This is a genomic window from Bacillus sp. Bwzl_19, assembly GCF_054900515.1.
The window spans coordinates 12,501-70,171 of the sequence record NZ_CM142729.1 but is presented as its reverse complement, the minus strand read 5'-3'; the positions used below and the strand labels follow the sequence as shown (position 1 = coordinate 70,171).

General features: G+C 45.9%; 55 protein-coding genes, 3 tRNA genes, 5 rRNA genes, 1 other RNA gene, 1 pseudogene and 1 other annotated feature (2 of these 66 cut by a window edge). Of the genes and pseudogenes, 7 read left to right on the top strand and 58 right to left on the bottom strand.

What is annotated here, in order from left to right; all coding sequences use genetic code 11:
• The 25 genes from divIC to metG all read right to left on the bottom strand — a co-directional run.
• Positions 1-375, bottom strand: the 5' portion of a protein-coding gene (gene divIC, locus ACW5MY_RS00375) for a cell division protein DivIC (RefSeq protein ID WP_289394076.1). 3 nt of this gene lie to the left of the window's left edge; only the first 375 of its 378 coding nucleotides appear in the window; its start codon is at positions 373-375; the stop codon falls past the left edge of the window.
• Positions 376-392: 17 nt separating this feature from the next.
• Positions 393-1,028, bottom strand: a complete 636-nt coding sequence (gene yabQ, locus ACW5MY_RS00370) for a spore cortex biosynthesis protein YabQ (protein ID WP_289394075.1) — start codon at positions 1,026-1,028, stop codon at positions 393-395.
• Entirely contained in the window at positions 1,025-1,327 is a 303-nt protein-coding gene (yabP, locus tag ACW5MY_RS00365; protein WP_004264638.1) for a sporulation protein YabP, read from the bottom strand. Before yabP ends, yabQ begins: the two co-directional genes overlap by 4 nt.
• 78 nt (positions 1,328-1,405) lie before the next feature.
• Complete coding sequence (locus ACW5MY_RS00360) at positions 1,406-1,666, bottom strand: RNA-binding S4 domain-containing protein (protein ID WP_289394074.1); 261 nt, start codon at positions 1,664-1,666, stop codon at positions 1,406-1,408.
• A gap of 1 nt (position 1,667) precedes the next feature.
• On the bottom strand, positions 1,668-3,143 hold the full coding sequence (gene yabN / locus ACW5MY_RS00355) for a bifunctional methyltransferase/pyrophosphohydrolase YabN (protein ID WP_289394073.1): 1,476 nt from the start codon (positions 3,141-3,143) through the stop codon (positions 1,668-1,670).
• Positions 3,133-4,713: a putative polysaccharide biosynthesis protein gene (locus ACW5MY_RS00350; protein ID WP_462061647.1), complete on the bottom strand. Its 1,581-nt coding sequence runs from the start codon at positions 4,711-4,713 to the stop codon at positions 3,133-3,135. Before ACW5MY_RS00350 ends, yabN begins: the two co-directional genes overlap by 11 nt.
• A 163-nt stretch (positions 4,714-4,876) precedes the next feature.
• Positions 4,877-5,413 carry a stage V sporulation protein T gene (gene spoVT / locus ACW5MY_RS00345; RefSeq protein ID WP_013350766.1) on the bottom strand — a complete coding sequence of 179 codons (537 nt, stop codon included), beginning with the start codon at positions 5,411-5,413 and terminating at the stop codon, positions 4,877-4,879.
• Between the two features lie 136 nt (positions 5,414-5,549).
• Positions 5,550-9,083 carry a transcription-repair coupling factor gene (gene mfd, locus ACW5MY_RS00340; protein ID WP_013350765.1) on the bottom strand — a complete coding sequence of 1,178 codons (3,534 nt, stop codon included), beginning with the start codon at positions 9,081-9,083 and terminating at the stop codon, positions 5,550-5,552.
• Positions 9,084-9,153: 70 nt separating this feature from the next.
• A complete protein-coding gene (locus tag ACW5MY_RS00335; protein ID WP_013350764.1) occupies positions 9,154-9,384 on the bottom strand; it encodes an anti-sigma-F factor Fin family protein in 231 nt (76 codons plus the stop codon).
• A gap of 61 nt (positions 9,385-9,445) precedes the next feature.
• On the bottom strand, positions 9,446-10,012 hold the full coding sequence (gene pth / locus ACW5MY_RS00330; RefSeq protein WP_013350763.1) for an aminoacyl-tRNA hydrolase: 567 nt from the start codon (positions 10,010-10,012) through the stop codon (positions 9,446-9,448).
• Between the two features lie 84 nt (positions 10,013-10,096).
• On the bottom strand, positions 10,097-10,705 hold the full coding sequence (locus tag ACW5MY_RS00325; RefSeq protein ID WP_013350762.1) for a 50S ribosomal protein L25/general stress protein Ctc: 609 nt from the start codon (positions 10,703-10,705) through the stop codon (positions 10,097-10,099).
• 84 nt (positions 10,706-10,789) lie between these two features.
• Entirely contained in the window at positions 10,790-11,743 is a 954-nt protein-coding gene (locus tag ACW5MY_RS00320) for a ribose-phosphate diphosphokinase (RefSeq protein ID WP_013350761.1), read from the bottom strand.
• 21 nt (positions 11,744-11,764) lie between these two features.
• Complete coding sequence (gene glmU / locus ACW5MY_RS00315; protein ID WP_013350760.1) at positions 11,765-13,135, bottom strand: bifunctional UDP-N-acetylglucosamine diphosphorylase/glucosamine-1-phosphate N-acetyltransferase GlmU; 1,371 nt, start codon at positions 13,133-13,135, stop codon at positions 11,765-11,767.
• Between the two features lie 190 nt (positions 13,136-13,325).
• Positions 13,326-13,619 (bottom strand): septation regulator SpoVG, encoded by a 294-nt coding sequence (gene spoVG / locus ACW5MY_RS00310; RefSeq protein WP_004264660.1) that lies wholly within the window; start codon positions 13,617-13,619, stop codon positions 13,326-13,328.
• Between the two features lie 195 nt (positions 13,620-13,814).
• The gene (gene ridA, locus ACW5MY_RS00305) at positions 13,815-14,195 is read right to left on the bottom strand and encodes a 2-iminobutanoate/2-iminopropanoate deaminase (RefSeq protein WP_004264663.1); all 381 of its coding nucleotides are present in this window, start codon (positions 14,193-14,195) and stop codon (positions 13,815-13,817) included.
• On the bottom strand, positions 14,192-15,049 hold the full coding sequence (gene purR, locus ACW5MY_RS00300) for a pur operon repressor (protein ID WP_013350759.1): 858 nt from the start codon (positions 15,047-15,049) through the stop codon (positions 14,192-14,194). The genes ridA and purR overlap by 4 nt, the downstream gene beginning before the upstream one ends.
• Before the next feature lie 55 nt (positions 15,050-15,104).
• Complete coding sequence (gene ispE / locus ACW5MY_RS00295) at positions 15,105-15,974, bottom strand: 4-(cytidine 5'-diphospho)-2-C-methyl-D-erythritol kinase (protein ID WP_013350758.1); 870 nt, start codon at positions 15,972-15,974, stop codon at positions 15,105-15,107.
• A gap of 144 nt (positions 15,975-16,118) precedes the next feature.
• Positions 16,119-16,307, bottom strand: a complete 189-nt coding sequence (locus ACW5MY_RS00290; RefSeq protein ID WP_011996172.1) for a small, acid-soluble spore protein, alpha/beta type — start codon at positions 16,305-16,307, stop codon at positions 16,119-16,121.
• Positions 16,308-16,469: 162 nt separating this feature from the next.
• Positions 16,470-16,730 (bottom strand): biofilm formation stimulator Veg, encoded by a 261-nt coding sequence (gene veg, locus ACW5MY_RS00285; protein WP_003218330.1) that lies wholly within the window; start codon positions 16,728-16,730, stop codon positions 16,470-16,472.
• Between the two features lie 210 nt (positions 16,731-16,940).
• Entirely contained in the window at positions 16,941-17,816 is an 876-nt protein-coding gene (gene yabG / locus ACW5MY_RS00280) for a sporulation peptidase YabG (RefSeq protein WP_013350757.1), read from the bottom strand.
• Between the two features lie 173 nt (positions 17,817-17,989).
• Positions 17,990-18,871, bottom strand: a complete 882-nt coding sequence (gene rsmA, locus ACW5MY_RS00275) for a 16S rRNA (adenine(1518)-N(6)/adenine(1519)-N(6))-dimethyltransferase RsmA (protein WP_013350756.1) — start codon at positions 18,869-18,871, stop codon at positions 17,990-17,992.
• A complete protein-coding gene (gene rnmV / locus ACW5MY_RS00270) occupies positions 18,861-19,424 on the bottom strand; it encodes a ribonuclease M5 (protein WP_013350755.1) in 564 nt (187 codons plus the stop codon). The genes rsmA and rnmV overlap by 11 nt, the downstream gene beginning before the upstream one ends.
• Positions 19,425-19,558: 134 nt before the next feature.
• Positions 19,559-20,878, bottom strand: coding sequence for a G5 and 3D domain-containing protein (locus tag ACW5MY_RS00265; protein ID WP_014471348.1), 1,320 nt, complete (start codon positions 20,876-20,878; stop codon positions 19,559-19,561).
• A 134-nt stretch (positions 20,879-21,012) separates the two neighbouring features.
• Complete coding sequence (locus ACW5MY_RS00260; protein WP_014469598.1) at positions 21,013-21,780, bottom strand: TatD family hydrolase; 768 nt, start codon at positions 21,778-21,780, stop codon at positions 21,013-21,015.
• A 76-nt stretch (positions 21,781-21,856) separates the two neighbouring features.
• The gene (gene metG, locus ACW5MY_RS00255; protein ID WP_014469597.1) at positions 21,857-23,848 is read right to left on the bottom strand and encodes a methionine--tRNA ligase; all 1,992 of its coding nucleotides are present in this window, start codon (positions 23,846-23,848) and stop codon (positions 21,857-21,859) included.
• Positions 23,849-24,330: 482 nt separating this feature from the next.
• Here metG and abrB point away from each other — a divergent pair, with 482 nt between their 5' ends.
• On the top strand, positions 24,331-24,621 hold the full coding sequence (abrB, locus tag ACW5MY_RS00250) for a transition state genes transcriptional regulator AbrB (protein WP_169510469.1): 291 nt from the start codon (positions 24,331-24,333) through the stop codon (positions 24,619-24,621).
• Positions 24,622-24,670: 49 nt separating this feature from the next.
• Here abrB and rsmI read toward each other — a convergent pair whose 3' ends face one another.
• From rsmI to tadA, 25 genes and pseudogenes are all read right to left on the bottom strand, one after another.
• Positions 24,671-25,552 carry a 16S rRNA (cytidine(1402)-2'-O)-methyltransferase gene (rsmI, locus tag ACW5MY_RS00245; RefSeq protein WP_013350751.1) on the bottom strand — a complete coding sequence of 294 codons (882 nt, stop codon included), beginning with the start codon at positions 25,550-25,552 and terminating at the stop codon, positions 24,671-24,673.
• Positions 25,527-25,826, bottom strand: a complete 300-nt coding sequence (locus ACW5MY_RS00240) for a GIY-YIG nuclease family protein (protein ID WP_193351185.1) — start codon at positions 25,824-25,826, stop codon at positions 25,527-25,529. Before ACW5MY_RS00240 ends, rsmI begins: the two co-directional genes overlap by 26 nt.
• A complete protein-coding gene (locus ACW5MY_RS00235; RefSeq protein WP_013350749.1) occupies positions 25,813-26,556 on the bottom strand; it encodes a tRNA1(Val) (adenine(37)-N6)-methyltransferase in 744 nt (247 codons plus the stop codon). The genes ACW5MY_RS00240 and ACW5MY_RS00235 overlap by 14 nt, the downstream gene beginning before the upstream one ends.
• A 60-nt stretch (positions 26,557-26,616) precedes the next feature.
• The gene (yabA, locus tag ACW5MY_RS00230; protein ID WP_013350748.1) at positions 26,617-26,976 is read right to left on the bottom strand and encodes a replication initiation-control protein YabA; all 360 of its coding nucleotides are present in this window, start codon (positions 26,974-26,976) and stop codon (positions 26,617-26,619) included.
• A gap of 14 nt (positions 26,977-26,990) precedes the next feature.
• The gene (ricT, locus tag ACW5MY_RS00225; protein ID WP_013350747.1) at positions 26,991-27,818 is read right to left on the bottom strand and encodes a competence/sporulation regulator complex protein RicT; all 828 of its coding nucleotides are present in this window, start codon (positions 27,816-27,818) and stop codon (positions 26,991-26,993) included.
• 2 nt (positions 27,819-27,820) lie between these two features.
• Entirely contained in the window at positions 27,821-28,810 is a 990-nt protein-coding gene (gene holB / locus ACW5MY_RS00220; protein WP_289394071.1) for a DNA polymerase III subunit delta', read from the bottom strand.
• An 11-nt stretch (positions 28,811-28,821) separates the two neighbouring features.
• A complete protein-coding gene (locus ACW5MY_RS00215) occupies positions 28,822-29,262 on the bottom strand; it encodes a YaaR family protein (protein WP_045513461.1) in 441 nt (146 codons plus the stop codon).
• A 12-nt stretch (positions 29,263-29,274) separates the two neighbouring features.
• Positions 29,275-29,604, bottom strand: coding sequence for a cyclic di-AMP receptor DarA (gene darA / locus ACW5MY_RS00210; RefSeq protein WP_004264734.1), 330 nt, complete (start codon positions 29,602-29,604; stop codon positions 29,275-29,277).
• Between the two features lie 70 nt (positions 29,605-29,674).
• Positions 29,675-30,313, bottom strand: a complete 639-nt coding sequence (tmk, locus tag ACW5MY_RS00205; protein WP_045513456.1) for a dTMP kinase — start codon at positions 30,311-30,313, stop codon at positions 29,675-29,677.
• Positions 30,310-31,743 carry an aminotransferase class I/II-fold pyridoxal phosphate-dependent enzyme gene (locus tag ACW5MY_RS00200; RefSeq protein ID WP_289394070.1) on the bottom strand — a complete coding sequence of 478 codons (1,434 nt, stop codon included), beginning with the start codon at positions 31,741-31,743 and terminating at the stop codon, positions 30,310-30,312. The genes tmk and ACW5MY_RS00200 overlap by 4 nt, the downstream gene beginning before the upstream one ends.
• A 77-nt stretch (positions 31,744-31,820) precedes the next feature.
• A complete protein-coding gene (locus tag ACW5MY_RS00195; RefSeq protein ID WP_289394069.1) occupies positions 31,821-32,936 on the bottom strand; it encodes a toxic anion resistance protein in 1,116 nt (371 codons plus the stop codon).
• A 15-nt stretch (positions 32,937-32,951) separates the two neighbouring features.
• Positions 32,952-33,566, bottom strand: coding sequence for a 5-bromo-4-chloroindolyl phosphate hydrolysis family protein (locus ACW5MY_RS00190; protein ID WP_013350741.1), 615 nt, complete (start codon positions 33,564-33,566; stop codon positions 32,952-32,954).
• 149 nt (positions 33,567-33,715) lie between these two features.
• A pseudogene (locus tag ACW5MY_RS00185) lies at positions 33,716-33,909 on the bottom strand (sigma factor G inhibitor Gin).
• A 175-nt stretch (positions 33,910-34,084) separates the two neighbouring features.
• Positions 34,085-34,200 (bottom strand): 5S ribosomal RNA (gene rrf / locus ACW5MY_RS00180).
• Positions 34,201-34,251: 51 nt separating this feature from the next.
• Positions 34,252-37,181: ribosomal RNA gene (locus tag ACW5MY_RS00175) — 23S ribosomal RNA — on the bottom strand.
• 81 nt (positions 37,182-37,262) lie between these two features.
• A tRNA-Ala gene (locus ACW5MY_RS00170) sits at positions 37,263-37,338 on the bottom strand.
• 14 nt (positions 37,339-37,352) lie between these two features.
• Positions 37,353-37,429 (bottom strand) — tRNA-Ile (locus ACW5MY_RS00165).
• Between the two features lie 100 nt (positions 37,430-37,529).
• Positions 37,530-39,079 (bottom strand): 16S ribosomal RNA (locus tag ACW5MY_RS00160).
• Together the 16S, 23S and 5S rRNA genes with 2 tRNA genes alongside form the textbook arrangement of a ribosomal RNA operon.
• A gap of 249 nt (positions 39,080-39,328) precedes the next feature.
• Positions 39,329-39,592, bottom strand: coding sequence for a pro-sigmaK processing inhibitor BofA family protein (locus ACW5MY_RS00155; RefSeq protein ID WP_013350740.1), 264 nt, complete (start codon positions 39,590-39,592; stop codon positions 39,329-39,331).
• A gap of 60 nt (positions 39,593-39,652) precedes the next feature.
• Entirely contained in the window at positions 39,653-39,877 is a 225-nt protein-coding gene (locus ACW5MY_RS00150) for a YaaL family protein (RefSeq protein WP_013350739.1), read from the bottom strand.
• 18 nt (positions 39,878-39,895) lie between these two features.
• Complete coding sequence (recR, locus tag ACW5MY_RS00145) at positions 39,896-40,492, bottom strand: recombination protein RecR (RefSeq protein WP_003150697.1); 597 nt, start codon at positions 40,490-40,492, stop codon at positions 39,896-39,898.
• Between the two features lie 14 nt (positions 40,493-40,506).
• Positions 40,507-40,830 carry a YbaB/EbfC family nucleoid-associated protein gene (locus ACW5MY_RS00140; protein ID WP_003150700.1) on the bottom strand — a complete coding sequence of 108 codons (324 nt, stop codon included), beginning with the start codon at positions 40,828-40,830 and terminating at the stop codon, positions 40,507-40,509.
• A gap of 24 nt (positions 40,831-40,854) precedes the next feature.
• The gene (dnaX, locus tag ACW5MY_RS00135) at positions 40,855-42,546 is read right to left on the bottom strand and encodes a DNA polymerase III subunit gamma/tau (RefSeq protein ID WP_013350738.1); all 1,692 of its coding nucleotides are present in this window, start codon (positions 42,544-42,546) and stop codon (positions 40,855-40,857) included.
• A gap of 133 nt (positions 42,547-42,679) precedes the next feature.
• An RNA gene (gene ffs, locus ACW5MY_RS00130) (signal recognition particle sRNA large type) lies at positions 42,680-42,944 on the bottom strand.
• 84 nt (positions 42,945-43,028) lie between these two features.
• Positions 43,029-43,511 carry a tRNA adenosine(34) deaminase TadA gene (gene tadA / locus ACW5MY_RS00125; protein WP_013350737.1) on the bottom strand — a complete coding sequence of 161 codons (483 nt, stop codon included), beginning with the start codon at positions 43,509-43,511 and terminating at the stop codon, positions 43,029-43,031.
• 82 nt (positions 43,512-43,593) lie between these two features.
• On the opposite strand from tadA, the gene ACW5MY_RS00120 reads away from it, so the two are divergent.
• The 4 genes from ACW5MY_RS00120 (at position 43,594) to dck (ending at position 46,870) form a co-directional block, all read left to right on the top strand.
• Positions 43,594-44,145 carry a cysteine hydrolase family protein gene (locus ACW5MY_RS00120; RefSeq protein WP_013350736.1) on the top strand — a complete coding sequence of 184 codons (552 nt, stop codon included), beginning with the start codon at positions 43,594-43,596 and terminating at the stop codon, positions 44,143-44,145.
• 65 nt (positions 44,146-44,210) lie between these two features.
• Positions 44,211-45,500: a glycoside hydrolase family 18 protein gene (locus ACW5MY_RS00115; RefSeq protein WP_172800824.1), complete on the top strand. Its 1,290-nt coding sequence runs from the start codon at positions 44,211-44,213 to the stop codon at positions 45,498-45,500.
• Between the two features lie 96 nt (positions 45,501-45,596).
• Positions 45,597-46,220 (top strand): deoxynucleoside kinase, encoded by a 624-nt coding sequence (locus ACW5MY_RS00110; protein WP_013350734.1) that lies wholly within the window; start codon positions 45,597-45,599, stop codon positions 46,218-46,220.
• The gene (gene dck / locus ACW5MY_RS00105) at positions 46,217-46,870 is read left to right on the top strand and encodes a deoxyadenosine/deoxycytidine kinase (RefSeq protein WP_013350733.1); all 654 of its coding nucleotides are present in this window, start codon (positions 46,217-46,219) and stop codon (positions 46,868-46,870) included. The genes ACW5MY_RS00110 and dck overlap by 4 nt, the downstream gene beginning before the upstream one ends.
• Before the next feature lie 128 nt (positions 46,871-46,998).
• Here the strand turns inward: dck and ACW5MY_RS00100 are convergent.
• Positions 46,999-47,091: transfer RNA gene (locus ACW5MY_RS00100), tRNA-Ser, on the bottom strand.
• 218 nt (positions 47,092-47,309) lie between these two features.
• Between ACW5MY_RS00100 and ACW5MY_RS00095 the strand changes: the two genes are divergently transcribed.
• On the top strand, positions 47,310-48,455 hold the full coding sequence (locus ACW5MY_RS00095) for a glycerate kinase (protein ID WP_289394068.1): 1,146 nt from the start codon (positions 47,310-47,312) through the stop codon (positions 48,453-48,455).
• A gap of 10 nt (positions 48,456-48,465) precedes the next feature.
• On the opposite strand, the gene serS is transcribed toward ACW5MY_RS00095, so the two are convergent.
• The 5 genes from serS to guaB all read right to left on the bottom strand — a co-directional run bounded on the left by serS (position 48,466) and on the right by guaB (position 54,707).
• Positions 48,466-49,743: a serine--tRNA ligase gene (serS, locus tag ACW5MY_RS00090; protein ID WP_061573663.1), complete on the bottom strand. Its 1,278-nt coding sequence runs from the start codon at positions 49,741-49,743 to the stop codon at positions 48,466-48,468.
• A gap of 54 nt (positions 49,744-49,797) precedes the next feature.
• Positions 49,798-50,010: a binding site (T-box leader), on the bottom strand.
• Between the two features lie 52 nt (positions 50,011-50,062).
• Complete coding sequence (gene pdxT / locus ACW5MY_RS00085; RefSeq protein ID WP_289394067.1) at positions 50,063-50,653, bottom strand: pyridoxal 5'-phosphate synthase glutaminase subunit PdxT; 591 nt, start codon at positions 50,651-50,653, stop codon at positions 50,063-50,065.
• A gap of 21 nt (positions 50,654-50,674) precedes the next feature.
• Positions 50,675-51,559 carry a pyridoxal 5'-phosphate synthase lyase subunit PdxS gene (gene pdxS / locus ACW5MY_RS00080; protein WP_289394066.1) on the bottom strand — a complete coding sequence of 295 codons (885 nt, stop codon included), beginning with the start codon at positions 51,557-51,559 and terminating at the stop codon, positions 50,675-50,677.
• A 197-nt stretch (positions 51,560-51,756) separates the two neighbouring features.
• Positions 51,757-53,088 carry a D-alanyl-D-alanine carboxypeptidase gene (gene dacA, locus ACW5MY_RS00075; protein ID WP_013350728.1) on the bottom strand — a complete coding sequence of 444 codons (1,332 nt, stop codon included), beginning with the start codon at positions 53,086-53,088 and terminating at the stop codon, positions 51,757-51,759.
• Between the two features lie 152 nt (positions 53,089-53,240).
• Positions 53,241-54,707: an IMP dehydrogenase gene (guaB, locus tag ACW5MY_RS00070; RefSeq protein ID WP_003150717.1), complete on the bottom strand. Its 1,467-nt coding sequence runs from the start codon at positions 54,705-54,707 to the stop codon at positions 53,241-53,243.
• Positions 54,708-54,827: 120 nt separating this feature from the next.
• Here guaB and ACW5MY_RS00065 point away from each other — a divergent pair, with 120 nt between their 5' ends.
• On the top strand, positions 54,828-55,778 hold the full coding sequence (locus ACW5MY_RS00065; protein WP_013350727.1) for a YaaC family protein: 951 nt from the start codon (positions 54,828-54,830) through the stop codon (positions 55,776-55,778).
• 46 nt (positions 55,779-55,824) lie between these two features.
• On the opposite strand, the gene rrf (ACW5MY_RS00060) is transcribed toward ACW5MY_RS00065, so the two are convergent.
• Positions 55,825-55,940 (bottom strand): 5S ribosomal RNA (rrf, locus tag ACW5MY_RS00060).
• 51 nt (positions 55,941-55,991) lie between these two features.
• Positions 55,992-57,671: ribosomal RNA gene (locus tag ACW5MY_RS00055) — 23S ribosomal RNA — on the bottom strand (it continues 1,250 nt past the right edge of the window).

Below are 57,671 nucleotides of genomic sequence, written 5' to 3'. Positions count from 1 at the left end.
CTTGCTCTTATTTTCTACATTAAAGAGAATCTCACCATTTCCTGACATAAACAAGTCTCTTCTGGCAAGCTCTGTGACGTAATCCTCATCCTTTAATTTGGAAATTTCATCTTTTAAATCAGCCTGTTTCCCGTTCAATTCTTTCACTTGTTTTTCCAGCTGAGCTTTCTTTTCTTCATTCGCGCTAAGGGAAGAGGTCTGTGACCACAGAGAACCCGCTAAGACAATAGCCGTCAGCAACACAAGGGCGCCGAATACAATCAACCGTCTGAAAAGCCCTTTCCGCCTTCTTTTCATAAGCTGGGATTGCCGCTCAACCTGCTCTTTATAGTCGTTTTGAATTTCAGTTATTGTACGTTCTCTAGATAGATTCAAATCAGACGGCCCTCCTTTCATCTTTTCAAAATACGTATCATGGTCGATCTGATTGTTATGATTAGTTTCTTGCTCTTTTGTAAAAATCCTGCACTTTTTTGAAAATATCGTTTGAAAGTAAGACGCCACTTTTCAGGAAGAAGTTTCAATATTTGTTTCAACAGGAAGAACAGCGGATACAGCAAAAACGTTACGATCTTAAAAAGACATTTCGCAAAAAAGGCAATCACCCGATAGGAGTATAAAGAAATAAACGTGATCAGCCCGATGAGCAGCTTAAAAAGCAGAACCACCGGACGGAACAGCACGTGCTGAATGAGCTTTTTTGCGATTTGATAAAGAGACACCGCAAGATGAATGGCCAATTTCAGCATTTTTATATACATTCGTTTAAACAGACTTTGGTACGTCGCAATACCCAGTAAGACAGCCAAGAAAATGTATATCCTGAGTTCTCCTTCATTCACGTTGAGCAGCACATAGAAAAACAGCAGGCCTTGTACAATCCAAAAGAGAATGTCATGAACGAATAACAGCCACCTGGCCGTTTTGGCGCGGCTGACAAACAGCCTGTATGTATCAAGCGACGCTCCGAGCCAGGCGCCCATACCGGTCATTGCCAGCATCGTATAAAATTGGGTCGTCAGCGTCATTTAAACAACTTGCTAAAAAACCCTTTAGCTTTATCCCCTTGCTGCTCGTCTAAATATACAAGGTCAAACACCCTGCCCTTTATAGATACAATCCCTTTTTCCACGTCAAGGTTTTTCATCTGCAGATTCTCACCTCTGACGGAAAGCATTCCCATAACCGTTTCCAGCAAAAACTCTTCGTTGTCAAAACTTTCCACATGCTTGACACCCGAAATGTCTAAATGCTTTCTCCCTTTCATCGTTACATCATGCTGTTCCGGAACAGAAGAAGAACCTTTTTGCTCATAATATGAATTCATCTATTCAGCCCCCATATCCTCGATACTTTTAGCATTATTACTGCATTGTATGAGGCGGGAGCTTTGTTTAGAACAAGCCTATTCGCCGAGTTTTTCTTCTTTGACGATTGTATACATACCTGCGGCTTCTTCTTTTTTTGTTGTCTCTTTCAATTCATTTACCTTTACGGTGACAAACTTTTGGCCGAAGCGGACCGTCAGTTCATCGCCGGCTTTTACGTCTGAACTGGCTTTCGCCTGATTCCCGTTAACAGTGATTCTCCCTTGATCGGCGACCTCTTTCGCCAATGTGCGGCGCTTAATTAATCTGGATACTTTTAAAAACTTATCAAGTCTCATATTAGAATCTCCTCTCCATTTCTTTTGCTTCATCCCACAATTTGTCCATTTCTTCAAGAGACATCCCGGTCAATTCAAGCCCCTTTGCTGCCGCTTCTTTTTCAATATAAGAAAAGCGTCTGCGGAATTTGTCATTTGTCATGGCGAGCGCTTCCTCAGGCTCAATTTTATAGTATCGGCCGATATTGACCAATGCAAATAAAACATCGCCGAATTCAGCTTTCAAGCTTACTTCATCTGCAGATTCAGCAGAAGCCTCCGCAGAAAATTCCTTCAGTTCTTCATTCACTTTGTCCCATATATCCTGAACATCATCCCAGTCAAAACCGGTTTTTGCGGCTTTTTTCTGAAGCTTGGCCGCTTTTGCAAGAGAAGGCAGTGTTTTCGGTACGGCATCCAGCAACGAAGAGGATGTTGTTTGTTTTTCCGCCTTTTTGATTTCTTCCCAGTTGGCGACGACATCATGTTCATCCTGAACCTTAACATTCTTAAACACGTGCGGGTGCCGTCTGACCATCTTCGCACTGATGTCTCTGATGACATCATCAATTGAGAAGTATCCCTCGTCTTCTCCGATCTGAGCGTGAAGCATAACCTGAAGCATGACGTCCCCGAGTTCTTCTATCATGTGATCCGTGTCCTCTTCGTCAATGGCCTCAAGCAGTTCGTAGCATTCCTCAATCATATATTTCTTTAATGACTGGTGTGTCTGCTTTTGATCCCACGGACAGCCGTTCGGCCCGCGAAGCTCACGAATAATTCTTCGGAATGCAGAAAATTCTTGGTAAAGGAGCTCTTCTTTTCTAATCGGCGGAACATACACACTTGTTAAGTTATTTATGCCGACATTGCGGTCAAGCTCAAACAAAGGCACCTTGGTGATCTTTTCTTCCTTGCTTCCGGCTGCCGTTACGATGACCACTTCATAGTCGTCAGGCAATTTCTCCATGAGTGTCAGCTTGACCTCAGAGGCTGTCATCTGGTCATAAACCTGGCAAATGATCAGGTGATGGCGGAGTTCAAGCTCATCCGGCGTCATTGTTTGTGCATCCGTAAATTGAAATCCTTCAATCGGGTCAATTCGCAATGCGTTGAAGGTGGCATCCAGAAAGCTTTGCCCCCCGGCGGTGTGAACGGCTGCATGTTGTTCTTCCCGGCGTTCAAATAACAGCTGAACGGTTTTCTCGGCGACAAACGGGTGGCCGGGCACAGCGTAGACGACATCCTCTTGCTTCGCTTTTTCAAACAGAATGTCAGTGATCTCTTCATAGACCGCTTCAAACTGGTCATGTTTTTCATAAATATCATCAAAATACCGGATGTCCGCTGCCGCCTCTTGTTCTAACTCCGGAATCAAAGGGTGGTCTTTCGTTCTTATATATAGATGCTTCGCCTGAGTCAGCAGCTTATGTACGCCCACTGTCAGCTGATCCATGTCCCCGGCGCCGAGGCCGACGACCATAATGTTACCTGCCATGTTTTTCTCTCCTCTTATTCAATTTGCTTAAAGTACTGCCGAAAGGAAGGCTGCTCAGCTCTTCGTCCGTAAATATCTTCATTCTTATCATACAATAAATAAACAAAAGCCCTCCGATGACTGACGCAGATAAACTTTCACCTGCAGCTCCCGCCCTGCTGACGGGTACACATAACTGCCAAACCTTCATATATGCGAGCAGAAAAAGTACCATCAGCAGACTGCATCCGCATAGACGGGCGATAACGCCGCCGAGATTCGTCAGCCAGCCCTTCGACCAAATTCTGTGCAGATTCAGGCATGCTGCTGCGGCAAATGCAAGGACGGTCGCCAGCGCCGCTCCTGTAATACCCCAGCCCGGGACCAGCCAAACATTCAGCACCCATTTCAGCGCCCCTCCCGCCAAGACGGACACGGCGGGAAAAACGGTATGTCCCGCTCCTTGAAGGATCGCGGCTGCCGTAAGCGCAATCGAAGCAAAAAAGATAGATAAGCTGAATATTTGTAAGGTCTGCGGCCCCTCGCTGTTTTGGAAAAGCATGATATTCACCGGCTCTAAAATGCAAAAAAGTCCGGCCGCTGCGCCGATCCCTACCGCAAGGCAGAGCTTAACGGCAGATGTTGCTTTCTCTTTTATGATAAACGGCTTGTTCTCATGCACCGCTTTTGAAATTGAGGGAACCAGGGACGCGGCGATACTGACGGCAAATACCGTTCCCAGCTGAAGGAGCGGCTGTCCGCGGTCGTATATGCCTTTCAGCTGTTTCGCAGCATGGCTCCCCGTCCCTTCTGAAAGCAGGGAATATAGGTTTAAGGCGTCTACGAGCTGAATCAACAGCATCAATACACTGCTGATACAGATGGTGACTGAATAAAGCAGCAGCTTTTTCACAATGACGCCTGTTTCGATATGCCCGCCGTCCGTCTTTGTGTCTTTCCGCTTGTACCAGAATACAGCCAATACACAAAGGGCCGCCAAGCTTCCGGCAAGTGACCCCGAGGCAGCGCCCGCACCCGCCGCGTATAATGAGCGGCCGCTTTTCAAAAGCCAAAAGGATAAACCGAGAAGCACCGCCACACGAAGAAGCTGTTCCGTAATCTGGGATAAGGCTGACGGCATCATATCATGCACGCTTTGGAAATACCCCCGGAAAATCGCTGTGAACGGAAACAATACAAAAGCGAACGCGGCGACCCGTATCAGCATCACAAGGCGGGCGTCACCCATAAAACCGGCCAACGACGCCGCACCGGCATACATGAGCGCAAACAGAACAAGTCCGGCCGCCGTGACATAAAAGGCGGAAATTTTCATTATTTTTTGTTTATGATCGCTATAATCGTTCATTAATTTCGAGATGATTACCGGAAATCCGGATGTTGACAGCATTACCGCGATCCCTAAAAACGGATACACCTGCTGATAAATGTAAAATCCGACGTCACCGACAATATTCTGAAAAGGAACCCTGTACACGGCGCTTAATATCTTCGTCACGATCCCCGCAACGACGAGCTCAAAAGCACCTTTCCATGCTGATTGCCGTTTGGCGCCAACTGAATCGTTCATCCAAAAGCTCCTTCCAGCCGCTAGAAAATTACGTCTATAAAACGAGCTTATTATATCACAATCCTAACGGCCGGCGGACCGATAGAGAGCACATATGAAAAAGAACAGCACTGTTTAAGAGCTGTTCTTTCCCCGTTTCTTATTTCAATAATGGTAATAAGACCTACTGTTCCATTTGTCTCGCCAAAAAACTGGCTGCCGTTTCTACCGCTTTATGTTCTACTTCTCCAAGAGCCTGTTCCTTAGAAAAAATGACCACGGCACCGATAGGATCGCCATTCGCCACGATAGGAGCAATTGTATAGGAGCTCATATCTTCTTCAATGTCATTAACAAGCTGTGCGGACTTCACATCGTTTTCTAACACTGAGCTGCGCTGATCCATCGTTTTTTCGAGCAAATCGCTGATGGATTTGTTCAGAAATTCTTTTTTCGAACTGCCTGAAACGGCAATATACACGTCACGGTCGCAAATCAAGACGGAATGGCCGAGACTGTCATACAATGCATCTGCATACTCTTTCGCAAAATCGCCAAGCTCACTGATAGGAGAATATTTTTTCAATATAACTTCTCCGTCGCGGTCAACGAATATTTCAAGCGGGTCTCCTTCCCTGATTCGCAGTGTTCTCCGAATTTCTTTAGGAATGACGACCCGTCCTAGATCATCAATACGACGTACGATACCTGTAGCTTTCATCTCTCTGGTGCCTCTCTTTCATGTGATGATATTTAAGGGAAAGTACTAAAGTTCTCTACTTTATGTAGCTTCCGCCACTCGCTTGAAATTAGTATCCGTCACATCAAATGTAATATACACCAGAGAGTAACAATTTTTATGAAGACGCGATTGTTTCTTTCTTCACGCCCTGAAGGCCTTTCAGCATGCCGAGTACGGTCTCCAGCCACTCTTCCGTTTTGCGGCCTTTCGTCTGTACTGAGATTTTCAGCTTTTTCCCTTCCATTCCCAGTCCGATTTGCCGGCCGTATTTATTGCCGAGTTCGAACAATTTCTGTCCGTCAATCTGTGCACTGGCCTCTTCCGAAATGGTAAATCTGACTGCGTCCTTATCCTGCTTGATGAGTTCGACGCGTTCATATTTTCCGTACACCTTCATCTCTGCAACTGTAAACAGCCATTCAACTTCTTTCGGGTAACTGCCGAACCTGTCGATGATTTCATCTTGAAGCTCGTTTTTCTCCTCAATTGTAGTGATTGATCTGAAGCGTTTATACATATCGATTTTTTGCTTGCCGTCTTGTATATAGTTTTCAGGGATATATGCGTCAAGCTCGATGTCGATTTCCGTCTCAAACTGTTCGATTTTTGGTGTATCGCCTTTTCGCTCTTCAATCGCTTCCTTGAGCATCTGCGAGTACAGGTCAAAACCGACTGAGTCGATGAAACCGTGCTGCTGGGCGCCGAGGAGATTCCCCGCTCCCCTGATCGTCAAGTCACGCATGGCAATTTTAAAGCCTGAACCAAGCTCGGTAAATTCTTTAATCGCCTGCAGCCGTTTTTCCGCCACCTCAGTAAGCACTTTGTCTCTGCGATACGTAAAATAGGCGTAAGCGACGCGGTTGGAACGGCCAACCCGTCCTCTCAGCTGATACAGCTGAGACAGCCCCATTTTGTCTCCGTCAAACACGATTAAGGTATTGACGTTTGGTATGTCTACGCCTGTCTCAATAATGGTCGTGCTGACAAGGACGTCTGATTCCCCTTCCAGAAAATTAAGCATGACGCTTTCCAATTCATTTTCGGTCATTTTCCCGTGGGCGTACGCCACCTTCGCATCAGGAACGAGCATGGAAATTTCGTCAGCCTTCCGCTCAATGTCATCCACGCGGTTGTATAAGAAATATACTTGCCCTCCGCGCGCCAGTTCTCTTTCGATGGCTTCTCTTACAAGCGCCCCGTTGTATTCCACGACATACGTCTGGACAGGAAAACGGTTTTCCGGCGGCGTTTCAATAACAGATAAGTCCCGCACACCGAGCATGGACATATGAAGGGTACGAGGAATCGGAGTCGCCGTCAGAGTCAGCACATCAACATTGGCTTTGATCTGTTTGATTTTTTCCTTATGTGTGACGCCGAACCGCTGCTCTTCGTCGATTATGAGCAAGCCGAGATCTTTATAGACGACATCTTTAGATAAAAGCCTGTGGGTTCCGATCACGATATCTACCGTTCCGTTTTTCAGGCCTTTGATGGTCTCATTGGATTCTTTTCTCGTTCTGAACCGGCTGAGAAGACCGATGTTAATCGGGTAGTCTTGGAAACGTTCCATAATGGTTTCGTAATGCTGCTGTGCGAGTATCGTCGTCGGCACAAGCAGCGCGACCTGCTTCCCGTCGGCGATCGCTTTAAAGGCCGCACGGATGGCTACCTCTGTCTTACCGTAACCGACGTCCCCGCAAAGCAAGCGGTCCATCGGGCGCTCTCTTTCCATATCCTTTTTAATTTCCTGAATGGAACGGAGCTGGTCGTCTGTTTCCTGATAAGGGAAAGCAGCCTCGAACTGCCGCTGCATTTCATGATCAGGCGAGAAAGCATAGCCTTTGCTTGCTTCGCGTTCCGCATAAAGCTTAATCAGATCATCGGCGATGTCCTGAACGGAATTTTCGACTTTTTTCTTAACCCGTTTCCATTCACTGCCGCCCAGTTTATAAAGCTTCGGTTCTTTTCCTTCAGAGCCGACGTACTTCTGCACCTGGTCGATTTGCTCTACCGGGACGTACAGCTTATCGCTGCCCTGATAGTGAATATTGAGGTAATCTTTATGAATGCCCTTGATTTCAAGTGTTTCGATCCCCAAATACTTACCGATCCCGTGATTGACGTGGACGACATAGTCACCGACTTGAAGCTCGGAATAGCTTTTGATCCGTTCGGCATTTGTCAGCTTCTGCTTTCTCGGCTTCTTCTTGATTCGGTTTTTGAACAGCTCTTCCTCTGTAATGACGGCCAGCTTCATCAGCGGCAGTTCAAAACCGGATTGCAGTTCGCCTTCCATGACATAGACCTGTCCTTGCACAAGCGCTTTGGAGCTGTCCGTTTTTGCGGCTTCAATTTCGTAATCAGCCAGCACGGATGCCAATCTGTCGGTTCTGTCCTTATTTGCCCCTAAAAAGACAACGGTGAAGTTTGATTTTTTAAAGCGCTCCATTTCACCGGTAAGCACATTCATCTGTCCGTGAAAATTCTGCATCTGCCGGCTTGTCACATTCACGATGTTTTGAGGGCTTGTATGCTGAACATGACGCAAAAATAATGAGAAATAAATTGCCGGACGCCGCTTTTGGCCCATAAGCTCCTGAAAGCTGAAGGATAAGTTAATGTCATGCAGAATTTTCCCTTCCTCCAGCAGACTTGTCGTAAATTCGGCCTCTTCTTTTTGGAGCTGATCCTCCATTTCATGAATGCGGCTGACCTCGTCTAACACTAACAAGGTGTCTGACGGGGTATAATCTAGCAAACTAGCAGGTTTTTCGTAAAAGTACGAGAGATACTTCACAAGTTCCTGATCAGTCTGTCCCGTTGATAATCGTTCTTTATCATGTGAGATGTTGATATGAAGCATTTCTTTTTGTTTGTCCTGCTTCAGCTTTTTCAGACTGTCGGCAAGCCCTTTATCGAGCCTATCCATCGCGCGGGCTTTTTCTTCCGCCCGGATGATCAGTTCCTTCGCCGGTCCGATCGCCACCGTTTTGAGCGTCTCAATTGATCTCTGGTCATCAGAGTTAAAGCTTCTGATGGAGTCGACCTCCGTATCAAACAGCTCAATTCGCACCGGATGCTCTGATGTCAGCGGATAAATGTCGATAATTCCGCCGCGAATACTGAATTCACCGGGTGCAGAAACCATATCGGAACGCTCATACCCTACCTCAACAAGGCGGGCAGACAGCTGATCCGGTTCTATATCGTCTCCAAGCGAAATGACGATTTGGCTGCTTTTCCACAGCTCCTTCGGCGGAAGCATTCTTCTCACTGCCGCAACGGGCGCCACAACGACCGGGGCTTCTCCGTTTGTTAATCTATTAATGACATCGAGCCGCTGAGCCCGCAGTTCAGGACTGGCTACAGCAATTTCTGAAGAAATCAATTCATTTACGGGGTATAGAAAAACAGATTGATCCCCGAGAAGCGCCGTCAGATCTTCTGTCACTTTTTGGGCCTGATATAAATTATGGGTGATAAAGAAAATCGGCCTTTTCGTTTCCTGTGCAAGGGCGGAGGTAAAAACAGAACGCGCGGAACCTGACAGACCCGCAAGCAGCTGTTCCTTCAGCCCCTCATGTAAACCGTTAACAATGGATTTAAAATCATCGCTTTCTTTAATAAAGGTTTGAATATTGTCCATATGGGCCCCTCCTCTCTGTTTTCTGCAAGAACAGAAAAACGCTTTGGTCTAGAATCTACACCAAAGCTTCTTATTGAATAAATGTGTTGTGTTCATGGTAGTGCGGATTCCGTTCCAGCGCCTCTTGGCAGTCTTCACAAATTGTAAGAACATGGAGATCTCCATTGTCTTTATATGAAATCATATCGTTTCTTTCCTCATTTGTTAAGTGCTGAAATCCAAGTGACTGTGTCGGCACCGTCGTATATTCCAGGCTCCCTACCTTAATACCGCAGTGGCGGCAGAAATAATGCAAAGCCATACATTGGACCTCCTGATGTGAAAAAATCATTTTTCCCTAGTATGGTCTCCCATTATTTATCTTATACATTTGCGTTGAATTCGTTCATAACTTCTAAAAATGGTTTCGTTAAGGAAGCTTCGCAGGCTTTTACCGTTTTTGAGACAGCATCATTGATATGCGGCGCTTCTTCTTTCGTAAAAGCTCCCAGCACATAGTCAACGACTTTCATCCCGTTGGCGGGACGGCCGATTCCGATTCTGACCCGGTCAAATTCAGGGGTTCCAAGGTGCTGAATAAGTGATTTAATTCCGTTGTGTCCGCCTGCGCTCCCCTTCGTCCGGAGTCTGATTTTCCCCGTAGGAAGATCAAGGTCATCGTATATGACTTTCAAATCTTCATGGTCGGCATCATAATAATCCAACAGCGGCCGCAAACATTCTCCTGATAAATTCATATATGTAAGCGGTTTAACAAGTAGAACTTTTTTTCCGGAAACAAAACCCATTCCGTAAAGTCCGTTGAATTTCGTTTTATTCAGTTCAATATTCCATTCTTTAGAAAGCTCGTCAATGGCCATAAAGCCGACATTGTGTCTCGTGTTCTCATAGGTTTTCCCCGGGTTACCCAGACCGGCAATCACAAGCATCGTAAATCCTCCCTCAACATCGCTGTAATTCTTCTCATTCTAGCACAAAAGACGTAACCTCGGGCGGGTTACGTCTTAAAGCACTTATTGATTTTCTCCTTCGGGCTCTTCCTCAGGAGATGGTTCTGCATCTTCTTCGAATGCTTCCTGCTTAGGAGGAAGGATGGAAGCCACGACTTCTTCCGGATCGTTCGTAAATGTATAATTGCCGTCAGCAGTCAGATCCGCGATGGTCAGCACATCATTCATTTCCAGTCCGGAAATATCAACATCGATTGTCTGAGGGATGTCCTTCGGTTTAGCCTTAATCGAAAGCTCATGCAGCGGCTGCTGGATGATACCTCCGTCTTTGACTCCTTTCGCCTCTCCCGTCAGCTGAATCGGCACCTCAGCCTCCAGCTCTTCACTCATATTCACGACTTGAAAATCGGCGTGCGTCAATTCGTTTTTGAGCGGGTCTGTCTGAAGCTCAGTCACCATAACCGATTGCTGATTTCCGTTGACATCAATTGTGATAATCGTGTTTTTTCCTTCGTCCCGCAATGTTTTAAGCAATTCGACACTGTCTAAAGAGACAGGTGTATTCGTTGTTTCTTTACCGTATATAATCCCCGGAACGTGTCCTGAATGACGGATTTTCCGAAGCGTCGAACGTTTAAAATCTGTTCTTTCATTTGCTTTTAAAGTTGCCATATTCAGCACCATCCTAATTATCGTTTTATCGTCCTATTAGAACAATACCCACGATAGCCGGAATTTAAACCTTAAACTTTCGGTTTAGCTGAATAAATAGCTGACAGATTGTTTCTCGTGAACGCGGATAATCGCTTCAGCCAGAAGCGGTCCGACAGAAAGCTGTTTAAAGCGTTCGATTTTTTTCTCCTCAGGAAGCTTAATGCTGTTCGTCACGACAAGCTCCTTGATTTTAGAGTTATTGATCCGCTCAACGGCAGGGCCTGACAATACAGGGTGCGTACAGCATGCATACACTTCCGCAGCTCCGTTTTCAACCAGCGCGTTTGCGGCAAGTGTGATTGTGCCGGCCGTATCAATAATATCATCGATCAGAATCGCTGTTTTTCCTTCCACGTTACCGACGATGTTCATCACTTCTACCTCATTCGGTCTAGGACGGCGTTTGTCGATAATCGCGATCGGCGCTTTCAGACGGTCCGCAAGTTTGCGGGCGCGCGTCACACCGCCGTGGTCAGGTGAAACAATAACAATATCTTTCAAGTCTTTACCTTCAAAATAATGGCCTAAAATCGGAACACCCATTAAGTGGTCAATCGGAATATCAAAGAAACCTTGAATTTGCGGCGCGTGTAAATCAAGTGCGATTACGCGTGTCGCTCCCGCTGTTTCAAGCAGGTTTGCAAAAAGTTTTGCCGTAATCGGTTCACGTGATCTTGCTTTTCTGTCCTGGCGCGCATAACCGTAGTACGGGATGACAATGTTGATTGTTTTCGCGGAAGCGCGCTTTAAAGCGTCAACCATAATCAGCAATTCCATGATGTGCTCGTTGACCGGCGCACTTGTAGACTGGATGATGTAGCAATCACAGCCGCGAATACTTTCTTCTATGTTGATCTGGACCTCTCCGTCACTAAATCTTGTAACAGAGCACTTTCCTAATTGAACTCCTACATTATCCGCGATTTCTTTTGCAAGTTCTGGATTTGAATTCAAAGAAAAAATCTTTAAATTCTTATCTCCGTATTCGTTAGACATGGTAAACCTCCGATTTTAGGATTATTTTTTATGAATGTTTTTCACATAATCTTCTTTATTTACTTGTCTTGCTCTGGCAATGGCAAGCGCTTCGCCCGGCACATCTTCTGTTACGGTTGAACCCGCAGCGACGTACGCGCCTTCTCCCACTGTAACAGGAGCTACCAGATTGGAGTTGCAGCCTATAAAAGCGCCGTCTTCAATTTTGGTTAAATATTTTTTCTTCCCGTCATAATTGACCGTGATGGAGCCGCAGCCCAGATTCACGTCCGTACCTACTTCGGCATCACCGATATAGCTTAAGTGAGATGCTTTGCTTCGGTCGCCGAATTGTGTTTTCTTGATTTCAACAAAGTTGCCGATTTTCACTTCATTGCCGATTGCAGAATCGGGTCTGATGTGAGCAAATGGACCGATATTTACATCATTCCCAACTTTGCTCCGATTGACAACGGATTGTTTAATCACAGTACGGCTGCCGATTGAGCTGTCCTCTATCTCAGTGTGAGGGCCGATGACACATTCATCGCCGATTTCAGCTTGTCCCTTTAACACAGTTCCGGGATAAATAACTGTATCTTGTCCGATACGTGCGTCAGGTGAGATGTACGTATTCATCGGATCAATTAAAGTGACTCCGTTTTGCATATGACGTTTGTTGATACGCTCTTTCATATACATTTCAGCCTGAGAAAGAGCGACTCTATCATTCACTCCGAGCGTCTCTTGGAAGTTACCAGTCTGGTAAGCGGCAACAGTTTCGCCTTCGTCTTTGAGGATTTCGATAACATCCGGCAGGTAATACTCGCCTTGGGCATTTTCATTCGAAACCTGTTCGATGACACGAAAAAGAGCCTCGTTATCAAAACAGTACGTTCCCGTGTTGATTTCTTTCACAAGACGTTCTTGCTCCGAAGCATCCTTATGCTCCACGATTTTTTGAACGGCGCCGTCTTCGCTGCGGATAATTCTTCCGTATCCGGCGGGATCTTCGGCAACGGCCGTTAAAACCGTGGCTTTCGCACCTTTGTTTGTATGTTCATTCAGCATGGCTTCCATCGTCTCCGCCGTCAGAAGCGGTGTATCGCCGCAAATAACGATCGTGACACCCTTCTCCCCGTGAAGAAATGGTTTTGCCTGCTTGACTGCATGAGCCGTACCGAGCTGTTCTGCTTGGATTGCGTAATCGCTTTTCTGTCCGAGCTGCTTCTTCACATCTTCGGCGCCGTGTCCTACGATGGTGACAAGCTTCGCTAAAGATAATTTCAGAGCTTCGTCTGCGACGTGCTCTACCATAGGCTTTCCGCATACCGGATGAAGGACCTTATAAAGCTTCGATTTCATTCTCGTTCCTTTTCCGGCAGCTAAAATCACTGCAAACCGCTTATCCATTTAATGGCCTCCAATATCCCTTTTATCCATAGAAAAATATATCCTAAATAGCTGTTGATTTCAAGAAGACATCAAAAAGTGCAAGAATTTTCTATGTAATCGCTTTATTACTGAAAAATCAGATTTAAAAAAGGACTGCCGGAAAAGGCCTTGTGTCAGCCTTTATCAGCAGTCCTTACATTTTGTTATTTTAAGAAGCCCCGGCTTCTTCATATTCTAATGCTTCAGAATCACCCAAGCGATGGTACTCATTTAAAACAGCATCCTGGATCTTGCCCCGCGTGCTGGAATTAATAGGATGAGCAATATCGCGGAATTCTCCATCAGGGGTGCGTTTACTCGGCATCGCAACGAAAAGACCATTGTTTCCATCAATCACACGAATATCATGTACGACAAATTCGTGATCCAGCGTGATGGATGCAATCGCTCTCATGCGACCATCGGTATTCACGCGGCGTAATCTTACGTCAGTAACTTCCACAGTAGTTCACCACCTTTTCCCTATATAAAAGCATTAGTCTAACAATTCCACGATTCTCTTTAAATTCCTGCACGTTTCAAAAAGTTTTTTTGAAAATATAGGATATACATACACAATTAGGTGATAAATCATATTCGGGAATCATATACTGCATAAAAAAAGTGATTCCGGAGTCCGGAACCACTTTTCTGAGATTTAAGATTTCACCAGCGCAATGACTTCAATTTCCACGAGAGCGTCTTTCGGCAGTCTCGCCACTTCCACACAAGACCTTGCCGGCTTATGTACATCAAAGTATTGTCCGTACACTTCATTCACTTCCGCAAACTGCTCCATGTCAGCAATAAACACCGTTGCTTTTACAACCGTTTCGAGAGAAGCACCCGCTTCTTTGAGGACGGCCTTTAAATTGCTGAACACCTGATGCGTTTGTTCTGTGATATCACCGTTTACCATTTCTCCTTCAGCAGTAAGAGGAATCTGGCCTGAGCTGTAAAACATGTTATTTACGATGATGCCTTGTGAATATGGCCCGATGGCTGCCGGCGCGTGTTTCGTATGGATTGCTTTTGTCATTTTTCTGTCTCCCCATTCTTTAAATGCTGTTCTTTAAAAAATCGCAGAAAATTGCCGTTTTGAATCTCAATCGTTTTGTCTTTCATGTTGATGGTTGAAAGGGTAAGCAGCGACATGTATTCATCGACAAGCCGTTCATTCACTCCCTCAGCTTCAACCAAGACGCCTATACCCGCGACGTTCGCATTAAACTCATCAAGCAGGCTGATCATGCCGTTAATTGTGCCGCCGGCTTTCATAAAGTCGTCAATAATCAAAACGTTCGACCCCGTGGCCAAACTTCTTTTCGCAAGCGACATTGTTTGAATGCGGTTAGACGACCCTGATACATAATTGATGCTCACTGTAGAGCCTTCCGTCACTTTATTGTCTTTTCGTACGATGACAACCGGAACGTTCAGATAACTGGCCGCTGCGTAAGCAAGAGGGATTCCTTTTGTCGCAACGGTCATCACCACATCAATCTCCCGCTCCGCAAAAACGGAAGCAAAAAGCCTGCCTGCATTAGAGAGGACAGAAGGTTTGCCTAAGATATCCGTTAAATATACATAACCGCCCGGAAGGATACGCTCAGGATTTACTAAAGACTGTCCCAGCTCCTGTATAAACGCTTCTGCTTCAGCCTGTTTTACTTTCGGAATATATTTGACGCCTCCGGCAGCTCCCGGCACTGTAAGCAGCGTCCCAATGCCTTGCTGTTCGAAGGTCTGTTTAATAATTGTTAAATCTTCACTGATTGATGACTTTGCTGATTGATACCGTTCTGAGAAAAACGTTAACGGTATTAATTCATGCGGATGGGTTAACAAATAATTTGTTAAGTCCACCAATCTGCCGCTGCGACGAAACTTCATGAACTTACCCCCAAAATCCGAATAATTTAAAAATAATATAACTTAACATACGGATTTAATCAAGAGCATTCTGTTCGCCGATCATCCGCACCGCGTACACCTGATCACAGAAACCTCTTAACCCGTTATAAATCCGCTGCACCTTTGATTCGTATTGAACCAAACCGAATACAGTCGGTCCGCTTCCGCTCATTAACACCGCGTCAGCGCCGAAGCGTTTCATTTGATTTTTAATCATCGCCACCTCGGGATGAAGGTTGAGCGTAACCGATTCCAATACGTTTCCTAATTGTCCGCAAACCTTTTGGAAACTTTTTTCTTCAATTGCGTCAATCATCGCTTGTACATCCGGATGCCGAACCTGCTGCAAGTTCAGCCGGCGGTACACTTCGGCAGTCGATACCCCAATCGTCGGTTTGGCAAGCACGACCCAGCAATGAGGCGGAGCACTGATATGCCTGATCTTCTCACCGCGTCCTGTTGCCAGGGCAGTTCCGCCGTATACACAGAAGGACACGTCTGAACCGATTTCAGCCCCAAGCTCCGCGAGCTCTTCAACAGAAAGCTTTAAATCCCAGAGTCTGTTCAGCCCTCTGAGCGTGGCTGCTGCATCGCTGCTTCCGCCGGCAAGCCCTGCTGCTACAGGTATCACTTTTGTAATCATAATAGAAACGCCTTTTTTGACTTGGTACCGTTCTTTGAGCAGTTTGGCTGCCTGATAAGCCAGATTCCGCTGATCATCGGGAACAAAGCGATTATGCGACGCCACTCTGATCACGTTTTCGGGCAGTTCTGTCAGTTCAATCCGATCTGCCAAATCAATTGTCGTCATGATCATCTCCACTTCATGATAACCATCCGGGCGTTTACTCGTTACATCGAGGGACAGATTGATTTTGGCCGGCGCTTTTTCTAAAATACGCATAGCTTTCACCTACTTCTCCATCTAAACATAAGTATGAACATTGTATCACATTTGGAGACCCGGAGGTACTTATCCGAAATTGGCGCTGATTTTGACAGCCGATAGAAAAAAACCGGGGAACGGATTGTCCCCCGGGCCACTGCATTATCGGTTATTTTGGTTCTGAGCCGCCATCTGCTGTTCGGCAATCTCGATTGCGCGCTTTACCATATTCCCGGCATCGCGCGCCCGAATGCCTCCCCAGCCCTCGTTTTTCACCGTATCGTAAAAACCAAGGTCCTTTGCCAGCTCATATTTGAACTCATCTGACATAACTCCACGACGTCTGCCCAAACGAAACAACCCCTTTTATAGAATTGATCACCATTCGTGCACGCCACGATAAAACATGTGACATCTATAGCTTCCGTTTAATCGGCTGAAACTTTCGAGGGAATAATTAGAAGAGCTTTAGAAGGCAAAACAAAAAGCAGTAAACAAAAGGTTCACTGCCCATTAAAATGCTACTGAGCTTGCCGCATCATCATTGAATGTCAATTCAACAGTCTCAGTAAGAATATCAGCATAACTGTATGAAACTCTTTCAAACGAGTTCTCGTCTTGATCTAGTTGTATCACAAAAACAGAAGGGTACGTCTCAGCTAAAATGCCCGAACGCTCAATCGTTTTTCGGCGGCCGCCGTTTGCTTTTAACGTAAGCCGTTTACCTAAATTCCCATCAAGCGATCTTTTTATATCGGACAACGTCTTCGCCATTGCATCCACCTCACTACATTTATTGTACAACAAGAGCCCAATTTTGTCAAATAAAATTTAAATTATATCAACGTTATCAAGTCATTGTCAACAAAATTATTTTGACAAAATTCTATTGATTTCTACGTTATTTTTCGCAAGTTCCGGTAATTTATGTATCAATATGTAAAATAATTAACCCGCATAGCGAAATTTATGCGGGTTTTTCACTCATCCATTTGATTTATACGGCATACCGACACGCAGCACACCTTTCGTTTCAATTCCTCCCAGCCCTTTCTCTCGTGTCAGAGTGTTTCTCAGGACATCCCACACATTGATCCGCTCCATAAACGGAGTGAAGCTGATTTTTGCGACAATATAGACCGGGTCAAGCGCATGGATGTTGACGCGTGACGGTGAACTTGCAAAATTCGCACCCGCTCTGATTAAAGACTCGAAATGGGATTGGCAGGCACCCGCGAATATCACCAGCTGGTCCAAGTGAGGGACTTTCCGCCTCGCTCGTTGAACGGTTTCGACAAAATGTTTGGAATGCCTGTAGGCGCTTAAATCGTTCACGCCTCCCTTATGCTTGGAATAAGCATCGTGACCGGTGATGACTAAAATATCCGGCCGGTATTTGTCGAGCAGCTCCTCTATTGAGGCCGCCATTTTTTTCTCATGGCAATGAATCCCGTATACAGGCACACCGATTTTTTCGTAAAAGTTCAGGCACTTTTTCAAATAAGCCTCATCGCCGTCCAGATGCAATACCTTGCCGGGCATATGAAAGTAGTGCTCCTGATGCTGATATTGATTTGTCGCGTAATATTCCTGTTTTTCCCGAAGCAGCTTATAATCCTGGCGGAGCAGCTCGAGAGATTCATTCATCCTGCTTTCATCTTTCTGCTTTCTCACGGCCTGTTCGTCTTTTCTTACAGGCTCTAAATCAGAAAAATCAGCATCCGCAATCAATCTGACTTCGTCACCATGCAGGATGGCAATTGAATTTCCTTTGCTTGTTTGCTCTATGCCGATAATGCGAAATAAAACATCCATTTGATAGGATTTCCTGGCTACCATATCTCCTATTTGAAATTGCACATTACCCACTCCACAAATAGACTAAGCCTCATCATGAAAGAAGCCTTATCAAATGCACCTCTTTCCGCTGCGGCGCTTGATGTTTCAAGCTTTTCTTGCAGTTGAATGAATAAGGTTCTTCTCTAGCCTATGTAGCGGCAGTCCAAGTGGTGACGCAAAACAAAAAGCCCTTCTTAGAAAAGGGCTTTATACAATCCGTTGGACAGGAGCGCGAATTCTTCTATAGACAGGGATTCACCGCGCCGCTTTCCGTCAATATTCGTTTCTTGAAGGACTTCTTCAATTTGAGGTTTTTTCTCTTTTCCGCCCGGGAGATTGTTCACAAGGTTGTTCAGCAAAGTTTTCCGGCGCTGAGCGAAGCTTGCTTTAATCAGCTGGAAGAAAAATGATTCATTGTCGACGTCCACCGCCGGGCCGTCACGCAGCAAAAGCCGGATGACCGCGGAATCGACATTAGGCTGAGGCACAAACACCGTTTTCGGCACGGTCATGACGGTCTTGGCCTCCGTGTAGAACTGAACCGCAATGGAAAGAGATCCATACTCCTTAGAGGAAGGATCTGCGGCCATCCGCTCAGCGACCTCTTTTTGCAGCATCACGACAATTCCTTTTAACGGAAGATGTTCTTCCAAAAGCTTCATGATGATCGGTGTCGTCACATAATACGGGAGATTCGCCGTCACCATAATTTCATCACAGTCCTGAAACTGCTCTTCAATAACTGACTTAACGTCTGCTTTCAGCACATCATGATGAATGATCGTTACATTGTCATAAGGAGACAGCGTGTCATTGAGAATGGGCAGGAGGCGCTGATCAATTTCAAACGCGACGACCTTTTTCGCCCGTTTGGCAAGCTGCTCTGTCAGCGCGCCGATTCCGGGCCCGATTTCAATCACACCGGTCCGATCCGTTATTTCTGCATGGTCCACAATCCTGTCCAATATGTTTGTGTCAATTAAGAAATTCTGTCCAAGACTCTTTTTAAAAGAGAAACCGTACTTTTTCAGAATTTCCTTCGTTCTGATAGGTGTCGCGATATCTTTATTGTTCATCCTGTTCCTCCTGCATCATAGCATCGAGCGCATCAATAAAATCACTTCTTTTGATTTGAAACATTTGCAGCCGTTTTTGAAGCTGTTTGCCGTTTGTATATCCGATTTTCAGCAGGTCGCCCAAACGTTCGCGGCGTCTTTTAGCAGCCGGCCCGCCGATCAGACCGGCCTGTATTAAATCTTCAGCTGAAATCTCACTCGGCTTTGCCTCCATCTCTTCATGCACATTTTCCAGACATGCTCTGATGCTTTCAATGGATGCGTGCTCAACGCCTATTCCGCGCTTGTTTTTCGGTTTGGCAAGATGTTTGGGCAGAAATGCGTGTTTACAGCCGGGCACTGCTTCAGAAATGGTTTTCCGGATCTTTTCCCCGGGAAAATCCGGGTCCGTCAGCACGATGACCCCTCTCGTTTCCTGCGCCAGCCGAATCTGCCTGATGACTTCGTCTCCGATCGCTGAACCGTTCGTCTCGATCGTGTCCGCATCAACGGCAAGTTTTATGCGCGCGGTGTCATCGCGTCCCTCGACTACAATAATTTCTTTAATTTTCATTACTTCCTCCAAAAAAACTTTTTATATCCAAAACGAAACCTTTGCTTACATGTCACGTCTAATATACTGAAAATACACTTTACCTATTATAACGAAAAAAACAGAGGGCGCAAAACCCTCTGAATGAATCGGAATTAATTTAAGATTTTTATTTTGACCTGTTTTTTCCCCCAGCGGTAAGCCGAAGATTTTTCAGGGAAAAAGACATCAATCCGTCTTCCTTTAATGGCCGAGCCTGTGTCAGCGGCCACAGCGTCCCCATATCCGTCTACGTGGACTCTTGTGCCGAGCGGAATGACGCTTGGGTCTACCGCAATGACTTTGGCATTCGGATTACTTGTCAGGTTAACGCCTGTAGCCGTATGGCCGGAACAGCCGCTGCAGCTTGCGGTATATGCCGTGGAAGACACGGTAATCACTTTACCGGAAGATCCGGCTTCGCCCGAAGATGCCTTTGCACTGAGCTGCTCAATCTTGGGACTGTGCCGCTTTGTGCCGACCGCAATGATCTGGTCTTTGCTTTTTTCAGATGTTTCTTCTTTAACAAGCTTTCTCGATACTTCTTTTCCATTTTCTTTAACAACATGAAAATGCTTTTTAAGCTTGCCTTCTTTTCCTTTTTGAACGATCTTTTCTTCCCCGCTGTCGAGTGACGCATCTTCTTTTTCTTTCACTTGATACGCTATTTTTTCCTCAACTACATCGGTGACTTTTTCGATACGAGTGATTTGTATGCCGGCTTGATCTTTTGTGAGCTTTTCGTGTAATGCCGGTTTTACTTTATCTTCGTCTTTCATGTCCATCTTATGCTGCGTTAAAAAGTCAGCGACCGTAGTCGAAGTCGTCCATATTTTCTTTTTCTTTCCCGCATCATTTACAGTGACCTGAAAAGCCGGATCTACCGTGACTTTCATGCCGTTTGTCACTTTCGTATCTGCTGCCGGATCTATTTTATCGTGCTGATTCACAGGTGTATGCTGTTCGTCTAGAAATGCGCCGACTGTTTTTGCCGTTGACCATAAAGTCTTTTCTTCTCCGCCTCTTGTCACGCGGATCTGCTTTGCAGCTTCATACACGACATTCATGTTGTCTGCCAATGCTGTCTGCTTAGAGGGGGTAATCCGGTCTTCATTTCTCGTCTTTATATGTAAATCTTCCAGAAGTTCCCCAACTGTTTTTGCATGAGTGCGTATTTGCTTTTTCTTGCCGTTGATGGAAACAGAGACTGATTGTTTTGAGAGCTCATGCGCCCCGTATGCAGTCCCGGTTCCTCCCAGCAGAATAATAGCTGCAATAAGAATAACCTTGCTTTTACCAAGCTTTACGGAAAACAGTTTTTTCATTTTTTGTGTGATGAAAAACGCCTCCTTCTCCTCGGAGAGATTATATAGAGTATCTAAAATGCTGTCAACCCTCCCATCTCGAAGATCAAAAACCTTCAGCGTATCCCTCATTATGCAAAAACAAAGCAAAAAAAGGAAGAAAGAGATATCGACAACCTATCTTATGAGAAGAAGGAAGCTTGTAGAACTGTTTGATATATCCTCTGAATCGGACAAGCCTTTACACGTTACGACAGCGCATTCTGTCAGTTCATGCGGAAAAGTCTTTTTGCATTTTCAGTTGTAATCGAAGCAATTTCTTCATACGTCAGTCCTTTTAATTCAGCGAGCTGTTCCGCAACATATTTCACGTAGCTTGGCTCATTCCGTTTGCCGCGGAAAGGATGCGGTGTCAGGAAAGGGCAGTCCGTTTCAATCAGCAAGCGGTCATTCGGAATTTCCTTTGCCACTTCTTTTGGTTTCTTCGCATTTTTGAAGGTGACCGGTCCGCCGAATGAGATATAGAAATTCATATCCATACACTGCCGCGCAACCTCCGCGCTGCCCGTAAAGCAGTGCATAATACCGCCGACTTCTTCAGCCCCCTCTTCTTTCAAAATCGTGACAACATCTTCCGTTGCATCGCGATTGTGAATGATGATTGGAAGGTTCACTTCCTTGGCGAGCGCGATTTGTTTTCGGAACACCTCTTTTTGAATATCCTTTGGTGATTTGTCCCAGTGATAATCAAGGCCCATTTCTCCGATTGCCACGACTTTTTCGTGAGAGGACAGTTCCTTAATCCACGTTAAATCTTCTTCTGTCATGTCGATTGCATCTACCGGATGCCAGCCGATCGCAGCGTATATAAAGTGATATTCCTCAATCAGTTCCATCGCCCGCGTGATAGTGGGTTTGTCGAATCCGACAACGACAATTCGTTCAACCTTTTCAGCCTTTGCACGAGCAATGACTTCCTCAAGATCTGTGTCGAATTGCTCGGCGTTTAAGTGCGCATGTGTATCAAAAAGCATCATAAAAACTCCTTTCTTGTTGAAAAACAAAAGGTGTTCGACGGAATGTTACACGTGAAACACCTTTTGCCCCTTATTATTTAATTCTAGTGCCTTTCGGTAATGACTGATCGACAGCTACAACCTTGAGGACACCGTCAGATTCTCCTGCGAGGATCATCCCTTGAGAAAGCTCGCCTCTCAGTTTTACCGGTTTTAAGTTCGTTACACAAATGATTTTCATTCCCACAAGCTGATCCGGTGTGTAATGTTTCGCGATACCTGATACAACTTGGCGCTGTTCAAAGCCCAAATCAATTTGCAGTTTCAACAGACGATCCGCTTTTTTTACCGGTTCTGCGGACAAGACTTCTGCAACGCGAAGTTCTGTATCCATGAATTGATCAAACGTAATTTCAGGAAGGCGCTCAACTTCTTGCGGCTCTTCCGCCTTTTCTTCTTTCACAGGAGCAGTCCCCTGCATTTTTTGCTTGATGTAAGCTACTTCCTCTTCAGCTTCAAGACGAGGGAAAAGCGGTTCCCCTTTTTTCACTTTTGTGCTCTTTAATTGGCCAAATGTCTGAATGCTGTCCCAAGCTTTAAGAGACTGATCCTCAACTCCGAGCTGGGCAAACATTTTTTCAGGTGTTTGCGTCAAGAAAGGCTGAAGAAGTACAGCCGAAATACGCAATGATTCAGCTAAATGATACATGACTGAGCGTAATTCTTTTTCTTTTTCCGGATCTTTTGCCAGCACCCACGGAGCAGTTTCATCAATATATTTGTTCGTACGGCTGATCAATTGCCATAGCGTTGATAAAGCTACTGAAAACTCCATGTTTTCCATTGCCTTTTCATAAGCTTGAACCGTTTCTCCGGCTACAGAAGAAAGCTCTTGATCAAAATCGGTCACATTTCCTTCATATGAACCAATCTCACCGTCAAAATATTTTTGGATCATGGCGACTGTCCGATTCAGAAGATTTCCTAAGTCGTTTGCCAAGTCATAATTAATTCGTTCTACGAAACCTTCCGGCGTAAAGACACCGTCTGAACCGAACGGCACTTCGCGAAGCAGGTAATAACGAAGCTCATCCAAGCCGTAACGTTCAATCAATGTTACCGGATCAACAACGTTTCCTTTTGATTTCGACATTTTTCCGTCTTTCATCAATAACCAGCCATGCGCGAAAACTTGCTTAGGCAACGGGAGATCAAGCGCCATCAGCATAATCGGCCAGTAGATGGTGTGGAAACGGACAATTTCCTTACCGACCAGGTGAACGTCAGCCGGCCAGTACTTTTTGTAAAGCTCGTCATTTTCCGTATCGTAACCGAGCGCTGTAATATAGTTGAATAATGCGTCAATCCATACATACACGACATGCTTCGGATTTCCCGGCACTTTTACGCCCCAGTCAAACGTCGTTCTGGAAACGGCCAAATCTTCAAGACCCGGTTTAATGAAGTTATTAATCATTTCATTTTTGCGTGATTCCGGCTGGATAAATGAAGGGTTTTCTTCATAAAACTTCAGCAGGCGGTCTGCATATTTGCTCATGCGGAAGAAGTATGATTCCTCTTTGATTAATTCGACAGGGTGGCCGCTGTCCGGGCTTTTTCCGCCGACAACCTCGCCCTTCTCATTACGTTCCACATCCACCAGCTGTGTTTCAGTATAGAATGTTTCGTCAGGAATGCTGTACCAGCCCTCATACTCATCCAGATAAATATCACCATTATCAAGAAGCTTTTGAAACACTTTCTCAATGATTTCTTTGTGCCGGCTTTCCGTAGTCCGGATGAAATCATCGTGAGAAATGTCGAGCTGCTTCCACAATTTTTGGATTTCAGCAACAGCGCGGTCTACATACGCTTGAGGCGTGATATTCTCTTCCTCCGCTTTCTGCTGGATTTTTTGTCCGTGTTCATCCGTTCCGGTTAAGTAGCGAACGTCAAATCCCTTTAATCTTTTGTAACGCGCCATTGCATCGCCGGCCACGGTAGTATAAGCATGGCCGATATGTAATTTTCCGCTCGGATAATATATCGGGGTCGTAATATAAAAAGTATTATTCTCTTGCGGCATGTTGCAACCTCCCATTCAGAATGTCGAAAAGCTCACGCCCAAAGGACGAGAGCGGTTTTATTTGATATACAATATTGATATTTGTCCTCTATCTATGATACCATCTTAGCCTTTAAGATCAAGGATATATACGTACTGCGCGTAAAAGAGTAAATAAAATTAAAAATTTTTATTGAAATTAAATAAAGTCTTAACATGTAGAATTTTGTCGTATATAATCTACTAATATAAAACATCTTGGTTCGAAAGTCTTGATTTAAAAGGATTTTCCATAGGATAATAGGTTCGAAAAAGCAGTCAAAAAGCCTGTTATTTCAGGATTTCCAAGGCTTTACTTACTATAAGAACTAATTCTTACAAACAATAGTAAACAAAATGATTGACGATTATTGGAAACCTTGTTATGCTAGGAATGTAAGGAATTTTGTCGAATAATGACGAAGAAAAATATAAACTACAAATAATTATCTCTCGGGAGGAGACTGTTAATGAAATCTACTGGTATCGTACGTAAAGTTGATGAACTTGGACGCGTAGTTATCCCTATCGAACTTCGCCGTACACTGGGCATCGCAGAAAAAGACGCTCTTGAAATTTATGTTGATGATGAAAAAATCATCCTTAAAAAATATAAACCAAACATGACTTGCCAAGTAACTGGTGAAGTCTCTGATGATAACCTTAAACTTGCCGGCGGCAAATTGGTACTCAGCAAAGAAGGCGCTGAGCAAATCATCTCTGAAATTCAAAACCAGCTTCAAAACCAAAAATAAGTTATTTCATACAAAAACCGTTCTTGTTGTGACGCAAGAACGGTTTTTTTTATGATTGAATGTGATAAGCGTCATAGATCTCGCGTTTCGGTACGTCCCGATCTACCGCTGTTTGTTTTATGGCCTGTTTGGAAGAAGCCCCTTCATTTATGTAATGTTCCACATGCTCTTTTTCAGAAAGCTCCATCCACCAGGGTTTGTCGTCTTCATCCGGTTCAGCGGCTTGATTGCCTTCGACAACGAGACAGAACTCACCGCGGATTTGGTCTTCATTTGCCCATTCAATTACTTCGGCGATCGTTCCTCTGATGAATTCCTCGTACTTTTTCGTTAATTCCCTCGTGACGGCGATGTTTCGATTTCCCAAAACGGCATGCATTGCTGTTAATGTTTCTTTTAACCTGTGCGGCGCTTCGTAAAATATCATCGTTTCCTGCCGTTTTTTCAGGATTTCGAGTTCCTTCTTCTTTTCTTTTTTCTGTCTGTTTAAGAATCCATAGAAGAAAAACGGCTGCGGGGTGATACCTGATGCGGTCAGCGCGGTTAACGCCGCATTTGCTCCCGGAAGCGGAACGACATATCCGCCGATTTGGGTGAAATCTCTTACAATCTCAGCCCCCGGGTCGGAAATTGTCGGCATACCGGCGTCACTGACCAGTGCCACATTCTTTCCGGTTTTCAGCCATTCAATGATTTTATGGCCGCTGCTTTCTTTATTGTGTTCATGATAGCTGGTGAGAGATGTTTCTATGTCATAGACGTGACACAGCTTTTTCGTCTGTCTCGTATCTTCGGCAGCAATGACATCGACCGATTTCAGCGTCTCCACTGCACGAAAGGTCATGTCCTCCAAGTTGCCGATCGGTGTAGGAACAAGATAAAGAATTCCCATTTCAGATTTTCCGTTAAAACTCATCTGGCGACTTAACATATACAGCCTCCTTGCTGTTTCGTTTTTCTTCTATATATTGTACTTTTTTCTTTCGGGTCAGCTGCTTAAAACGGTATTCCGCCTGCATCGCTTCCCGTTTTGTTTCAAATGATTCCGCATGGCATAGCGAAACAGGCCTTCTCGCCCTTGTGTACTTCGCGCCCTTTCCCTCATTGTGGGTCTTCAGCCGTTTTTGCAGATCATTTGTATAACCGGCATACAGACTGTTGTCATTGCACAGCAGTACATAAAAGAAATGACTATTCGTCTCCATATAAAATGGTGCGGATCTCTTTCGTATATTCGTTTTGTTCATTATATACAAACAGCGGAGGAAGAATTTTGAGATCAGGGCGGCCGCCTTTAATGCCTTCAACCAAAATGGTATTCGCTTCTTTACCTTGTTTCGGATAAATAAACTGCACCCGTTTCGGTTCTATTCGGTATGCTTTCATTAATTCAAAGATTTCCAAAAGCCTTCCCGGCCGATGAACGAGAGCCGCTTTTCCGCCTTGTTTCAGCAGTTTGCTGCTGACGGAAATCACATCTTCAAGCGTGCAAAGAATTTCGTGCCTTGCGATTCTGAGATGTTCGTTCAGATTCTGCTCAGCCTCTTTCGGCGTTTTGAAATAAGGCGGGTTGCAAGTGACAACGTCATATTTATTATGTCCGAGTCTATCCGGCATATTTTTCAGATCATCATGAATGAGGCTGATCTGACCGCCCAGACCGTTGTATTCGACACTTCGGAGCGCCATATCATACAAACGCTCCTGAATTTCAACCCCTGTGATATCCGCTTTTGACCTTGTGCTGAGCAAAAGCGGCACAATCCCATTTCCCGTACATAAATCAACGATGTTGCCCTTTTGAATCGGAACGTATGCAAACTTTGACAGCAGCACGGCATCTAGCGAAAAAGCGAAAACCGTCGGGCTCTGTACAATTTTCATATCCTCTGCTAATAAGTAATCCAATCTTTCATCATCACGTAATGAAACCATAATCTTATTCCTTTCAGCACTCTTTGAAAAAGGCTTCCGACATCAGCGGAAGCCTTTTCCTTATTTTTTATTTAAGAAGGACAGACAAAAAAGGCAATCTCCCTTGCGGACGCTCCCATAATGGACGTTGCAAATATGAAAGCCTTCTTGATACAGCCGGGCCAGATTATCGTACCCTTCTCCTATATCACTCTGCTCTGCCTTCTGTGTTTTTGTTTCTTTCTGATCGGCCTTGAATTTCTCAATTTGCTCTGTCGTGTCATCAAGCCGCTTCCGCAAATGCTTATTTTCAAGCTGCAGATGGTGATTCTCTTCAATCATTTCGCCGATATGCTGCTTTAAGTCACCCAGCTGACGGTACAGCGAACCGATTTGTTCCTCCAGGTTTATGACAGTATCAATTAACTCTTTTTTATCCAAGGTTCCACACCTCGTTAATCTGTGGTTTGTGCGGATACGACGCCCTCTTCCAAGAGCTCTTCCCAAGTATATTCTATCACTTTTTCACGATTCTTCAGTTCCACCTGAAGCACCCGTTCCAGAATATTAAGACCGACAACCTTTGCGGGGCCGTTTGCCGTTGTAATCATTTCGCCTAAATCCGGCAGCTGTTCTTTCGCCGTCTCATACTCATCATTTTCGTACTTCAAACAGCACATCAAACGGCCGCACAGACCCGAAATTTTCGTTGGGTTCAACGATAAATTTTGGTCCTTCGCCATTTTGATGGACACCGGTTCAAAATCACCGAGGAACGTGGAGCAGCAAAGCATTCTCCCGCACGGGCCGATACCGCCGAGCATTTTCGCTTCGTCCCTCACACCGATTTGGCGCAATTCGATTCTTGTTTTAAAGATAGAAGCCAAGTCTTTGACCAATTCCCTGAAATCAACCCGTCCGTCGGCTGTGAAGTAAAAAATGACTTTATTGCGGTCAAACGTAAACTCAACATCAACCAGTTTCATATCTAGGCCGTGATCAGCCACTTTTTTCTGACAGATTTCAAAAGCGGACAGGGCCTCTTGTTTGTTTTCTTCTACAATGAGAAGATCGCGTTCATCAGCAACGCGAATGACTTTTCGAAGCGGAAGCACAACATCATGCTCGTCCACTTGTTTATTTGCGATGACAACCTGTCCGTATTCGACACCTCTTACGGTTTCAACAATGACGCAGCTGTCCTGTTCTATATCAAATCCATTCGGATCAAAATAATAAATTTTTCCCGCTTTTTTAAAGCGGACGCCTATTACGTTGTACAAGCTTATCCCTCCTGCAACGTTAACACCAAGTGCTCCATTAATCCCTGCGCATTCACATTGGAATGAAGCCGTTTTTTTGCTTCTAAAACAGCGAGAATTTGGTTCGTAACGCTTTGTTGTGTAAATTGCAGCGCATGCTGTTTTATTGATTGGAATAAGTCTTGATAAATCAGTTTATCTTCATTTCCAATTTGGATGGATAATACATCACGGTATATCAATAAGAGCATATCAAGACCCATTTCTTGATGGGTTTTTTCTTTGAAAAAGGGCACCCACTGATCCTGAATGAAGAAAAAGGCATGTCCTTTCCGCTGGTGTAAGACTTCATACAATTTTATCACTTTCGCTCTGGACTCTGCAAACTCATCATTTCGACTTAATTCGACTGCTTCCGCAATATTATTTGTCATATTTGCTAAGAGTCTGGCCATGTGAGGGCTTACTTCCTGTTCCATCAGTCTCTCTTCTATCGCTTTCGGCTGAAGCGGCTGAAATGGAATAACCTGACATCTCGAAACGATGGTATCCAGTATTCTGTGGAGCTGCTCAGTAATGAGAATTGCGATGGTGTCTTGACTCGGCTCCTCTAAAAATTTCAGCAGACTGTTTGCTGCATTTGTCGTCATTTGATCCGCATGGGATATAATGTACAGTTTTTTATGCGATTCCAGTCCGGTTTTAGAAAACTCCTCCTGCAGCGATTGGATCTGAGCCTTTTTAATTGATAGTCCGTCGGGCTGAACCACATGCAGGTCGGGATGGTTTCCGGATGCAATACGCTTGCAGTTCCGGCACTCCCCGCATGGCTCAGTCCCGGCTTCAAGGCAAAAAAAGCTTTTTGCGAGAAGCAGTGCGGTATCCAATTTGCCCGTACCTTTTTTGCCTTCAAACAGATATGCGTGAGAAAGCCTTTTCTTTTCAATGCTATTATGCAAAAGCCGCATCACTCTGGGCTGCTGCTCGGTCATTTCCTTCCATGATATTGCCATTGTATCACTCTCTATGTGTAAAGGTTAATCAATAAACCTTTTATTTCTCCGATTCGATCCAGCAAATCAATTGCCGGTTTTTCCTGATCCAGCATCTCTTCCGTCAGCTGAATCAGTTTTTCATCTATTTCTTTCACAAGTCCCAAGGTCCGGCTGTTGCCGTACAGGTCGAAGCTTTTCGCCGTCTCATGCGATAACCCGCTGTCTACGGCCTCTTTTACAAAACGCTTCACCAGCCCTTTGAATTTTGCTAAGTCTTTGAAGTTCCTCGATTTCGTCAGTCTTTTCCCGAACGTTTCTATATCCGTTAAGAACCTGCTCAGCTGATCAAACTTCAGCTTACTGCTTTGGCTGTCCATTGAACTTTTAAAAGTTCCGGAAAGCTCTGCCGCTTTATAGGCAGGCTGCTGCTTTTTCTCAATAAAGGTGCGTAAGTCAGAATTTATTTTCACGTTGTCAAATCCTTAAAATTGATGAAATTCATCGACCGGAAGGACAAAGACCGTCGCTCCGCCGACTTCCACTTCGACTGGATATGGAACGTAAGAATCCGCATTCCCGCCCATCGGGGATACCGGGGCAATCATCTGATCGCGTTTACAGCCATTTTCTTTAATGAGGCTGAGCGCTTTATCGACACGGATATCTTCCACCCCGATCATAAACGTCGTATTGCCTGATTTAAGAAATCCGCCTGTTGTCGCAAGCTTCGTCACCCTGAAGTTGTGGTCGGTTAATACTTTCAAAAGCCTGTTGCTGTCCTGATCCTGCACCACTGCCACTATTAATTTCATTCTCTAGGCCCCCTTTAGGTTGGAAAGAACATTGTCGTTACATTCATTATATCAACTTATGAGAAACAGGTCACAACTGAATTTTTTTCAATGCCTCATTTATCACCTGAAGCGCGTCTTGAATGACGAATTCCTTCTTTTTCGATGCGTCGATTGTATGAAATCTTTCCGGAAAACGCTGCATGACCTTTTGGTATCCTTCCCGTACTTTCGTGTGAAAGTGCAGCGCCTCAAGATCGAGACGATTCTTTTCTCTTGAATCATTCGACGTAATCCGTTTCAGCCCTTCTTCCGGATCGATAGAAAAATAGATGGTGACATCAGGCATCGTATCGCCGATTGCAAACCGGTTGATAGAAAAAACTTCATCAATGCCCAGCCCTCTCGCATAGCCTTGATAAGCCAGTGAGCTGTCGATGAAACGATCACACAGTACAATGCGCCCTTCTTTCAATGCAGGCTGCACCTTTTCGACTAAATGCTGTCTTCTGGCCGCAGCGTAAAGGAGCGCTTCCGTTTTTGCATCCATCAGTGTATTGTTTTTATTTAAGATCACTTCTCTGATCTGCTCAGCAATGTCAATGCCGCCCGGTTCTCTTGTCGCTGTCACCGGGTGCCCCTCCGCCGACAGAATATCTTTTATTTCCTGAAGCACTGTCGTTTTTCCTGCACCTTCAGGACCTTCAAATGTAATAAATAAACCGCTCATGATTTCTCCTCTTCTGTATAAACAAGTAATTGTTCCCCGTTTAACAAGCCTTGAATATGTGCGTCCATGCCGATTAAACGGGAAAGCTTTTGTACGATCTCTTCTGTTATCCGTTCTCCGTCCATGATAAGCGGGATTCCCGGAGGATAAGGAATAATATTTCCCGCATGCAAGCGCCCGGCCGCTTTATTCATATCCGTAAGCTCTTTTGTAAACTTGCGCATTTCATTTTGCGGATATTCAAGTGTCGTAATGGATGGGAATGTCCAATCCACTGCTTCCGGCAGTCTATCGGGCGGTGTATTCTCCAGTTTCTGCTGTATGTTTCTTACGGTTTCCTGTTTAATCATCCGCCGGCCGCCTATCGGCAGTACGAGCAATACTTGATACTCGTCAGCCAGCTCGGCAAAAATGCCTTCGCTCTCCAAAATATTTTGTAATGAATAGCCGGAATGTCCGAGCTTTGAGCGAAGAATGAGTTTTAACGGGTCCGCTTTGATCCCATATCCGGAGGGCTCGATTACTTCAATAGAAGAAATTGATGCGAAGTTCCGTTTTATTTGCTCAATGTGCGCTATATGAACAGGGAGTGTTCCTTTTTCAGCGATATCCTGTATATAAGCGCGCGCCGTATCTAAAGATGCCATAATCGGATATGACGGGCTGCTGCTTTGCAAACTGCTTAGATAATAGGTTAATCGATCTCTGTCAATCCGGCTGCTGTTTAAATGAAAGTAAGATCCCATCGTCATAGCCGGAAGCGTTTTGTGAGCCGATTGAACAACTGCATCCGCCCCCATAGCCAATGATGAAGGCGGGAACGGTTCACCCAACACAAAGTGAGCACCATGAGCCTCGTCTACCAGTACAGGGACGCCGTATGAATGAGCTTTTTTAACTGCCGCAGTCAAGTCGGCAGCATGCCCGTAGTAAGTCGGGTTGGTCAGAACAAGGCCTTTCGCATTTGGATATGACGCTAACGCTTTTTCGATGACTGAAAGGGATACATGGGACGGCACATGCATATTTTTATCAATTTCCGGCGCCAAATAAACCGGCTTGGCTCCGGCCATTGCCACCGCATGAAAAACAGATTTGTGACAATTACGCTGAATCAGGATGGGTTCGTCCGGTTCACAAACAGCCAAAATCATCGCCAGGTTGCCGGCGGTCGTCCCATTGACGAGAAAGAAGCTTTCCTGAGAGCCGTAAAGCCTGCTCACCAAATCTTGTGCTTCTTTGATGACTCCCGTCGGGTGATGCAAGTCATCAAGCCCCGTGATCTCAGTCATATCAATAGATAAAAGAGATTGATATACAGATTTGGCTTCATCAAAAAAGACATCTCCATTGTGATGTCCCGGAACATGAAAAGAATACGTATTTCGGTGCGCATGCTTCAGCAGCGCTGTATATAAAGGTGTGTCCATTTTTAAACAAATCCTTTGCCTGTCTTTCTTATTATATCGTGCCTGTGAGCCAACTTAAAGCTAAGACTTTTTGCCAGCTAGACGTCATCACGGCCGGGCGTCATATTAAGCAGCTTCTTTTTCAAGTCGCCTTCCATGATAACAAGCTCCTCTTCGGCACGTTTGCGTTTCATCCTGCCGTCTTCTTGTATAGACATGATTTCTTCAAGTGTGCTGACTAAGCTTTCCTGCACTTTTTTGAGGGTATCTGCCTCAACAAGGCCTCGCTCATTAGCTTTGGCTGTCTCGACTGTACTTGTTTTCAGAAGTTCAGCGTTTTTCAGCAGCAATTGGTTTGTCGTATCAGCCGCCTTCTGCTGCGCATCTGCCGCACTCCGCTGCCTCATAAGCGTCAGCGCGATCGCAACTTGATTCTTCCATAATGGAATAGCCGTAACAATGGAGGACTGAATTTTTTCCGCCAGTGCCTGATTCGTGTTTTGAATCAAACGGATTTGCGGCGCACTCTGAAGCGTAATCTGCCTGCTCAGAAGCAGATCATGCACTCTCTTATCCAGACGGTCGGCAAACTGGCGAAGATCATTCACTTCCTGCGCGGCCATTTGATTGTGTTCCCGTGATTCGGCTTTTCTTGCCGCTTCGGGAATCAGCTTTGTTTTCAGCTCATCTAACTTTAATTCACCCGCCGCTATATACAGATTTAAGTCAGAGAAGTATTGTTTATTTTGGGCGTACAGTTGATCTAACAGTTTATTGTCACTCAACAGCACATTTTTAGAATGCTCGAGCCTTCTGCTGATACGCTCAATCTGCACACTTGTCTTTTGATATTTCGAAAGCACTTCCTGCACAGAACCAGATACCCTTTTAAACAAACGGGCGAAAAATCCTTTATTCTTCATCTGCAGATCATCAGGGTTTACCTGGTCAAGCTTCCTCATCAGATCAGCAAGTATCTGTCCCATCTCTCCCGCATCTTTTCTTTGAACATGCTCTATCATCGTGTGGGAAAATTCCAGCAGATTCGTTTGCGCCTGCGAACCAAACAGAACAATGCTTTGCATGTTCTCATGGTCCAGTTTTTCAGCGAGCTGACGTGCAGCTTTTCTTTTTTCTTCCGGCAGCGTATCTGCAAGCTTTGGATTAGCCTGATCATTTTGAACATCCATATCATCGGAACGGTCTTTGGCCATTTCCTTCCCCCTATCTTATTTTCTCAATGAATGCTTTGCCATATCTAATTCAAAGTGCAGATCGTCGATGTCTTCTTTCATCAGTTCATGAAGGTCCTCTTCCAGCCTTCTGGAAAGCTCCGCAAGAGTCATCCTCGTCTCACTCAAGGACATTGATAAATCTTTATTTTTCCGCGGCTGTGATGAGAGCAGAACATACTTTTCCGTTAGTTCCGCAACGGAATCTAGCGTTTGGTAATAGAATCGCTCTGCCTGGTAAAAGCGCTTCGGCTCTTGCTTTGTAAGCACATATATTCGCCGCGTTATCCGCAGTATCTCTGCATTCTGCTTCAGCATTTGTATACTTCTAGAGCGAAAAAGCGCTCTCCGTAATCGGATGATTTTATCTCTAGCTTCCTCAAGATTTTCCTTGATATAAGCATATTCTTTTCTTGTCAGCCGGTGTTTCTTTAAAAAGAGACGCTTCGCATTCCAAAGCCCGGCCGCACCGACTGCCGCTCCGCCGGCTGCCCCATATAATAGCGAATAGAGAAAAGGCTGATGCCCTATCGTAAAGACGGCTATCCCCGCTAATACAAAAACCGCGCTGCCGCAAAGCGTCCATTTCATATATTGAATAAACGGTTTCATACTCGGATCGACTCCTATTTATTCACTTTTATCAGTATTATCTATTACATTCTATTTCTAAACAAGTTCCTCTTCTTATCGTATCAGTTCTTTAATAAAAAGTGAAAAAACTCCTCTGTTTTTAAGCAAAAAAAAGACCCTTTTCAGGGTTAAGAATATAACGTCGGTGTATGAAGGGCTTTCAGTTTGCGAACGAAAAACTCATAATTCGGATCAGAGGTTGAAGTGGAAACTACTTTCTTCTCACACTCTAAACATATAAATTTCGTATAAATATGGATACCCCTGCTTTTTTGGTTTCACACACAATGCATGTTTCTTCATGGCTGGACGTTTCATTCATTTTTGCCCACCTCCGTATGAATAGCCTTCCCCTAAGCTGTTGATTGTATACACAATTTGGACCTTTTTGAAGGTTGCAATTAGTATATGGGCATCGTCGTATTTCGGTGTTTGTATTGTTTTTATTCAATAACAAAAAAGGCAGCTCATGATGAGCTGCCTTTACCGTTAAAATAGCTTGGCGGCGTCCTACTCTCACAGGGGGAAACCCCCGACTACCATCGGCGCTGAAGAGCTTAACTTCCGTGTTCGGCATGGGAACGGGTGTGACCTCTTCGCTATCGCCACCAAACCATTGAGAGTGTTCTCTCAAAACTAGATAACAGGAAGCATACATTCAAATTAGGTTAAGTCCTCGATCGATTAGTATCTGTCAGCTCCATGTGTCGCCACACTTCCACCTCAGACCTATCAACCTGATCATCTTTCAGGGATCTTACTTCCTTGCGGAATGGGAAATCTCATCTTGAGGGGGGCTTCATGCTTAGATGCTTTCAGCACTTATCCCGTCCGCACATAGCTACCCAGCGATGCCCTTGGCAGAACAACTGGTACACCAGCGGTGCGTCCATCCCGGTCCTCTCGTACTAAGGACAGATCCTCTCAAATTTCCTGCGCCCGCGACGGATAGGGACCGAACTGTCTCACGACGTTCTGAACCCAGCTCGCGTACCGCTTTAATGGGCGAACAGCCCAACCCTTGGGACCGACTACAGCCCCAGGATGCGATGAGCCGACATCGAGGTGCCAAACCTCCCCGTCGATGTGGACTCTTGGGGGAGATAAGCCTGTTATCCCCGGGGTAGCTTTTATCCGTTGAGCGATGGCCCTTCCATGCGGAACCACCGGATCACTAAGCCCGACTTTCGTCCCTGCTCGACTTGTAGGTCTCGCAGTCAAGCTCCCTTGTGCCTTTACACTCTGCGAATGATTTCCAACCATTCTGAGGGAACCTTTGGGCGCCTCCGTTACCTTTTAGGAGGCGACCGCCCCAGTCAAACTGCCCACCTGACACTGTCTCCCCGCCCGATAAGGGCGGCGGGTTAGAAGGTCAATACAGCCAGGGTAGTATCCCACCGATGCCTCCACCGAAGCTGGCGCTCCGGTTTCCAAGGCTCCTACCTATCCTGTACAAGCTGTACCAACATTCAATATCAGGCTGCAGTAAAGCTCCACGGGGTCTTTCCGTCCTGTCGCGGGTAACCTGCATCTTCACAGGTACTATAATTTCACCGAGTCTCTCGTTGAGACAGTGCCCAGATCGTTGCGCCTTTCGTGCGGGTCGGAACTTACCCGACAAGGAATTTCGCTACCTTAGGACCGTTATAGTTACGGCCGCCGTTTACTGGGGCTTCAATTCGCACCTTCGCTTACGCTAAGCGCTCCTCTTAACCTTCCAGCACCGGGCAGGCGTCAGCCCCTATACTTCGCCTTACGGCTTCGCAGAGACCTGTGTTTTTGCTAAACAGTCGCCTGGGCCTATTCACTGCGGCTCTCTCGGGCTTGCACCCTAACAGAGCACCCCTTCTCCCGAAGTTACGGGGTCATTTTGCCGAGTTCCTTAACGAGAGTTCTCTCGATCACCTTAGGATTCTCTCCTCGCCTACCTGTGTCGGTTTGCGGTACGGGCACCTCTCACCTCGCTAGAGGCTTTTCTTGGCAGTGTGGAATCAGGAACTTCGCTACTATAATTCGCTCGCCATCACAGCTCAGCCTTCACGGGAAACGGATTTGCCTATTTCCCAGCCTAACTGCTTGGACGCGGATATCCAATACCGCGCTTACCCTATCCTCCTGCGTCCCCCCATTGCTCAAATGGTGAGGAGGTGGTACAGGAATATCAACCTGTTATCCATCGCCTACGCCTTTCGGCCTCGGCTTAGGTCCCGACTAACCCTGAGCGGACGAGCCTTCCTCAGGAAACCTTAGGCATTCGGTGGAGGGGATTCTCACCCCTCTTTCGCTACTCATACCGGCATTCTCACTTCTAAGCGCTCCACAAGTCCTTCCGGTCTTGCTTCACAGCCCTTAGAACGCTCTCCTACCACTGTTCGAAGAACAGTCCGCAGCTTCGGTGATACGTTTAGCCCCGGTACATTTTCGGCGCAGAGTCACTCGACCAGTGAGCTATTACGCACTCTTTAAATGATGGCTGCTTCTAAGCCAACATCCTGGTTGTCTAAGCAACTCCACATCCTTTTCCACTTAACGTATACTTTGGGACCTTAGCTGGCGGTCTGGGCTGTTTCCCTTTCGACTACGGATCTTATCACTCGCAGTCTGACTCCCAAGGATAAGTCATCGGCATTCGGAGTTTGACTGAATTCGGTAACCCGGTAGGGGCCCCTAGTCCAATCAGTGCTCTACCTCCGAGACTCTTACCTTGAGGCTAGCCCTAAAGCTATTTCGGAGAGAACCAGCTATCTCCAGGTTCGATTGGCATTTCACCCCTACCCACACCTCATCCCCGCACTTTTCAACGTGCGTGGGTTCGGGCCTCCATTCAGTGTTACCTGAACTTCACCCTGGACATGGGTAGATCACCTGGTTTCGGGTCTACGACCACGTACTCAATTCGCCCTATTCAGACTCGCTTTCGCTGCGGCTCCGCATCTTCTGCTTAACCTTGCACGGGATCGTAACTCGCCGGTTCATTCTACAAAAGGCACGCCATCACCCGTTAACGGGCTCTGACTACTTGTAGGCACACGGTTTCAGGATCTCTTTCACTCCCCTTCCGGGGTGCTTTTCACCTTTCCCTCACGGTACTGGTTCACTATCGGTCACTAGGGAGTATTTAGCCTTGGGAGATGGTCCTCCCGGATTCCGACGGAATTTCACGTGTTCCGCCGTACTCAGGATCCACTCAGGAGAGAACGAAGTTTTGACTACAGGGCTGTTACCTCCTATGGCGGGCCTTTCCAGACCTCTTCATCTACCTCGTTCCTTTGTAACTCCGTACAGAGTGTCCTACAACCCCAAGAGGCAAGCCTCTTGGTTTGGGCTGGTCCCGTTTCGCTCGCCGCTACTCAGGGAATCGCATTTGCTTTCTCTTCCTCCGGGTACTTAGATGTTTCAGTTCCCCGGGTCTGCCTTCTCATATCCTATGTATTCAGATATGGATACCACTCCATTACGAGTGGTGGGTTTCCCCATTCGGAAATCTCCGGATCAAAGCTTGCTTACAGCTCCCCGAAGCATATCGGTGTTCGTCCCGTCCTTCATCGGCTCCTAGTGCCAAGGCATCCACCGTGCGCCCTTTCTAACTTAACCGTTAAAAAGAATCACTACGTGATATCTTGCATTACAATTGAATGTGAATTACTTCTGTTATCTAGTTTTCAAAGAACACGTTGGTGGAGCCTAGCGGGATCGAACCGCTGACCTCCTGCGTGCAAAGCAGGCGCTCTCCCAGCTGAGCTAAGGCCCCGTATTGGGTAAAGATGGTGGGCCTGAGTGGACTCGAACCACCGACCTCACGCTTATCAGGCGTGCGCTCTAACCAGCTGAGCTACAGGCCCATCTACCATATGAAAGAATCAAAGTTCCTTCAAAACTAAACAAGACAGGGAACGTTCTGTTTATAAGACCCAAGGTCTTATATTCCGTTAAAATCCTTAGAAAGGAGGTGATCCAGCCGCACCTTCCGATACGGCTACCTTGTTACGACTTCACCCCAATCATCTGTCCCACCTTCGGCGGCTGGCTCCAAAAAGGTTACCTCACCGACTTCGGGTGTTACAAACTCTCGTGGTGTGACGGGCGGTGTGTACAAGGCCCGGGAACGTATTCACCGCGGCATGCTGATCCGCGATTACTAGCGATTCCAGCTTCACGCAGTCGAGTTGCAGACTGCGATCCGAACTGAGAACAGATTTGTGGGATTGGCTTAACCTCGCGGTTTCGCTGCCCTTTGTTCTGCCCATTGTAGCACGTGTGTAGCCCAGGTCATAAGGGGCATGATGATTTGACGTCATCCCCACCTTCCTCCGGTTTGTCACCGGCAGTCACCTTAGAGTGCCCAACTGAATGCTGGCAACTAAGATCAAGGGTTGCGCTCGTTGCGGGACTTAACCCAACATCTCACGACACGAGCTGACGACAACCATGCACCACCTGTCACTCTGCCCCCGAAGGGGACGTCCTATCTCTAGGATTGTCAGAGGATGTCAAGACCTGGTAAGGTTCTTCGCGTTGCTTCGAATTAAACCACATGCTCCACCGCTTGTGCGGGCCCCCGTCAATTCCTTTGAGTTTCAGTCTTGCGACCGTACTCCCCAGGCGGAGTGCTTAATGCGTTAGCTGCAGCACTAAGGGGCGGAAACCCCCTAACACTTAGCACTCATCGTTTACGGCGTGGACTACCAGGGTATCTAATCCTGTTCGCTCCCCACGCTTTCGCTCCTCAGCGTCAGTTACAGACCAGAGAGTCGCCTTCGCCACTGGTGTTCCTCCACATCTCTACGCATTTCACCGCTACACGTGGAATTCCACTCTCCTCTTCTGCACTCAAGTTCCCCAGTTTCCAATGACCCTCCCCGGTTGAGCCGGGGGCTTTCACATCAGACTTAAGAAACCGCCTGCGAGCCCTTTACGCCCAATAATTCCGGACAACGCTTGCCACCTACGTATTACCGCGGCTGCTGGCACGTAGTTAGCCGTGGCTTTCTGGTTAGGTACCGTCAAGGTGCCGCCCTATTTGAACGGCACTTGTTCTTCCCTAACAACAGAGCTTTACGATCCGAAAACCTTCATCACTCACGCGGCGTTGCTCCGTCAGACTTTCGTCCATTGCGGAAGATTCCCTACTGCTGCCTCCCGTAGGAGTCTGGGCCGTGTCTCAGTCCCAGTGTGGCCGATCACCCTCTCAGGTCGGCTACGCATCGTCGCCTTGGTGAGCCGTTACCTCACCAACTAGCTAATGCGCCGCGGGTCCATCTGTAAGTGGTAGCCGAAGCCACCTTTTATGTCTGAACCATGCGGTTCAAACAAGCATCCGGTATTAGCCCCGGTTTCCCGGAGTTATCCCAGTCTTACAGGCAGGTTACCCACGTGTTACTCACCCGTCCGCCGCTAACATCAGGGAGCAAGCTCCCATCTGTCCGCTCGACTTGCATGTATTAGGCACGCCGCCAGCGTTCGTCCTGAGCCAGGATCAAACTCTCCGATAAAGTAGTTTGACTGACTACGCACATCGCTGTGCGATTTATTTAAAACTTTGAATTAACAGGTACGTTTTGTCTTGTTTAGTTTTCAAAGAACTTTGTTCACTTCTCTCGAAGCGACTTAATTATTATATCATATCGTTGTTATCATCGTCAATAACTTTTTTAAATTCTTTTTCCGAGAATCTGTTTCGTCATCAGCGACGTATATTAGAATATCACCCTTCATCCATCATGTCAACAATAATCGACAAATTAAATGATGAAGCGTTTAATGACGATTAAAGCAGCGATGCCGGGGATTCCTAAAATCCCGCTGACACCGGTTGTAACCAGATTAACAGGAATATGAATGCCGAGACTCCCGCCGAACAAATTCACACCCACCAGAAGAATCGCACCAGCAATAAACTTAATGGCAGTCAAACCAATCCATCTTACTGGCTTTGGAGATACTCCCCATAAAAAAAGCAAAGCAACCAGACCGACAATTAAACCGATAATGAAAAAAGGCTCCATGAATCTTCCCCCTCGCTTGTTTAGTACAAGCTTATGAGAAGATCCCGGAGAATAGACCTCTTACTTCCACCTGCTCATTTTTAAATTCCGCTGCTTCGCTTCTTTCAAATAAAAAAAATACTTAGATTCAGCGACTTTCAGCTCAAACAGCACCTCAGCCGAGGGCTCAAGACTTTTATCGACCAGACTCTTCTGTCTGTTCCATTCTTCCTTTTGTTTAAAGAGCTGTTCAATCAGCTTTTCGTCAAACTCTTTTCTTAATGTATTTCTGCGAAGAAAACCCATGCCTCGCCATTTCCTCCCTTACAATTCACGTCTTCCTTCAAGCGCTTTTGAAAGAGTGACCTCATCAGCATATTCCAAATCGCCGCCGACGGGCAGGCCGTGGGCAATACGGGAGAGCTTGATGCCTGAGGGCTTTAACAGCCTCGATATATACATCGCTGTTGCTTCCCCTTCAATATTAGGGTTGGTTGCGAGAATAACTTCTGTCACTTGGTCATCCTGAAGGCGCTTCAGCAGTTCCGGAATCTTAATATCCTCCGGGCCGATGCCGTCCATTGGAGAAATCGCGCCGTGAAGCACATGATACTGGCCGTTATATTCCTTCATTTTCTCCATTGCAATAACATCTTTAGGGTCCTGCACGACACAAATAACAGACTTATCTCTTCTTGTATCCTCGCATATATAACAAGGGTCCTGATCTGTAATATGTCCGCAAATCGAGCAATATGTCAGATTCCGCTTCGCATTGACAAGCGCCTTAGCAAAATCCAATACTGTGTCTTCTTTCATACCTAGAACAAAAAAAGCCAGACGAACCGCTGTTTTCGGTCCGATCCCTGGCAATTTCATAAAGCTGTCAATCAGCTTTGATATTGGTTCAGGATACTGCATGTTTATTTATCCCCCTAGAATAAACCCGGTATGTTCATTCCTTTTGTAAATTGTCCCATTGTCTCATTCGTCATGTCATCCACTTTTTTGAGGGCGTCGTTTGTCGCAGCAAGAACCAGGTCCTGAAGCATTTCGATGTCTTCCGGATCAACAACTTCTTCTTTAATCGCAACGTCTACAACTTCTTTTTGACCGTTAACCTTTACAGTCACCATTCCGCCGCCCGCTGTGCCTTCAAGCACTTTTTCAGCAAGCTCCTCCTGAGCCTTAGCCATATCCTTTTGCATTTTTTGCATCTGTTTCATCATTTTTTGCATGTTTCCCATTCCGCCACGCATATTCAATCACTCTCTTTCATCTCATTAGTCTTTTATTTCGATTAAATCCGCTCCGACAAGTTTTTTCGCCTCTGCAATAAGCGGATCTTCTTCAGCCGGTTCGTTTGATCCTTCACTTTCCTGCTGATGATCATTTAAAAATTCTTCTCTTATTTTACCCCATTGTGCTTCCGGAACGCCAATCAAATCCATTCTTTTCCCGAGCATTGATTCGAGAATCTGTTCAAGATTCGTACGGACTCCGTTATTGTCTTCGGCAACCATTTTACAATGGATTTCGTATTTAAATTTAAGCACAAATGCCTTCTGGGCAGCGGCCACCGGTTCACTGTCATTCAAAAGAGCCGCATGGGACACCTTATTCTGCTGTTTCAGGTGTGCCAGCAGCTTGCCCCAGCTGCTTTTAAGCTGTTCAAGGTCAGGTCTTGTGGCTTCCTTCAATATTTCATGGATTCGTCCGACCGGAGCTTTGTAATGGCTTTTTCCGCCTTTTTGAGGACGCGGGGCTTCTTTCGGAGCGCTTTCCGCCTGAACTTTCACACCGGAGGTTTTCAGCCTTTCCACTTCCTGCTCAAGCTGCTGGATCTTATTCATCAGCATGCCGACCTCAGGGATGTCTGCGCCGGACTGCTGCGCCGTCTGGCATATTTTCACGACAGCCACTTCAAAAAAGATTCTTGGGTGGTTCGTCCACTTCATTTCCTGATGGCTTTTATTCAGGATATCAATCATCTCATATAAAGCGGGGGCCGGTATTTCACCGCTCAGATCCCGGAACATTTCATCGACCTTCACCTTCTCCAGGACTCCTTCTAAATCGGGAGCAGCCTGGTACAAGAGCATATCCCTGAAATAAAAGATCATATCTTCAATCAGTTTGGCCGCATCTTTCCCCTGCTGGAGTAATTCATTCAGTGTTTCCAACGCCTCGGAAACCTGTTTGCGGTGAAGAGCGGATGCCAGTTTTCCAATATAGTGCTGGGAAACGGCCCCGGTAATGAGCAATGCGTCATCCACCGCCAGCTCATCGCCGCTGAATGATACGGCTTGATCGAGCAGGCTCAGCGCGTCCCTCATTCCCCCGTCCGCAGCACTCGCTATGATATCAAGGGCGCCTTCTTCCACCTTCAGCTGCTCTGCATCGACGATTATCTTCATTCGTCCGACAATTGCTTGGGATGTAATCCGTTTGAAGTCAAAACGCTGACATCTGGAGATAATGGTTAAAGGAATCTTATGAGGCTCAGTCGTAGCTAATATGAAAATGCAATGTGCCGGCGGTTCTTCCAGCGTTTTCAGAAGCGCGTTGAATGCGCCGATAGAGAGCATATGCACCTCATCTATAATATATACCTTGTAAGTGACGGCCGACGGGGCGAATTTTACTTTGTCACGGATGTCGCGGATTTCGTCTACGCCGTTATTCGACGCCGCATCTATTTCGATCACATCTGATATAGAGCCGTTTGTGATCCCCTTGCACGCCGCGCATTCATTGCACGGTTCTTCTACAGGGGCGTGCTCACAGTTGACTGCTTTCGCAAATATTTTAGCTGCACTGGTTTTTCCCGTTCCTCGTGGTCCAGAAAACAGATATGCATGAGAAAATTTCTTTTGCAAAAGGGCATTTTGCAGCGTTTTCGTAATGTGTTCCTGTCCGACCACATCTTCAAACTGCTGAGGCCTAAATACTCGATATAAAGCTTGGTAACCCACAGGATGCGCCCTCCTCTGTTATTCATCATGTTTATTATACATGAACGGGCTTTTAACGCCAAAACCCGTTTTTCATATACGAAAAAACTCACCTGCCATAAACAGGTGAGTCTGAAATTTGATGATTGATTTACCGTGCACCTTCTGTCGATTCGCTACCCTAAGCGTTACTTAAGCAGTTAGCTCAGCCCAGGCAACCCTGCGGCACATGAGAGGTTTCACTTAATGCTGCTTCCTTCCGGACCTGACATGGTTCATGAATTCCCATTGCGCAGGACCCAGACGTCAACGCCACTTACTTAAGGCAGGCCTTACAGTAAACGAACCTCGAGAAGGGATTCGGCCCCGCTAGAGCGGATTGCGGGTACAGGGCACCGCTACCTCCCCGCTTAGCACGGCAAAATAAATATCAAATTTTTATATGCGCACCATTTATGATGCACACATAAGTATATCTGCTTCAGGCAGAAAATGCAACCGTACTAATCAGACAACTTTTTCCTCTTATCTTTCTTTTGCCGGCGCAGCTTTCTGAAAAAAGCGCTGAGCATTTCTCCGCACTCTTCTTCGAGCACTCCGCTCACCACTTCCGCTTGGTGGTTGAACCGTTCCTCCTGCAAAAGGTTCATCAGCGTTCCTGTACAGCCTCCCTTGGGATCAAATGCGCCGAACACGACCTTATCGACTCTGGAAAGCACGACGGCTCCCGCACACATCGGGCACGGCTCTAAAGTGACATAAAGAACGGCGTCCTCAAGTCTCCATGTTCCCAGCTTGCGGCACGCTTCGTCTATCGCCAGCATTTCCGCGTGGGCAAGTGAGCGCTGTTCCGTCTCCCGCAGATTATGCGCCCGCGCCACGATCTCATCGTGCAGAACAAGGACGGCTCCGATCGGCACTTCCCCTTTCGCTTCTGCTTTCTTCGCTTCTTTTATGGCTTCTCTCATATAATATTCATCATTCATCGGTTCAAGCTCTCTTCTTAAGTTTTTTCATGTCTCATAAAGGTTAAAATAAGAATACCTCAGCAGAAAGGAGTTGCCGGTATTGACTGAACCTAACAACACAGCCCTTCTGATTGTCGATATGATCAATAATTTTCAATTTGATATGGGCGAACGTCTTGCTGAAAAAACCAAACAAATTGTCCCCCGTATTTTATCATTAAAGAAGCATGCAAAACAAAACAACTGGCCGATTATTTATATTAATGATCATTACGGGCTTTGGAAGGCTGATATTGATGCCATCAGGGAGGAATGCAGCAATGACATAAGCGCCGACATTATAGAAGATATTTCACCTCAGCCGGATGATTATTTTCTGATTAAACCGAAGCATTCCGCATTTTACGAAACGGCGCTTCACACCCTTCTGACCGAATTAAAAGTGAATCAATTAATGATCACGGGGATTGCCGGTAATATTTGCGTGCTGTTCACGGCTAACGACGCTTATATGCGGGAATACAGCATTGCCATCCCGAAAGACTGCACCGCTTCCAATAACGACGAAGACAATGATTTCGCTTTGACCATGATGGAAAATGTACTCTTCGCGGAAATAACCACCGAAAAACAAATTACCTCCGAAAAATAAACATGATCAGCCTCCTTTTTTCATACATTTGATAGCGGATATGAAAGGAGGCGTTTTTCATTCAGATTTATGTAGTGAAACGGGGCGACACACTTTCTGCTATTGCGGCGCGCTACCGGATTGCCGCAAATGTCATTGCGGAAGCAAATAAACTGCCTAATCCCAATACATTGGTTGTCGGACAAACCCTTGTCATTCCGATCGAGGGACAATATTACGAGGTGAGACAAGGCGATACTCTTGCGGCAATCGCCGGCCGTTTTCATATATCGGCCGCGGAGCTTGCGAGGGTGAACGGAATTCAGCTCAGCTCCACAGTGCAAGTCGGGACCCGCCTGTATATTCCGGAGCAGACGAATAAGCCCGATATCGAATCAAATGCATATATAGAACCGCGGGGAACGAGCGTAAGCGCTAATCTGCAGCAGGCAGCAAGAGAGGCCTCACCTTATTTAACATACCTCGGCGCATTCAGTTTTCAGGTGCAGCGGAACGGGACTTTAAAAGAACCGCCCCTGACCAATTTAAAAAGTATCGCCGACAGGCACAACACCACATTGATGATGATCATCACCAACCTTGAAAATGACGCATTCAGCGATGAACTCGGGCGGCTCATCTTAAATGATAATACGGTGAAAACAAAGCTCTTTCAGGAAATCGTCTCCACGGCCAAAAAGCACGGCTTCCGCGATATTCATTTTGATTTCGAATATTTGCGTCCTCAGGACAGAGAAGCCTACAATCGTTTTTTACGTGAAGCGAGAACGATTTTTCATCGGGAAGGCTGGAAGATTTCAACGGCGCTTGCTCCGAAAACGAGTGCGACCCAGGCCGGCAAATGGTATGAAGCACATGACTATAGGGCACATGGAGAAATCGTCGATTTTGTCGTGATCATGACATATGAGTGGGGGTACAGCGGAGGCCCGGCTCAGGCCGTATCACCAATCGGCCCTGTAAGGAATGTCATTGAGTACGCGCTGACAGAAATGCCTTCTTCCAAAATCGTCATGGGACAGAACATGTACGGCTACGATTGGACACTGCCTTTTAAACAGGGAACGACAGCGAAAGCCGTCAGTCCTCAGCAGGCGATCGCTCTGGCCGCACGCTATAAAGTCGACATTCAATATAACGAAACCGCCCAGGCTCCCTTCTTTCGATACACGGCTGAAAATCAGAAACAGCATGAAGTATGGTTTGAAGACGCCCGCTCCATTCAGGCGAAATTTAATTTAATTAAAGAACTTCATTTAAGAGGAATCAGCTATTGGAAACTCGGCCTCTCCTTCCCGCAAAACTGGCTTTTGCTCGGAGATCAATTCCATATTGTGAAAGAGACGTTTCGTTAATTGGAAGCGTCTTTTTTTCATGGGCGTTTCTGAGAGTGTGATACAATATAAAGGCCGGCAGCTGACGGATGTTTGCAGAATTAAGGAGGATTTTCAATGAACAGAGCCCCTTTTATCGCGGTAGAAGGTCCTATCGGGGCAGGAAAAACGACACTCGCTTCTATGCTTTCTGAAGAGCTCGGTTTTCCTATGATTAATGAGATTGTGGAAGACAACCCGTATCTCGATAAGTTCTATGATAATATCGAGGAGTGGAGTTTTCAGCTTGAAATGTTTTTTCTCTGTCACAGGTATAAACAGCTTGAAGACACTGATCGGGATTATTTAAAACAAGGACAGCCCGTTTTGTCCGATTATCATATTTATAAAAATGTTATTTTCGCAGAACGCACATTGCACGGACAAAAGCTTGAGAAATATAAGCAGATTTATCATCTGCTCACTCACGACTTGCCGAAGCCGAATGTCATTGTATACATAAAGGCAAGCCTGCCGACATTGCTTCAACGCATCGAAAAACGCGGGCGCCCGTTTGAGAAAAATATCGAACATCAATATCTGGAACGTCTCATTGCAGATTACGATACCGCCATCAGACAGCTTCAGGAAGAAGATCCGGATATATCTGTACTGACTATTGATGGTGATACTGAAGACTTTGTTTTGAATAAGACAGACTATGAAAGAATTGCCCGTCAGGTAAAGGAGCTTATTAAATGAAAGATATTCACATTCCAAACAACGCCATTATAACAGTAGCGGGAACGGTAGGAGTCGGAAAATCGACTTTAACCAAAGCTTTAGCAAAACGCCTCGGGTTTAATACCTCACTTGAAGAAGTGGATGAAAACCCTTATTTAGAGAAGTTTTATCATGACTTTGAACGCTGGAGCTTTCATTTGCAAATTTATTTTCTGGCCGAGCGGTTCAAGGAGCAGAAAAACATGTTTGAATCAGGCGGAGGATTCGTGCAGGACCGTTCGATTTATGAAGATACAGGCATATTCGCAAAAATGCATGCCGATAAAGGAACCATGTCGCTGACAGATTACAAAACATACACAAGCCTTTTTGAGGCCATGGTCATGACGCCATACTTCCCGCATCCTGATGTTTTGATCTATTTAGAAGGCGATCTTGAAAACATTATAGAGCGGATTGAAAAGCGGGGCCGTGAGATGGAGCTGCAGACCAACCGTGCCTATTGGGAAGAGATGTATACGCGGTACGAGGACTGGATCAGCGGTTTTAACGCCTGCCCTGTGCTGAAAGTACGCATTGAAGATTATGATCTTGAAGCTGATGAACAGTCACTGGAACCTTTGATCGAAAAAATCAGTCACGTGATCAATGAAAACAGAAAGAAATAAAAATAATAAAGCGATTTTCCCCAAAAGAGAAAATCGCTTTTTTGCATATAAAAAATCCGCTGCATCAAATGCAGCGGACAAAACAATCTCCAATATATGCTCGAGTTTCATTAGGTTTAAAATCAATATGGCGGAGGAAGAGGGATTCGAACCCCCGCGGGCTTTGACACCCCTGTCGGTTTTCAAGACCGATCCCTTCAGCCGGACTTGGGTATTCCTCCGTATCGACATTTAATAATATACCACATGACCTAAATTTCAGTCAAGCGCTTTTTCATATTTTTTTATTTCTTTTCTTAAACGGCTTTTCCGTCAGCTTTACTATCATACAAAAGTCTTGTCTCCAAATCAACCTCAGTATGTCATACGGGCAGGAAAAACAGTGAAAACCAAGAATAGATTGAAATAGATAAACCTGCTCATAAAGGTGGAGAACACAATGAAAGTCATAATTGCACCGGATTCTTTTAAAGAAAGCATGACATCAAAAGAAGCCGCCGACAGCATCGAGAAAGGATTCAAAGCGGTCTTCCCTGACGCGGAATATATCAAGATACCCGTGGCTGACGGCGGAGAAGGAACCGTTCAGGCTTTAACGGATGCCACCGGCGGAAGCATTATCAAAAAAACTGTGACCGGCCCGCTGGGAACACCGGTAATTGCCGCATACGGACTTCTGGGAGACGGGCGCACGGCAGTCATTGAAATGGCGGAAGCTTCGGGACTCCATCTCGTTCCCCGTCATCTCAGAGATCCGTTGAACACGACCACAAGAGGAACGGGTGAACTGATAGCAGATGCAGCTTCCCGCGGGGCGAGTGAGATCATAATCGGTCTTGGGGGAAGCGCCACCAATGACGCCGGGACAGGAATGGCGAGTGCGCTCGGTGTGCGTTTCTTAAATGAGGAAGGTCAGGAGATACCTGACGGCGGATGCTCTTTGCACACCCTGGCTTCTATTGATATAAGCGGTCTCTCCCCTGACCTGAAGCACATTCGTATTCGTGCCGCCTGCGATGTCGAAAATCCCCTGACCGGCGAAAATGGGGCGTCATATGTCTTTGGCCCGCAAAAAGGGGCGTCCGAGGAGACAAAAATGGTATTGGATAGCAATTTGCGCCATTTCGCTGATGTATTGAGACGGCAACACGATATTGAAGCGGATTCTGTAAAAGGTGCGGGTGCCGCAGGAGGTTTAGGGGCAGGACTGATTGCCTTCTTACAAGCAGAACTTCAAAGAGGTATCGACGTTGTATTAGATACACTGTCCTTTTCAGATCAGATAAAAGGCGCTGACCTTGTAATCACCGGAGAGGGACAGATTGACGGACAAACGATATTCGGCAAAACCCCCGCGGGAATCGCCGCACGCGCATCCGCTCAAGAAATTCCCGTTATCGCATTGGCGGGTTCCTTAGGCAAAGACTTTGAACATGTATACAACAGAGGAATCACCGCTGTGTTTTCTATCGTGCCTGGCGCTGTAAGTCTTGAAGATGCTTTAGAATCAGGCCGTTTTAACCTTGAAAGCACAGCCCGGAATGTCGCCGCTTTATACCAAACAGCAAAAAAGGCGCGCCTCTAGGGCGCACCTTTTACGGTTTGATGACTTCTTTATTTCCCATATAAGGACGAAGCACTTCCGGAATGACGACACTTCCGTCTTCCTGCTGGTAGTTTTCCAAGATGGCAGCTACTGTTCTGCCGACTGCCAGACCTGAACCGTTTAACGTATGCACATGCTCAGGCTTGCCTTTCGCTTCGCGTCTGAATCGAATGTTTGCTCGTCTTGCCTGGAACGCTTCAAAGTTGCTGCAAGAAGAAATTTCACGGTATGTGTCTTGGCTTGGAATCCATACCTCAATATCGTACTTTTTCGCAGCTGTAAAGCCCAGATCACCGGTACACATGCTCATGACACGATACGGAAGTTCGAGCAGCTGAAGCACCCGCTCAGCTTGATTTGTCAATTTCTCAAGCTCCTCATAAGAATCTTCCGGCTTCACGAATTTCACAAGCTCAACCTTGTTGAATTGATGCTGGCGGATCAAACCGCGTGTATCACGGCCGGCAGATCCCGCTTCTGAACGGAAGCAAGCGCTGAACGCCGCATAATTGATCGGCAATGCATCATCGGATAAGATTTCATCGCGATGCATATTTGTAATCGGCACTTCCGCCGTCGGAATTAAGAAATAATCCTCTTCCCTGATTTTAAAAGCATCCTCTTCAAATTTAGGAAGCTGCCCCGTACCTGTCATGCTCGTACGGTTTACCATATAAGGAGGAATGACTTCCGTGTAATGATATTCGTCAACGTGAAGATCGAGCATAAAGTTGTAGAGTGCGCGTTCGAGACGGGCCCCTAATCCTTTATAAAACACAAACCGGCTTCCCGTTACTTTTGAAGCGCGTTCAAAATCAAGAATGTTCAGGTGGTCAGCGATATCCCAATGCGGTTTCGGCTCATAAGAAAATGCCGGTGCCTCTCCCCACTTGCGAATTTCAATGTTATCATCTTCTGTTTCCCCGACAGGCACTGAATCGTGCGGGATGTTCGGAATAGACAGAAGGATGGTTTCGAGTGTCGTTTCAATCGTGCGAAGCTCTTCATCAAGCTTCTTAATTTCTTCGCCTACTTCACGCATCTCTTTAATAATATGATCAGCGTCTTTTTTCTCCCGCTTCAAAACGGCGACCTGCTGAGAAACTTCATTGCGTTTTCCCTTCAGCTCTTCTACTTTCCCGATAAGCTCTCTTCTTTTTTCATCAAGCTCTTCAAACTTATCAAAGTCAGATAAGTCTTCGCCTTTTGGAATGAGCTTCGCTTTTACTTCTTGAAAATTGGCTCTCAGCACCTTCGTGTCAATCATGCCTAACAACTCCTATCTGTTTTTATCGAAAATAAAAAAGAGCCCTCATCCCCTAAAAGGGACGAGAGCTCTCGCGTTGCCACCCTGATTGAAAACAAGCTCACACTTGCTTCCCGCTTTAACCCATAACGGTTTTCCCGTAAATGCCTACTTGTTTTCAGCATTTCGCTCAAGGACGGATTCGGAGAGCATCTTTCACCGATTCGCACCACCCATCGGCTCTCTTTGAAAGAGGGGCTTCCTACTGCTTCCTGTCAACGCTTTTCGATCTTTATTTGTGTTTATAATGTACTATAAGTATCAGCGGTTTTCAACTGTTTTATACAGCTGTTTCCTGCTTATGCTTTTCCGCCATTTTCACAAACAGCTCTGTCACTCGGTGATCATCCGTCAATTCAGGATGGAACGAGCAGCCGAGGAAATGGCCTTGTTTTGCAGCCACGATGCGTCCGTTATGTTCACAAAGCACTTCAACATCTTCTCCGGCTTCTAAAATATGCGGCGCGCGAATAAATACACCAGTAAACGGCTCATCAAGGCCTTTAATCGTTAGATCAGCCTCAAAGCTGTCGACCTGACGGCCAAAAGAATTACGCTCGACAACAACGTTGAACAGCCCTAAATGAGCATTATCCGTTCCCGCAATCTCTTTGGCTAAGATAATCAGACCGGCGCATGTGCCGAACATCGGTTTTCCCTGGGCGGCAAACTCGCGAAGCGGCTCCATAAAATGATACGTATCCATTAAACGCCGCATAGTCGTGCTTTCCCCGCCCGGCAGGATTAAGCCGTCGATGTCATTCAGCTGTTCAGGACGCTTAATCACGACACCTTTTGAACCACATGCTTCAATTGAACGAATATGTTCTCTTACTGCTCCTTGAAGTCCAAGTACACCAATTGTTAACATGCTTCCAGCTCTCCTATGGTTTTACCAGCCGCGTTCTTGCATACGCTGTTCCGGCAATAGATTTGAGATTTCGATTCCTTTCATTGCTGTGCCCAATTCTTTAGAAAGCTCAGCAATCAGTTTGTAATCTGTGTAGTGAGTCGTTGCTTCAACAATTGCTTTAGCGAATTTAGCAGGATTGTCCGATTTGAAAATACCTGAACCGACAAATACGCCATCAGCGCCAAGCTGTATCATCAATGCCGCATCAGCAGGCGTCGCCACTCCGCCGGCAGCAAAGTTGACAACAGGCAATTTGCCGTCACGCTTAATTTGAAGAAGCAGTTCATAAGGAGCACCGAGGTTTTTAGCTTCAGTCATCAGCTCATCATTGCTCATCGCCACAACTTTGCGCACTTGCGCGTTTACTTTTCTCATATGGCGGACAGCTTCCACAATGTTTCCTGTTCCCGGTTCGCCTTTTGTACGAAGCATGGACGCTCCTTCAGCGATACGGCGCGTTGCTTCGCCAAGATCACGGCATCCACATACGAACGGAACAGTATATTCATTTTTATTTAAATGAAATTCTTCGTCAGCAGGAGTCAGGACTTCACTTTCATCGATATAATCTACTCCCATTGCTTCAAGGACACGCGCTTCAACGATATGTCCGATACGCGCTTTTGCCATTACGGGAATGGATACAGCATTCATTACTTCTTCAACGATCGTCGGGTCAGCCATGCGGGCAACACCGCCGGCAGCGCGAATATCAGCCGGAACACGTTCTAACGCCATTACGGCAACAGCTCCCGCCTCTTCGGCAATCTTCGCTTGTTCAGCATTTACAACGTCCATGATGACGCCGCCTTTTTGCATTTCCGCCATTCCGCGTTTTACACGGTCAGTACCTGTTTGAGCCATTATTTGGTCCCCCTAGTCAATGTATGATTAGATAATTTCTATCTCTTATTGTATCCCAGAAATACAATATTTCATATGGATATTCTCATTTTACAGCGAGATGAAAGAGATAGATATCATTTTTTTACTAACAATTTGGTTTTTTCAGTATATTAAGCAAAAGAGCCCTAACTTTCATCAGAGCTCTTTCTTATTTCTTAAAACCAGCCTGTTACCGTATCAACGGCACTGTTCCAGATTCCGGAGAAGAAGCCTCCGATGCCGCGCATCATCTGAACAAACCAGTTTGCTTTATCTACATCATTTTTCGTTACAAGATTCACGCTGAACTCTTTGGATTTGAGGAAGCCGTAGTCTTTGTCACTGCCTTTGTATGTAACTGTCAGCGTTCCGACTTTCGTCCCTTTTTTCACAGGTGCCGTGATTTCTTTTTTATCTAAAGTCACTTCAGCTTTATAGTTCTTTTCATCCCCGCTTTTCACAGGAATAGAAAGTGCCTTATCAGTAACAATATCGACTTGCTTGTCTTTCCCTTTGTCAACGTCAATCGTTTTGTGCCCTTTTACTTGAGAGCCTTCAGGGTAAAGATCTTTCATTGAGAAATTGCTGTTAAATGCGTAATCGAGCATTTTTTTGGTTTCATCAAAACGTCCGGTATGCAGGTTGCCTTTTGCGTTTAATACAACGGTGATGACCCGCATTCCGTTCCGCTGTGCGGTGCTTGTAAAACAAGATCCCGCAGAATCAGTAGAACCTGTTTTTAAGCCGTCAACGCCGGGATATTCAGAAACAAGGCCTTTTAACATGAAGTTCCAGTTCGGCATGTCCATTTCATCATCTGTGCCCGCTCTGAATTTCGTCTTAGCAATGCTTGTTGTTTTCAGAACTTCCGGATAATCAGTGATCAGGCGGTCTGCAAGAAGCGCCATGTCTTTAGCAGAAACTTCACTCTCTTCTTTAACGCCTTCCCCTTGCGGCTGTTTGCCGTGAAGGTCTTCATTCACAAGACCGGTGGAATTTTTAAAGTCATAGTTTGTCATGCCTAGTTCTTTGGCTTTCGCATTCATTTTGGCGACAAATTTTGTTTCAGTTCCGGCAAGAATTTCGGCAACAGCGATCGCGGCTCCGTTAGCAGAGTAAATCGCCATAGCTTGGTACAGTTCTTTGACTGTGTATTTGCCGTCTTTCCGGAGAGGGACGTTTGATAAACTGTTGTCTTGAGAGATTTCATAGACATAATCATCAGGAGTATACGTTTGGTCCCATTTCACTTTTCCTTCTTTAATGGCTTCCAGAAGCAGATATTCAGTCATCATTTTTGTCATGCTGGCAATCGGCAATCTTTTGTCTGCATTTTTACTGTATAAAATTTTCCCCGATGAAGCCTCAATCATTATCGCAGCTGATGCATTGACATCAATCGGGTCATTGCCGGCTGCTTCCGCTTTAGACATCGGAACAAAGCAAGTTGCGGTCAGTGCCAGTACCACTAATGACACCAACATCTGTTTCCATTTCGTGATGTTCAATCTTACGACCTCCGTCATTCATTTTAAATCTATAATTAAGCCGTTAAGGACATATTCAACTTCAAAACACAACATTATAAATTTTATCACACTCGATATAAAAAAAATAGACAGAGTCAGCGACCCTGTCAAATGTTTTTTATTTGTAACAATTATGAGATTGTGTAGTTTGGTGATTCCTTCGTGATTTGGACATCATGCGGATGGCTTTCGCGAAGACCTGCTCCTGTCATACGGATAAATTGAGCTTCTTCTCTTAAAGCGCGCAAGTCTTTTGAACCGCAATATCCCATACCTGAACGAAGACCGCCGACAAGCTGATACACTGTTTCTTCTACAGGACCTTTGTACGGAGTCCGTCCTTCGATACCTTCAGGGACGAATTTCTTATTTTCTTCTTGGAAATATCGGTCTTTACTGCCTTTTTCCATGGCAGCGACAGAACCCATACCGCGATACACTTTAAATCTTCTGCCTTGATAGATTTCAGTTTCGCCCGGGCTTTCTGAAGTACCGGCAAGCAGGCTTCCAAGCATGACAGCATGTCCGCCGGATGCCAATGCTTTCGTAATATCTCCGGAGAATTTAATACCGCCGTCCGCGATAATTGTTGCGCCGTGTTTTCTCGCTTCAGTGGCACAATCATAAATCGCAGTGATTTGCGGTACACCTACGCCTGCAACGACGCGTGTCGTACAGATAGATCCAGGTCCGATTCCCACTTTTACAATGTTTGCTCCGGCTTCAATCAAAGCCTTTGTCGCTTCAGCCGTAGCAACATTTCCTGCGATAATGTTCAATTCAGGATATGTCTCACGGATTTTCGCAACTGTGTTCAGTACGCCTCTGGAATGTCCGTGAGCCGTATCAACCACGATAACGTCGACATTCGCTTCAACAAGCTTGCTGACACGAGTCATTGTATCACCTGTCACGCCTACCGCAGCGCCGACGATCAGGCGTCCGTGTTCATCTTTAGATGAATTCGGGAATTCGATAACCTTTTCAATATCTTTGATCGTGATAAGACCTTTTAATTTGTTTTGGTCATCCACTAATGGAAGTTTTTCAATTTTATGCTTCTGCAAGATTTTTTCCGCTTCGTCTAATGTGGTTCCCACAGGAGCCGTAACCAGCTCTTCTTTTGTCATAACATCACTGATTTTCATTGAATAATCAGAGATAAAGCGAAGATCGCGGTTTGTAATGATACCGACCAGCTTTTGATCGTCTTTATTATCTACGATCGGAACACCGGAAATTCTGTATTTCCCCATCAAATGCTCCGCATCGAATACTTGATGATCAGGTGTTAAAAAGAAGGGATTTGTAATAACGCCCCGTTCAGAACGTTTGACTTTGTCAACATGTTCAGCCTGCTGTTCGATGGACATGTTTTTATGAATAATGCCCAAGCCGCCTTGTCTGGCCATCGCAATCGCCATTGCTGATTCTGTTACTGTATCCATTCCTGCACTGATGACAGGAATATTAAGCTTTAACGTTTTTGTCAGTTCAACAGACAAATCCACATCACGCGGAAGTACGTCTGATTGAGCTGGTACGAGCAGTACATCATCGAACGTTAAGCCTTCTTTTGAAAATTTACTTTCCCACATTAGTAAATCCCCCTCTTTTCGGCAAAATATTATATGTAGATTATCAACTAGAAAACGGCATGTCAAGGAAGCGAAAAAGAGTTGAAATATTTAGATAAAGGAAAGGGTTTAAAAATACATATGAGAGACCTTGAATGGAAAGAGTTATCATTATTTTATTCTGTAGAATCTTCCCAGAAATTTCTAAATAAAGTCTATACAGAAAGAGGAATGGAAGAACCAAAACGGTATGCGTTTAAAAACAGTGAGCGCTTCATATTCTTCATCAAACACGCCGAGTCCTTTTATAAGCAGGCATCCCTTTCTCCTTTAGAAATTAAGCCTATTCTGTTGTTTTACGGGATGTCACAATTGCTGAAAGCCTGTCTTCTGACCACAGATCCAAGCTATCCAAGCCACGCTTCAGTACTCGCACATGGCGTGACTGCCCGAAAACGCAAAAAGCAAAATTACTCTTTTAGGGATGATGAAGTGAAGGTGCAGCGCAATGGTTTATGTATTCATGTGATGAAACACTTATTCGGAATAGCCGGTCTTGAGGAAGAACGGTATACAATGAAAAAATTGCTGACAGCCATTCCTGAATTGCATGCTGTATTCCATTTCCAAGAGAAAAAGAATTGGCTGACCAAAGTAGAGCTGAAAGATAACCTTATTTCAGTGCCTGAACATGCGGTGATTCATTACAATATGTCTGACACCCGCTTTGCAGAATACATCAGTCATCACTTGAATTGGTCTTTTGTCAGGAAAGACCATAAGAATTTGGTTTTTGAGGCCGCTCCGATAGACAGGGAACCTTGGTCTTCACCAAATTTATTGTTTCACTTAGAGAATAATCAATATTATATTCCCTCTCAGCGCGATCACTTCCTGCATCTTCCGGAAATGATTATTCATTATTTGGTCCTGTACAATGTCGGAATGATTGCGAGATATGAAACGGAGTGGTGGTATGAACTGCTGACGCAGCATGTCAGCGATGATTATGTAATGATCCGGCGGTTTTTAGAGGTCACGGAACGCAAATTTCCTTACTACGCTTCTAATTTTCTGAAGCAATACTTATAAACACAAAAAAGGCAGCTCATGATGAGCTGCCTTTACCGTTAAAATAGCTTGGCGGCGTCCTACTCTCACAGGGGGAAACCCCCGACTACCATCGGCGCTGAAGAGCTTAACTTCCGTGTTCGGCATGGGAACGGGTGTGACCTCTTCGCTATCGCCACCAAACCATTGAGAGTGTTCTCTCAAAACTAGATAACAGGAAGCATACATTCAAATTAGGTTAAGTCCTCGATCGATTAGTATCTGTCAGCTCCATGTGTCGCCACACTTCCACCTCAGACCTATCAACCTGATCATCTTTCAGGGATCTTACTTCCTTGCGGAATGGGAAATCTCATCTTGAGGGGGGCTTCATGCTTAGATGCTTTCAGCACTTATCCCGTCCGCACATAGCTACCCAGCGATGCCCTTGGCAGAACAACTGGTACACCAGCGGTGCGTCCATCCCGGTCCTCTCGTACTAAGGACAGATCCTCTCAAATTTCCTGCGCCCGCGACGGATAGGGACCGAACTGTCTCACGACGTTCTGAACCCAGCTCGCGTACCGCTTTAATGGGCGAACAGCCCAACCCTTGGGACCGACTACAGCCCCAGGATGCGATGAGCCGACATCGAGGTGCCAAACCTCCCCGTCGATGTGGACTCTTGGGGGAGATAAGCCTGTTATCCCCGGGGTAGCTTTTATCCGTTGAGCGATGGCCCTTCCATGCGGAACCACCGGATCACTAAGCCCGACTTTCGTCCCTGCTCGACTTGTAGGTCTCGCAGTCAAGCTCCCTTGTGCCTTTACACTCTGCGAATGATTTCCAACCATTCTGAGGGAACCTTTGGGCGCCTCCGTTACCTTTTAGGAGGCGACCGCCCCAGTCAAACTGCCCACCTGACACTGTCTCCCCGCCCGATAAGGGCGGCGGGTTAGAAGGTCAATACAGCCAGGGTAGTATCCCACCGATGCCTCCACCGAAGCTGGCGCTCCGGTTTCCAAGGCTCCTACCTATCCTGTACAAGCTGTACCAACATTCAATATCAGGCTGCAGTAAAGCTCCACGGGGTCTTTCCGTCCTGTCGCGGGTAACCTGCATCTTCACAGGTACTATAATTTCACCGAGTCTCTCGTTGAGACAGTGCCCAGATCGTTGCGCCTTTCGTGCGGGTCGGAACTTACCCGACAAGGAATTTCGCTACCTTAGGACCGTTATAGTTACGGCCGCCGTTTACTGGGGCTTCAATTCGCACCTTCGCTTACGCTAAGCGCTCCTCTTAACCTTCCAGCACCGGGCAGGCGTCAGCCCCTATACTTCGCCTTACGGCTTCGCAGAGACCTGTGTTTTTGCTAAACAGTCGCCTGGGCCTATTCACTGCGGCTCTCTCGGGCTTGCACCCTAACAGAGCACCCCTTCTCCCGAAGTTACGGGGTCATTTTGCCGAGTTCCTTAACGAGAGTTCTCTCGATCACCTTAGGATTCTCTCCTCGCCTACCTGTGTCGGTTTGCGGTACGGGCACCTCTCACCTCGCTAGAGGCTTTTCTTGGCAGTGTGGAATCAGGAACTTCGCTACTATAATTCGCTCGCCATCACAGCTCAGCCTTCACGGGAAACGGATTTGCCTATTTCCCAGCCTAACTGCTTGGACGCGGATATCCAATACCGCGCTTACCCTATCCTCCTGCGTCCCCCCATTGCTCAAATGGTGAGGAGGTGGTACAGGAATATCAACCTGTTATCCATCGCCTACGCCTTTCGGCCTCGGCTTAGGTCCCGACTAACCCTGAGCGGACGAGCCTTCCTCAGGAAACCTTAGGCATTCGGTGGAGGGGATTCTCACCCCTCTTTCGCTACTCATACCGGCATTCTCACTTCTAAGCGCTCCACAAGTCCTTCCGGTCTTGCTTCAC

What these genes read in the sequence shown, in the direction of transcription:
- tadA (WP_013350737.1), bottom strand. Translation starts at nt 43,511, where the DNA reads ATGAATGATGAATATTATATGAGAGAAGCCATAAAAGAAGCGAAGAAA.
- yabQ (WP_289394075.1), bottom strand. Translation starts at nt 1,028, where the DNA reads ATGACGCTGACGACCCAATTTTATACGATGCTGGCAATGACCGGTATG.
- ridA (WP_004264663.1), bottom strand. Translation starts at nt 14,195, where the DNA reads ATGACAAAAGCAATCCATACGAAACACGCGCCGGCAGCCATCGGGCCA.
- yabP (WP_004264638.1), bottom strand. Translation starts at nt 1,327, where the DNA reads ATGAATTCATATTATGAGCAAAAAGGTTCTTCTTCTGTTCCGGAACAG.
- tmk (WP_045513456.1), bottom strand. Translation starts at nt 30,313, where the DNA reads ATGAGCGGTTTATTTATTACATTTGAAGGTCCTGAAGGTGCAGGAAAA.
- purR (WP_013350759.1), bottom strand. Translation starts at nt 15,049, where the DNA reads ATGAAGTTTCGTCGCAGCGGCAGATTGGTGGACTTAACAAATTATTTG.
- glmU (WP_013350760.1), bottom strand. Translation starts at nt 13,135, where the DNA reads ATGGATAAGCGGTTTGCAGTGATTTTAGCTGCCGGAAAAGGAACGAGA.
- ACW5MY_RS00190 (WP_013350741.1), bottom strand. Translation starts at nt 33,566, where the DNA reads ATGAAACCGTTTATTCAATATATGAAATGGACGCTTTGCGGCAGCGCG.
- rsmI (WP_013350751.1), bottom strand. Translation starts at nt 25,552, where the DNA reads ATGTTAAGTCGCCAGATGAGTTTTAACGGAAAATCTGAAATGGGAATT.
- ACW5MY_RS00150 (WP_013350739.1), bottom strand. Translation starts at nt 39,877, where the DNA reads ATGGGTTTTCTTCGCAGAAATACATTAAGAAAAGAGTTTGACGAAAAG.
- yabN (WP_289394073.1), bottom strand. Translation starts at nt 3,143, where the DNA reads ATGGCAGGTAACATTATGGTCGTCGGCCTCGGCGCCGGGGACATGGAT.
- ispE (WP_013350758.1), bottom strand. Translation starts at nt 15,974, where the DNA reads ATGCGTATTTTAGAAAAAGCGCCGGCCAAAATCAATCTGTCCCTCGAT.
- ACW5MY_RS00265 (WP_014471348.1), bottom strand. Translation starts at nt 20,878, where the DNA reads ATGAGGGATACGCTGAAGGTTTTTGATCTTCGAGATGGGAGGGTTGAC.
- darA (WP_004264734.1), bottom strand. Translation starts at nt 29,604, where the DNA reads ATGAAATTAATAGTGGCAGTGGTGCAGGATCAGGACAGCAACAGGCTT.
- serS (WP_061573663.1), bottom strand. Translation starts at nt 49,743, where the DNA reads ATGATTGACACGAAGGTGCTGAGAGCCAATTTTCAAGAAGTAAAAGCG.
- ACW5MY_RS00235 (WP_013350749.1), bottom strand. Translation starts at nt 26,556, where the DNA reads ATGGTTTCATTACGTGATGATGAAAGATTGGATTACTTATTAGCAGAG.
- ACW5MY_RS00140 (WP_003150700.1), bottom strand. Translation starts at nt 40,830, where the DNA reads ATGCGTGGCGGAATGGGAAACATGCAAAAAATGATGAAACAGATGCAA.
- rsmA (WP_013350756.1), bottom strand. Translation starts at nt 18,871, where the DNA reads ATGAACAATAAAGATATCGCGACACCTATCAGAACGAAGGAAATTCTG.
- ACW5MY_RS00260 (WP_014469598.1), bottom strand. Translation starts at nt 21,780, where the DNA reads ATGCTTTTTGATACACATGCGCACTTAAACGCCGAGCAATTCGACACA.
- ACW5MY_RS00240 (WP_193351185.1), bottom strand. Translation starts at nt 25,826, where the DNA reads ATGGAGACGAATAGTCATTTCTTTTATGTACTGCTGTGCAATGACAAC.
- ACW5MY_RS00095 (WP_289394068.1), top strand. Translation starts at nt 47,310, where the DNA reads ATGAAAGTCATAATTGCACCGGATTCTTTTAAAGAAAGCATGACATCA.
- ACW5MY_RS00195 (WP_289394069.1), bottom strand. Translation starts at nt 32,936, where the DNA reads ATGGCCAAAGACCGTTCCGATGATATGGATGTTCAAAATGATCAGGCT.
- spoVT (WP_013350766.1), bottom strand. Translation starts at nt 5,413, where the DNA reads ATGAAAGCTACAGGTATCGTACGTCGTATTGATGATCTAGGACGGGTC.
- veg (WP_003218330.1), bottom strand. Translation starts at nt 16,730, where the DNA reads ATGGCGAAGACGTTGTCCGATATAAAAAGATCGCTTGATGGGAATTTA.
- ACW5MY_RS00065 (WP_013350727.1), top strand. Translation starts at nt 54,828, where the DNA reads ATGAGAGACCTTGAATGGAAAGAGTTATCATTATTTTATTCTGTAGAA.
- holB (WP_289394071.1), bottom strand. Translation starts at nt 28,810, where the DNA reads ATGGCAATATCATGGAAGGAAATGACCGAGCAGCAGCCCAGAGTGATG.
- ACW5MY_RS00350 (WP_462061647.1), bottom strand. Translation starts at nt 4,713, where the DNA reads ATGAACGATTCAGTTGGCGCCAAACGGCAATCAGCATGGAAAGGTGCT.
- ACW5MY_RS00200 (WP_289394070.1), bottom strand. Translation starts at nt 31,743, where the DNA reads ATGGACACACCTTTATATACAGCGCTGCTGAAGCATGCGCACCGAAAT.
- guaB (WP_003150717.1), bottom strand. Translation starts at nt 54,707, where the DNA reads ATGTGGGAAAGTAAATTTTCAAAAGAAGGCTTAACGTTCGATGATGTA.
- ACW5MY_RS00110 (WP_013350734.1), top strand. Translation starts at nt 45,597, where the DNA reads ATGAACAGAGCCCCTTTTATCGCGGTAGAAGGTCCTATCGGGGCAGGA.
- ACW5MY_RS00335 (WP_013350764.1), bottom strand. Translation starts at nt 9,384, where the DNA reads ATGGCTTTGCATTATTTCTGCCGCCACTGCGGTATTAAGGTAGGGAGC.
- ACW5MY_RS00320 (WP_013350761.1), bottom strand. Translation starts at nt 11,743, where the DNA reads ATGTCTAACGAATACGGAGATAAGAATTTAAAGATTTTTTCTTTGAAT.
- pth (WP_013350763.1), bottom strand. Translation starts at nt 10,012, where the DNA reads ATGCTTGTGATTGCCGGTCTGGGTAACCCGGGGAAAACCTATGAGAAC.
- ACW5MY_RS00325 (WP_013350762.1), bottom strand. Translation starts at nt 10,705, where the DNA reads ATGGCAACTTTAAAAGCAAATGAAAGAACAGATTTTAAACGTTCGACG.
- ACW5MY_RS00155 (WP_013350740.1), bottom strand. Translation starts at nt 39,592, where the DNA reads ATGGAGCCTTTTTTCATTATCGGTTTAATTGTCGGTCTGGTTGCTTTG.
- pdxS (WP_289394066.1), bottom strand. Translation starts at nt 51,559, where the DNA reads ATGGCTCAAACAGGTACTGACCGTGTAAAACGCGGAATGGCGGAAATG.
- pdxT (WP_289394067.1), bottom strand. Translation starts at nt 50,653, where the DNA reads ATGTTAACAATTGGTGTACTTGGACTTCAAGGAGCAGTAAGAGAACAT.
- recR (WP_003150697.1), bottom strand. Translation starts at nt 40,492, where the DNA reads ATGCAGTATCCTGAACCAATATCAAAGCTGATTGACAGCTTTATGAAA.
- rnmV (WP_013350755.1), bottom strand. Translation starts at nt 19,424, where the DNA reads ATGAAAATTAAAGAAATTATTGTAGTCGAGGGACGCGATGACACCGCG.
- dck (WP_013350733.1), top strand. Translation starts at nt 46,217, where the DNA reads ATGAAAGATATTCACATTCCAAACAACGCCATTATAACAGTAGCGGGA.
- metG (WP_014469597.1), bottom strand. Translation starts at nt 23,848, where the DNA reads ATGCCGCAAGAGAATAATACTTTTTATATTACGACCCCGATATATTAT.
- ACW5MY_RS00360 (WP_289394074.1), bottom strand. Translation starts at nt 1,666, where the DNA reads ATGAGACTTGATAAGTTTTTAAAAGTATCCAGATTAATTAAGCGCCGC.
- mfd (WP_013350765.1), bottom strand. Translation starts at nt 9,083, where the DNA reads ATGGACAATATTCAAACCTTTATTAAAGAAAGCGATGATTTTAAATCC.